The 56,661-nt window shown below is 69.6% G+C and carries 50 protein-coding genes and 6 pseudogenes (2 of these 56 running past the window's edge); 24 read left to right on the forward strand and 32 right to left on the reverse strand.

The features are described 5' to 3' along the window. The 4 genes from IO30_RS0106655 to IO30_RS0106670 all read left to right on the forward strand — a co-directional run. Positions 1 to 463 carry the 3' end of a S8 family serine peptidase gene (locus tag IO30_RS0106655; protein ID WP_031140253.1) on the forward strand. Its footprint begins 3,101 nt before the window's first position, so 463 of the gene's 3,564 nt are visible here — the last part of the coding sequence; its start codon lies off the left edge, out of view; it ends in the stop codon at positions 461 to 463. 136 nt (positions 464 to 599) lie between these two features. Further along, positions 600 to 1,412 (forward strand): hypothetical protein, encoded by an 813-nt coding sequence (locus IO30_RS0106660; RefSeq protein WP_031140254.1) that lies wholly within the window; start codon positions 600 to 602, stop codon positions 1,410 to 1,412. An 85-nt stretch (positions 1,413 to 1,497) separates the two neighbouring features. Next, positions 1,498 to 2,772: a cytochrome P450 gene (locus tag IO30_RS0106665; protein ID WP_031140255.1), complete on the forward strand. Its 1,275-nt coding sequence runs from the start codon at positions 1,498 to 1,500 to the stop codon at positions 2,770 to 2,772. Between the two features lie 78 nt (positions 2,773 to 2,850). After that, entirely contained in the window at positions 2,851 to 3,834 is a 984-nt protein-coding gene (locus tag IO30_RS0106670) for a hypothetical protein (protein WP_051859002.1), read from the forward strand. A gap of 33 nt (positions 3,835 to 3,867) precedes the next feature. Here IO30_RS0106670 and IO30_RS0106675 read toward each other — a convergent pair whose 3' ends face one another. Further along, complete coding sequence (locus IO30_RS0106675; RefSeq protein WP_031140258.1) at positions 3,868 to 5,265, reverse strand: GntT/GntP/DsdX family permease; 1,398 nt, start codon at positions 5,263 to 5,265, stop codon at positions 3,868 to 3,870. A 12-nt stretch (positions 5,266 to 5,277) separates the two neighbouring features. Next, positions 5,278 to 5,814: a gluconokinase gene (locus tag IO30_RS0106680; protein WP_031140260.1), complete on the reverse strand. Its 537-nt coding sequence runs from the start codon at positions 5,812 to 5,814 to the stop codon at positions 5,278 to 5,280. 138 nt (positions 5,815 to 5,952) lie between these two features. Here IO30_RS0106680 and IO30_RS0106685 point away from each other — a divergent pair, with 138 nt between their 5' ends. Beyond that, positions 5,953 to 6,663, forward strand: a complete 711-nt coding sequence (locus IO30_RS0106685; RefSeq protein ID WP_031140262.1) for a FadR/GntR family transcriptional regulator — start codon at positions 5,953 to 5,955, stop codon at positions 6,661 to 6,663. A 112-nt stretch (positions 6,664 to 6,775) separates the two neighbouring features. Next, positions 6,776 to 7,156, forward strand: a complete 381-nt coding sequence (locus IO30_RS0106690; RefSeq protein ID WP_037893354.1) for a CU044_2847 family protein — start codon at positions 6,776 to 6,778, stop codon at positions 7,154 to 7,156. Positions 7,157 to 7,183: 27 nt separating this feature from the next. On the opposite strand, the gene IO30_RS45275 is transcribed toward IO30_RS0106690, so the two are convergent. Then, positions 7,184 to 7,339, reverse strand: coding sequence for a hypothetical protein (locus IO30_RS45275; RefSeq protein WP_157853129.1), 156 nt, complete (start codon positions 7,337 to 7,339; stop codon positions 7,184 to 7,186). On the opposite strand from IO30_RS45275, the pseudogene IO30_RS0106700 reads away from it, so the two are divergent. Further along, positions 7,292 to 7,768, forward strand: a pseudogene (locus tag IO30_RS0106700) (transposase); the annotation flags it as partial. The gene IO30_RS45275 and the pseudogene IO30_RS0106700 overlap by 48 nt on opposite strands. A 210-nt stretch (positions 7,769 to 7,978) precedes the next feature. Here IO30_RS0106700 and IO30_RS46775 read toward each other — a convergent pair. From IO30_RS46775 to IO30_RS47835, 5 genes are all read right to left on the reverse strand, one after another. Continuing rightward, positions 7,979 to 8,161: a DUF5999 family protein gene (locus tag IO30_RS46775; protein ID WP_078903803.1), complete on the reverse strand. Its 183-nt coding sequence runs from the start codon at positions 8,159 to 8,161 to the stop codon at positions 7,979 to 7,981. Between the two features lie 226 nt (positions 8,162 to 8,387). Further along, positions 8,388 to 9,401 carry a TolB-like translocation protein gene (locus IO30_RS0106705; RefSeq protein ID WP_031140268.1) on the reverse strand — a complete coding sequence of 338 codons (1,014 nt, stop codon included), beginning with the start codon at positions 9,399 to 9,401 and terminating at the stop codon, positions 8,388 to 8,390. Then, a complete protein-coding gene (locus tag IO30_RS0106710) occupies positions 9,398 to 10,738 on the reverse strand; it encodes an MFS transporter (RefSeq protein ID WP_107066853.1) in 1,341 nt (446 codons plus the stop codon). Before IO30_RS0106710 ends, IO30_RS0106705 begins: the two co-directional genes overlap by 4 nt. 165 nt (positions 10,739 to 10,903) lie before the next feature. Then, entirely contained in the window at positions 10,904 to 12,259 is a 1,356-nt protein-coding gene (locus tag IO30_RS0106715; protein ID WP_237403358.1) for a CBM96 family carbohydrate-binding protein, read from the reverse strand. Positions 12,260 to 12,467: 208 nt separating this feature from the next. Further along, positions 12,468 to 12,659 carry a hypothetical protein gene (locus IO30_RS47835; protein WP_237403356.1) on the reverse strand — a complete coding sequence of 64 codons (192 nt, stop codon included), beginning with the start codon at positions 12,657 to 12,659 and terminating at the stop codon, positions 12,468 to 12,470. Positions 12,660 to 13,782: 1,123 nt separating this feature from the next. Here IO30_RS47835 and IO30_RS0106720 point away from each other — a divergent pair. Beyond that, on the forward strand, positions 13,783 to 15,261 hold the full coding sequence (locus IO30_RS0106720; protein WP_078903841.1) for a sensor histidine kinase: 1,479 nt from the start codon (positions 13,783 to 13,785) through the stop codon (positions 15,259 to 15,261). Then, positions 15,164 to 15,823, forward strand: a complete 660-nt coding sequence (locus IO30_RS0106725) for a response regulator transcription factor (RefSeq protein ID WP_031140276.1) — start codon at positions 15,164 to 15,166, stop codon at positions 15,821 to 15,823. Before IO30_RS0106720 ends, IO30_RS0106725 begins: the two co-directional genes overlap by 98 nt. Here the strand turns inward: IO30_RS0106725 and IO30_RS44395 are convergent. The 4 genes from IO30_RS44395 to IO30_RS43070 are packed head-to-tail and all read right to left on the reverse strand — an operon-like array spanning position 15,805 to position 17,130. Further along, positions 15,805 to 16,275 carry an IS3 family transposase gene (locus IO30_RS44395; RefSeq protein WP_107066854.1) on the reverse strand — a complete coding sequence of 157 codons (471 nt, stop codon included), beginning with the start codon at positions 16,273 to 16,275 and terminating at the stop codon, positions 15,805 to 15,807. The two genes, IO30_RS0106725 and IO30_RS44395, sit on opposite strands and share 19 nt — an antisense overlap. Next, positions 16,272 to 16,532: a DDE-type integrase/transposase/recombinase gene (locus IO30_RS44400; RefSeq protein WP_342449974.1), complete on the reverse strand. Its 261-nt coding sequence runs from the start codon at positions 16,530 to 16,532 to the stop codon at positions 16,272 to 16,274. Before IO30_RS44400 ends, IO30_RS44395 begins: the two co-directional genes overlap by 4 nt. After that, entirely contained in the window at positions 16,475 to 16,846 is a 372-nt protein-coding gene (locus tag IO30_RS48015) for an IS3 family transposase (RefSeq protein ID WP_107066855.1), read from the reverse strand. The genes IO30_RS44400 and IO30_RS48015 overlap by 58 nt, the downstream gene beginning before the upstream one ends. Beyond that, a complete protein-coding gene (locus IO30_RS43070; protein WP_078904580.1) occupies positions 16,735 to 17,130 on the reverse strand; it encodes a transposase in 396 nt (131 codons plus the stop codon). The genes IO30_RS48015 and IO30_RS43070 overlap by 112 nt, the downstream gene beginning before the upstream one ends. A 334-nt stretch (positions 17,131 to 17,464) precedes the next feature. Here IO30_RS43070 and IO30_RS47840 point away from each other — a divergent pair, with 334 nt between their 5' ends. The 5 genes from IO30_RS47840 to IO30_RS0106760 all read left to right on the forward strand — a co-directional run bounded on the left by IO30_RS47840 (position 17,465) and on the right by IO30_RS0106760 (position 23,022). Continuing rightward, the gene (locus tag IO30_RS47840) at positions 17,465 to 17,596 is read left to right on the forward strand and encodes a hypothetical protein (protein WP_342449973.1); all 132 of its coding nucleotides are present in this window, start codon (positions 17,465 to 17,467) and stop codon (positions 17,594 to 17,596) included. Between the two features lie 5 nt (positions 17,597 to 17,601). Next, positions 17,602 to 17,886 carry a carbonic anhydrase gene (locus IO30_RS40140; protein ID WP_051901971.1) on the forward strand — a complete coding sequence of 95 codons (285 nt, stop codon included), beginning with the start codon at positions 17,602 to 17,604 and terminating at the stop codon, positions 17,884 to 17,886. 55 nt (positions 17,887 to 17,941) lie between these two features. Continuing rightward, the gene (locus IO30_RS0106745; protein ID WP_167347243.1) at positions 17,942 to 19,894 is read left to right on the forward strand and encodes a SulP family inorganic anion transporter; all 1,953 of its coding nucleotides are present in this window, start codon (positions 17,942 to 17,944) and stop codon (positions 19,892 to 19,894) included. A gap of 662 nt (positions 19,895 to 20,556) precedes the next feature. Beyond that, a complete protein-coding gene (locus IO30_RS40145) occupies positions 20,557 to 20,955 on the forward strand; it encodes a Ku protein (RefSeq protein WP_308443107.1) in 399 nt (132 codons plus the stop codon). Positions 20,956 to 21,432: 477 nt separating this feature from the next. Further along, positions 21,433 to 23,022, forward strand: a complete 1,590-nt coding sequence (locus IO30_RS0106760) for a S8 family peptidase (RefSeq protein WP_031140286.1) — start codon at positions 21,433 to 21,435, stop codon at positions 23,020 to 23,022. On the opposite strand, the gene IO30_RS45865 is transcribed toward IO30_RS0106760, so the two are convergent. The 3 genes from IO30_RS45865 to IO30_RS0106785 form a co-directional block, all read right to left on the reverse strand. Beyond that, entirely contained in the window at positions 22,911 to 24,278 is a 1,368-nt protein-coding gene (locus tag IO30_RS45865; protein ID WP_167347244.1) for an RICIN domain-containing protein, read from the reverse strand. The two genes, IO30_RS0106760 and IO30_RS45865, sit on opposite strands and share 112 nt — an antisense overlap. A gap of 658 nt (positions 24,279 to 24,936) precedes the next feature. Next, the gene (locus IO30_RS45280; RefSeq protein ID WP_157853133.1) at positions 24,937 to 25,239 is read right to left on the reverse strand and encodes a hypothetical protein; all 303 of its coding nucleotides are present in this window, start codon (positions 25,237 to 25,239) and stop codon (positions 24,937 to 24,939) included. A 92-nt stretch (positions 25,240 to 25,331) separates the two neighbouring features. Beyond that, entirely contained in the window at positions 25,332 to 25,580 is a 249-nt protein-coding gene (locus tag IO30_RS0106785; RefSeq protein WP_031152880.1) for a hypothetical protein, read from the reverse strand. 162 nt (positions 25,581 to 25,742) lie between these two features. Here IO30_RS0106785 and IO30_RS45285 point away from each other — a divergent pair, with 162 nt between their 5' ends. Both IO30_RS45285 and IO30_RS48020 read left to right on the forward strand, forming a co-directional pair. After that, positions 25,743 to 25,883 carry a hypothetical protein gene (locus IO30_RS45285; RefSeq protein WP_157853135.1) on the forward strand — a complete coding sequence of 47 codons (141 nt, stop codon included), beginning with the start codon at positions 25,743 to 25,745 and terminating at the stop codon, positions 25,881 to 25,883. 368 nt (positions 25,884 to 26,251) lie between these two features. Next, the gene (locus IO30_RS48020) at positions 26,252 to 26,353 is read left to right on the forward strand and encodes a zinc finger domain-containing protein (protein WP_425338103.1); all 102 of its coding nucleotides are present in this window, start codon (positions 26,252 to 26,254) and stop codon (positions 26,351 to 26,353) included. A 173-nt stretch (positions 26,354 to 26,526) separates the two neighbouring features. Here IO30_RS48020 and IO30_RS40150 read toward each other — a convergent pair whose 3' ends face one another. The 3 genes from IO30_RS40150 to IO30_RS0106805 form a co-directional block, all read right to left on the reverse strand. Next, positions 26,527 to 28,197: a trypsin-like serine peptidase gene (locus tag IO30_RS40150; RefSeq protein ID WP_342449975.1), complete on the reverse strand. Its 1,671-nt coding sequence runs from the start codon at positions 28,195 to 28,197 to the stop codon at positions 26,527 to 26,529. A 1,151-nt stretch (positions 28,198 to 29,348) separates the two neighbouring features. After that, on the reverse strand, positions 29,349 to 29,696 hold the full coding sequence (locus IO30_RS47565; protein WP_078904581.1) for a carbonic anhydrase: 348 nt from the start codon (positions 29,694 to 29,696) through the stop codon (positions 29,349 to 29,351). 533 nt (positions 29,697 to 30,229) lie between these two features. Beyond that, positions 30,230 to 30,823 (reverse strand): restriction endonuclease subunit S domain-containing protein, encoded by a 594-nt coding sequence (locus tag IO30_RS0106805; protein WP_031140294.1) that lies wholly within the window; start codon positions 30,821 to 30,823, stop codon positions 30,230 to 30,232. Between the two features lie 1,527 nt (positions 30,824 to 32,350). Here IO30_RS0106805 and IO30_RS0106820 point away from each other — a divergent pair. Continuing rightward, on the forward strand, positions 32,351 to 32,914 hold the full coding sequence (locus IO30_RS0106820; RefSeq protein WP_031140297.1) for a papain-like cysteine protease family protein: 564 nt from the start codon (positions 32,351 to 32,353) through the stop codon (positions 32,912 to 32,914). A 10-nt stretch (positions 32,915 to 32,924) separates the two neighbouring features. After that, on the forward strand, positions 32,925 to 33,806 hold the full coding sequence (locus tag IO30_RS0106825; RefSeq protein WP_031140300.1) for a hypothetical protein: 882 nt from the start codon (positions 32,925 to 32,927) through the stop codon (positions 33,804 to 33,806). 147 nt (positions 33,807 to 33,953) lie between these two features. Here the strand turns inward: IO30_RS0106825 and IO30_RS41710 are convergent, their stop codons facing one another. The 6 genes and pseudogenes from IO30_RS41710 to IO30_RS48030 form a co-directional block, all read right to left on the reverse strand. Further along, positions 33,954 to 35,915, reverse strand: a complete 1,962-nt coding sequence (locus tag IO30_RS41710; protein WP_157853137.1) for a WD40 repeat domain-containing serine/threonine protein kinase — start codon at positions 35,913 to 35,915, stop codon at positions 33,954 to 33,956. Positions 35,916 to 36,109: 194 nt separating this feature from the next. Then, on the reverse strand, positions 36,110 to 36,769 hold the full coding sequence (locus tag IO30_RS0106835; RefSeq protein ID WP_031140304.1) for a hypothetical protein: 660 nt from the start codon (positions 36,767 to 36,769) through the stop codon (positions 36,110 to 36,112). Positions 36,770 to 37,168: 399 nt separating this feature from the next. Then, a pseudogene (locus IO30_RS43090) lies at positions 37,169 to 37,322 on the reverse strand (pirin); the annotation flags it as partial. 269 nt (positions 37,323 to 37,591) lie between these two features. Beyond that, positions 37,592 to 38,409 (reverse strand): IS5 family transposase gene (locus IO30_RS44410; protein ID WP_107066856.1). Its coding sequence is split into 2 segments (ribosomal slippage): positions 37,592 to 38,067 and positions 38,067 to 38,409, totalling 819 coding nucleotides; the frame shifts between segments, so codons are not numbered across the junction. Positions 38,410 to 38,527: 118 nt separating this feature from the next. Further along, a pseudogene (locus IO30_RS48025) lies at positions 38,528 to 38,932 on the reverse strand (FHA domain-containing protein); the annotation flags it as partial. A 641-nt stretch (positions 38,933 to 39,573) separates the two neighbouring features. Further along, positions 39,574 to 39,981, reverse strand: coding sequence for a peptidoglycan-binding domain-containing protein (locus IO30_RS48030; protein WP_425338106.1), 408 nt, complete (start codon positions 39,979 to 39,981; stop codon positions 39,574 to 39,576). On the opposite strand from IO30_RS48030, the gene IO30_RS45295 reads away from it, so the two are divergent. Next, positions 39,881 to 40,135, forward strand: a complete 255-nt coding sequence (locus tag IO30_RS45295) for a hypothetical protein (protein ID WP_031140311.1) — start codon at positions 39,881 to 39,883, stop codon at positions 40,133 to 40,135. The genes IO30_RS48030 and IO30_RS45295 overlap by 101 nt on opposite strands. 649 nt (positions 40,136 to 40,784) lie before the next feature. On the opposite strand, the gene IO30_RS41715 is transcribed toward IO30_RS45295, so the two are convergent. Together IO30_RS41715 and IO30_RS0106865 are read right to left on the reverse strand one after the other, a co-directional pair. Continuing rightward, on the reverse strand, positions 40,785 to 42,095 hold the full coding sequence (locus IO30_RS41715; RefSeq protein ID WP_167347246.1) for an RNA polymerase sigma factor: 1,311 nt from the start codon (positions 42,093 to 42,095) through the stop codon (positions 40,785 to 40,787). A 429-nt stretch (positions 42,096 to 42,524) separates the two neighbouring features. Then, positions 42,525 to 43,601 carry a polysaccharide lyase family 20 protein gene (locus IO30_RS0106865; RefSeq protein ID WP_157853141.1) on the reverse strand — a complete coding sequence of 359 codons (1,077 nt, stop codon included), beginning with the start codon at positions 43,599 to 43,601 and terminating at the stop codon, positions 42,525 to 42,527. A 1,427-nt stretch (positions 43,602 to 45,028) separates the two neighbouring features. Here IO30_RS0106865 and IO30_RS0106875 point away from each other — a divergent pair. The 4 genes and pseudogenes from IO30_RS0106875 to IO30_RS47570 form a co-directional block, all read left to right on the forward strand. Next, the gene (locus IO30_RS0106875; RefSeq protein WP_234321580.1) at positions 45,029 to 46,063 is read left to right on the forward strand and encodes a PucR family transcriptional regulator; all 1,035 of its coding nucleotides are present in this window, start codon (positions 45,029 to 45,031) and stop codon (positions 46,061 to 46,063) included. A gap of 295 nt (positions 46,064 to 46,358) precedes the next feature. Beyond that, positions 46,359 to 46,436: pseudogene (locus IO30_RS47845) on the forward strand (hypothetical protein); the annotation flags it as partial. Between the two features lie 9 nt (positions 46,437 to 46,445). Further along, positions 46,446 to 46,625 (forward strand): hypothetical protein, encoded by a 180-nt coding sequence (locus IO30_RS47850; RefSeq protein ID WP_031140318.1) that lies wholly within the window; start codon positions 46,446 to 46,448, stop codon positions 46,623 to 46,625. A 31-nt stretch (positions 46,626 to 46,656) separates the two neighbouring features. Further along, positions 46,657 to 46,779, forward strand: a pseudogene (locus IO30_RS47570) (hypothetical protein); the annotation flags it as partial. A gap of 312 nt (positions 46,780 to 47,091) precedes the next feature. Here IO30_RS47570 and IO30_RS47575 read toward each other — a convergent pair. The 6 genes and pseudogenes from IO30_RS47575 to IO30_RS0106915 all read right to left on the reverse strand — a co-directional run bounded on the left by IO30_RS47575 (position 47,092) and on the right by IO30_RS0106915 (position 55,585). Beyond that, the gene (locus tag IO30_RS47575) at positions 47,092 to 47,874 is read right to left on the reverse strand and encodes a calcium-binding protein (protein ID WP_202205065.1); all 783 of its coding nucleotides are present in this window, start codon (positions 47,872 to 47,874) and stop codon (positions 47,092 to 47,094) included. Between the two features lie 74 nt (positions 47,875 to 47,948). Beyond that, entirely contained in the window at positions 47,949 to 48,725 is a 777-nt protein-coding gene (locus tag IO30_RS41725) for a calcium-binding protein (RefSeq protein ID WP_051858998.1), read from the reverse strand. Between the two features lie 280 nt (positions 48,726 to 49,005). Further along, complete coding sequence (locus IO30_RS0106900) at positions 49,006 to 49,986, reverse strand: DUF916 domain-containing protein (RefSeq protein WP_051858997.1); 981 nt, start codon at positions 49,984 to 49,986, stop codon at positions 49,006 to 49,008. Between the two features lie 564 nt (positions 49,987 to 50,550). Next, positions 50,551 to 51,990, reverse strand: a pseudogene (locus tag IO30_RS0106905) (RICIN domain-containing protein); the annotation flags it as partial. Positions 51,991 to 52,289: 299 nt separating this feature from the next. Beyond that, positions 52,290 to 53,321 (reverse strand): metallophosphoesterase family protein, encoded by a 1,032-nt coding sequence (locus IO30_RS0106910; RefSeq protein WP_031140326.1) that lies wholly within the window; start codon positions 53,319 to 53,321, stop codon positions 52,290 to 52,292. Between the two features lie 170 nt (positions 53,322 to 53,491). Further along, positions 53,492 to 55,585, reverse strand: a complete 2,094-nt coding sequence (locus tag IO30_RS0106915; RefSeq protein WP_234321575.1) for a glycoside hydrolase — start codon at positions 55,583 to 55,585, stop codon at positions 53,492 to 53,494. A 342-nt stretch (positions 55,586 to 55,927) separates the two neighbouring features. Between IO30_RS0106915 and IO30_RS0106920 the strand changes: the two genes are divergently transcribed. Beyond that, positions 55,928 to 56,661 carry the 5' portion of a LacI family DNA-binding transcriptional regulator gene (locus IO30_RS0106920; RefSeq protein WP_031140329.1) on the forward strand. It continues 247 nt past the right edge of the window, so the window shows 734 of its 981 coding nt (coding positions 1–734); the start codon lies at positions 55,928 to 55,930; its stop codon lies beyond the right edge, outside the window.

Genomic DNA, 56,661 nt, shown 5'->3' on the forward strand with positions numbered 1-56,661 from the left:
GGGCTCCGACTACGCGGGCACGGACGCCGCGGGCGACAGCTGGTCCCCGGACCGCAAGTACACCCCGGGCTCCTACGGCTACCAGGGGAACGCCTCCGTACAGTCCACCGGCCGCACGATCGCCGGCACGGACGACCAGCGGCTGTTCCGCAACGCCCGTGAAGGCATGTACGAGTACCGCTTCGACAACGTCCCGAACGGTACTTACACGGTGGAGCTGGGCTTCGCGGAGCTCTCCTCGACCAAGCCGAACAAGCGCGTCTTCGACGTCCTCGCCGAGGGCACGCAGGTCCTGCCCTCCCTGGACATCTCCCTGGAGGCGGGCACGTACACGGCCCTGACCCGCACGTACACGGTCACGGTCACGGACGGGGTCCTCAACGTCCGCTTCGTCACCCACAGCGGATTCGGCAAGCCCCTGCTGAACACCTTGCGGGTCACCGACCGCCCCGACAAGGGCTGACCACCACCCGGGGGGCGGACACCACCGCCCCCCGGGTGCCCGGCCCCGTACGGGGACCGGCATACGGGTGGTGCGCGGCGGGCCGCGCGGGATACGGGGCGGGGGAGCCGGGGCCGGGTGGCTAGCGTGGGTGACCATGACCCTGCTGAGCGGCCAGGCCGAGGACATCCGGGCGCTCGTGGCCCGCGCCGACCCCGGGGCGGCCTGGGCCGTGGGCGGTCCCGAAGGCGCCCGTGCACGATCGGGCGTCCCGGACGCGGACGCCGATCTCGACGTCGGCGCCCTGGCAGCCGCCCTCGCGCTCTGGCCCGTGCTGGGCAGCCTCGTCGGGGAAGGCGCGCTGCACCTGCACACGCCGCTGACCGCCTACGGGCACGAGGCGCCCGCCGGGACCACCGCCCACCACCTGCTCACCCACACCGACGGGGCCGCCACCACGGCCCTCACCGGCCTCGCCGAGCACCTCGGCGGCGGCCCCCTCGCCGGCCTCGCCGCCGCCCGCGTCTGGCACCCCCTCGGGATGACCGGCACCCGCTTCGACGAGGTCACCCTGCGCGCACCCCTGGCCGACCTGGTCCGCTTCCTGTGCCACGTCGTCGCCGCGGAGGGCGCCGTGCGCGCCTGGACCGCCGAGTCCCTGCGCATCCGCACCGGGGAGCTCACCCCCGCCCGCGGCCTGCTCTGGCACCCCGCCCCCTACGGCGTCTGGGTCCACCCGGCGCCCGCCCCGTCCGGCCCGGCCCTGTGGGTCTGCCCGCGCCGCGGCCGCTGGGCCGTCCTGCTCCCCACCGCGGACCGGTCCGCAGACGACCGGTCCGCAGACGACCGGCCCGCGGACGACCGGCCCGCGCCCCTGCGTACCGCCTTCCGTGACGCGGTGTTCGCCCCGTCCGGCCCCGTACGGCCGGACGGCGGCGCGCAGCCGGCCGGGTCCGGCACCCACCCGTAGCACTCGGAGCGCGCGCCCCGCGGGAGCGACGTACGGTGATGCCGATGTCGCCGAGCGTTGTCGTTCCCGCTGCGGAGGTAGACGGATGCGTACGGTCCAAGGGGTCGCCCTCGAAGGGCTCCGAGCCCGGGTACGGGCCCTCGGAGCGGAACCCGGGCTGCGGACGTCCGTACGGGAATCCGTACCGCGCGCCGCCGCCCTCGTCCTCGGCCTCGTGCCCGCACGCACCAGGCCGCGCCCCGGCACCGCCCGCGCCTCCGCCGCCGTACTGGGTGCCCTGCGCGCCCGCCGCGGCGACGCGCCCGTGCTCGTCCGGGCCCGGTCCGGGCGGACCGTGCTCGTCCTGCTCGCCCCCGAGGACCTGGACCGCTTCTACGCCGAACCCCTGAGCGTCCTCGAAACCGGAGCACAGCCCCCCGGCCTCGGCTGCCCGCACGCCGGTGACGGCCGGGAGCAACGGCAGACCCATGCGGAGGTCCTCGCCGCCGGGATCGCCGTACACCCCGCCTGCGGCACCTTCCTGGCGGCCGTCGCCGAGGAGGCCCGCCACCTCACCGGATCCGGCAGCCTCGAACTCGCCCGCGCCCGTCACGCCATGGGCCGCGCCGCCCGCCGCATCGTCCTCGGAGACGCGGCCGCCGACGACGTGGAACTCTCGGACTGGCTCGCCCGCTCCCGGCCCAAGAACCGGGCGAGGGCCGCGCGGCGCATCCGGGAGTACGCCCGCCGGGCCGGGCCGAGCACCCTCCTCGGGCGGGCCGCCCAGCAGGCGGCCCCCGCCGCCGTCGGGGACCCCTTCGGCCAGGCCCGCCAGTGGCTGCTCGCCCTGGACTCCCTCCCGGCCACCCTGCTGCGCACCCTGCTCCTGCTCGGCGCGCACCCCGCAGAGCAGGACGCGGCCGCCGCCGAGGCGGCCGGGGCCGCGGCCCGCGGTGAACTGCCCCGGCTGCGGGCCTGCGTACGGGAGACCCTGCGGCTGTACCCGGTGGTGCCCGACCTGGTGCGGACCACCCGGGCCGAGACGGAGTGGCGGGGCGTGCGCTATCCGGCCGGCACCTCCGTCCTGCTGCCCGCCGCGTTCCACCAGCGCGACCCCGAACGGGTACCGGCCGCGCACGTGTTCGTACCGGGCCGGTGGAAGAGCCCCGACGCCGACCAGGACATCCGGATGGCGCCCTTCGGCCACGGCGGCGGCCGGTGCCCCGGCGACCAGCTCGGCCTGCTGGTCACGGCCGCGTTCTGCGCCGAGGTCCTGCGCGGCCACCGCGTCGGGGCGTCCCGGCCGGCCGTGGACCCCGTGGGCCCGCTGCCCACGACGCTCGACCCGCACGGCATCCGGCTCACCCTCATCCGCCGCTGACCACTGACCGCTGACCGCGGGCCCCGCCGGGGCCGCCGCACCGCTTCCCCCGACCCCTGCCGACCACGCGAGGACCCCATGCCCGACGCCGCCACCGCCGCGTCCACCCCCGCGTCCACCGACGCGGACACCGAGCTGCTCGCCGACCTGTGCCGTGAACTCGCCGAGGCCGCCGACGCGGTCGGCGAGGCCGCCCGCTACGCCTCCGGGCTGGCCTTCGGCCCCCGGCTGCCCGCGACCGCACTGGCCCGCGGCGGCCGCCGCCGACAGGGCTGGCACACCCTGCTGCGCACCCTCACCGACCCGGCGGGCCTCGGCTGGGCCCCGCGCGGCCGGGGCGCGGCCCGGGCCGGGAGGCTCGCCGGGATGCTGACGGGCCGTGAGAGCCTCGCGGTCACCGTGGCCGTCTGCGGGCTGCGCGCACGCCTGCGGGCGGTCAGCGCGGCCCGCCCCGACCTGCGGACGGATCCCGGTGCGGCGGCGGTCCTGGAAGCGGTGGAAGGGGGCCGCCAGGCGGAGGCCGCCCGGCTGTTCCGGAGCATCATGCGCGAGCGGGGCGCCGGGCCCGCCTTCTCCCTGCTCACCCCGGCCTTCGCCGACATCCTGGCCTGGCACGCCCTGACCGACGCGAACCCCTTCAACGACCACGCGGGCTGGCAGGTCGCCACCGGGCGGGCGGTGCCCCCGGAGCCGCTGCTCGGGCTGGGCGCGGCCTTCCGGGCCTTCTGCGACCGGGGCCCCGGACTGTCCGAGGGACAGTCACCCCCGCCCGCGTCCCGGCCGCCGCACCCCTGCCCGCATCCGTACCCGCGTCCGCAGGCCCACGCGGGACCGGTCCAGGGGCCGGTACCGGAACGTCCCGGCAGTCTGCGCGGCCACGCGGCGGCGCTGCGCTCCCACGCCCGGCGGCTGCGCGCTGCCGCGGACGCGCCCGCCTGGCGGGACCCGGGCGCCGGCGTACTGTGCGCAGAGGTCACGGTCCTGGCATGCCGGTGCGCCACCGCGGCGGACGGATTCGCCCTGGCGGCGGCGCAGCTCGGCGAGGCACCCCGCAAGCGCTGAACGCGGTTCCCGGGACCGGGCCGGAGCCTTGGGCTACAGGACCGCTGACAGCAGCAGGACGAAGCCCAGGGCGACCACCGAGATGATGGTCTCCATCACCGACCAGGTCTTGACGGTCTGTCCGACGGTCATCCCGAAGTACTCCTTGACGAGCCAGAACCCGGCGTCGTTGACGTGGCTGAAGAACAGCGAGCCCGCCCCGATGGCGAGGACCAGCAGCGCGGTCTCCGTCGTGGACATGCCCGCGGCGAGGGGAGCCACCAGACCGGCCGCCGAGATCGTGGCCACGGTCGCCGATCCCGTGGCCAGCCGGATGGCCACGGCGATCAGCCAGGCCAGCAGCAGCGTCGGTACCGCCCAGTGCTCCGACAGGTCCATGATCATCTGGCCGACTCCGGCGTCGATCAGGGTCTGCTTGAAGCCGCCGCCCGCGCCCACGATCAGCAGGATCCCGGCGATCGGGCCCAGGGACTTGTCCACCGTGGACGACAGCCGCTCCTTGGTGAAGCCGGCCGCCCGGCCGAGGGTGAACATGCCCACCAGCACCGCTGCGAGCAGGGCGATCAGGGGCGAGCCGATGACGTCGGTGACCCGCTGCACCGCATTGGCGGGGTCGTCGACGACTATGTCGACCAGGGCCTTGACCAGCATCAGGCCCACCGGCAGCAGCACGGTGAAGACGGTCGCCCCGAACCGCGGGCGCCGCTCCAGCTCAGCGGAAGGACGCTGGGCGATCATGGCCTCGGGGGCCGGGATGTCCACCCAGCGCGCCGCGTACCGGGAGAACAGCGGGCCGGCGATGACCACGGTCGGGACGGCCACGAGCACCCCGAGGGCGAGGGTGACGCCGAGGTTGGCGTGGAGCGCGTCGATGGCGACGAGTGGCCCGGGGTGCGGCGGGACCAGCCCGTGCATCACGGACAGTCCGGCCAGGGCGGGGATCCCGATCCGCATCAGGGAGTAGTTGCCCCGCTTGGCCACCAGCAGGACCACCGGGATCAGCAGCACGATGCCGACCTCGAAGAAGAGCGGCAGCCCGATCACCGAGGCGATCAGCACCATCGCCCAGGGCATGGCCCGCCCCTTGGCCCGGGCCAGGATCGTGTCGACGATCTCGTCCGCGCCGCCCGAGTCGGCCAGCAGTCTGCCGAGGATCGCGCCGAGCGCGATCAGCATGCCCACCCCGGCGACCGTCGCGCCGAGGCCGGCCGTGAAGCTGGCCATGGTCTTGGCGAGGGGAGCGCCCGCGAAGACGCCGAGGGCGAGCGAGCCGACCGTCAGCGCCAGGAAGGCGTGCATCCGCAGGCGGGTGATGAGCAGGACGATGACGGCGATTCCCGCGAGGACGGCGATGCCCAACTGGGTGTTCCCGGCCGTGGTGATCGGTCCGGTGCCGGCCGCTGCCAGGGTCTCGACGCTGAGACTGGTCACGCTGAAGATTCCTTAGTTCTCGGGGTGCTGGTTCTCGGGTGTGCGGAGCCCGCGCAGGGCGGCCAGCGCCCGTTCGGTGATCTCCTGCGGTGATCCGGACACGTCGACGACGACGCCGGGCTCGTCCTCCTGGAGCGGCTCCAGGGTGGCGAACTGCGAGTCCAGCAGGGTGGTGGGCATGAAGTGGCCCTTGCGGGCGGCCATCCGCTCCTCGATCAGCGGGCGCTCCCCGGTGAGGTGGACGAAGACCGTGCGGGGGGTCACGGCGCGCAGCCGGTCCCGGTAGGCGCGCTTGAGCGCCGACGCCGAGACCACCGCGCCGCGGCCCGTGCCCCGGTTGCGGATCCATGCGCCGATGGCGTCCAGCCACGGCCACCGGTCCGCGTCGTCCAGGGGAGTGCCGGCCGACATCTTGGCGACGTTGGCCGCGGGATGGAAGGCGTCGCCCTCGGCGTACGGGACGCCGAGCGCCTCCGCGAGCATCCGGCCCACGGTCGTCTTGCCCGTCCCGGCCACGCCCATCACCACAATGACGCGCTGGGTGCTCACGTCGTACCTCGCTGTCCTCGTCGACATCGGTCCGTGTTCGTGGGCACCACTGAAGCCTATTAAGTAGTACTTATTCAAGGTGGAGGCGGTAAAACATCGCACCTTTTGTTCGCCGGGGTGTCACCGTACGCTTACGCCATGACCACCGAAGGCAGTCCCGGACCGGGTCTGCACTCCCACGTGCTGGACACCCTCGGCCTCGCCATCACGGCGGGGGAGCACCCGCCGGGCAGCGTGCTGCGCACCGACGAGATCGCCGCGGGCTTCGATGCGTCGCGGACCGTGGTCCGGGAGGTCGTCCGGGTCCTGGAGTCCATGCACCTGGTCGAGTCGCGCCGCCGCGTCGGTGTCACCGTCCGCCCCGCCGACGAGTGGAACGTGTACGACCCGCGGGTCATCCGCTGGCGCCTGGCCGGCGCCGACCGGCCCCGCCAGCTGCGCTCCCTGACCGTGCTCCGCTCCGCGATCGAGCCGGTCGCGGCCGGACTGGCGGCGGCCCTGGCCACCCCCGACCAGTGCGCCGAGCTCACCGAGGCCGCCCTCGGCATGGTCCGCACCTCGCGCGGCCACCAGCTCGACGGGTACCTGAAGCACGACGTCGCCTTCCACCGCATCGTGCTGAACGCCTCCGGCAACGAGATGTTCGCCCGGCTCGGGGACGTGGTCGCGGAGGTCCTCACCGGCCGTACCGAGCATGCGGTGATGTTCCACGACCCCGACCCGGCGGCCGTCACCCTCCACGTCCAGGTGGCCGAAGCGGTCAGGGAGGGCGACGCGGCCCGCGCCGAGGCGCTGACCCGCAGGATCGCGGTGGGCGCCCTGGAGGAACTGGACGTCCTCGCCCCGTAGTCCCCGTCCGGAGATCACCCTGCACGAGCCGGGCACGGCGGGCACAATGGCCTTCGGCGAGGCCAACGGCGCCCGGATGCGGGGCGGTTGCCCGATGTCCCGGGGAGAGATGATGGAACGCCAGATCCAGCAGATCGAACTGCCCAACGGGGAGACCGTGCTCGCACGCGTCAGCGTGATGCGCCCCGAGGACGTTCCCCACGGGCAGGAGGAGCCCCTCTACGAGGACGTGGGCGCCCTCGACCACCTCACCGCCCGCGTGGACCAGCTGAACGAACTCGTCAGCGGCATCGGATCCGCCGTCCTCGACGCCGCCCGCGCCGCCCGCCCCGACGAGGTCAGCGCCACCTTCGGGATCGAACTGGCGGCGAGGCCGGGCAAGGCCGTCGCCCTCCTGGCGGACGGCGAGGCGAAGGCCGCGGTCTCGGTCACCCTCACCTGGCGCCGTCGTGAGGCACAGGACACGGTGGGCCCGCCCGACGCGAGCGGATGACCGCGGCCGAAGGCCCGCTCGCGATGATCAGCTGGACTGTTCCCCGTCCCGCGCCCCGGGCGAGGTGCGCGGGGCGGTCTGCTGGACCGCCCAGCCGTTGCCGTCCGGGTCCGAGAAGTAGACGAACGAGCCCCACCGCTGTTCGGTGTTTCGAAATCGGCGGCGGACCGCATCGTTGCCCATCTCGGCCCACTCCTCGCGATGCGGCCGCGCCAGAGGTTCCGGAAAAGGACCGTGCTCATCGTGGACGGCACCCTGGTGCCCACCCGCGACCACACCATCGCCGCACAGTCGAAGAACTACCGGTACTCCACCAACCACCAGGTCGTCACCGGCGCCGAAGCCGCCGTCGGCAAGACACTCACAATCGCCGGCGGCGGCTATCCAGGCACCAGACTCGTCATGCCCCACCGCCGCCGCAAGGGCAAAGACCTGCCCGACTGGAAGCAGGAGCACAACAAGTCCCACAAGCAGGTCCGAGCCCGAGTCGAGCACGTCTTCGCCCGTATGAAGAACTGGAAGATCCTCCGCGACTGCCGTCTCAAAGGCGACGGAGTCCACCACGCCATGCTCGGCATCGCCCGCATGCACAACCTCGCCCTCGCCGGATAGACGAGCGGACCGCACCGCAACCGACCCGCACCGACGAATCAAAGGTCACTTACGGGACAAACCTGAGGTCAGCGATCTCCGATCGCTTACGAGAACGACTTCCACCAGCAGCAAGATCCGGGGTCAAGGCCCATGCGCTGGCGTCAGCCATTTGTGAGCGGGGCAGCAGTCGGCTGCTGTGGAGGGGCCGTTCCCTGGTTCATACGGCGTTCAGCAAGCCCCTGGTGAAGGCTCGATGACTTCGCCGCCCGGCAGCAGTTCACCGCCGTCCTCGAAGGCCAGGACTCCGTTGCACAGGAGGCTCCACCCCTGTTCAGGGTGGAAGACGATGGTGCGGGCGGCATCATGGTCCGGCGCAGTGGCCGGCGGGCAGGGCGGCTGATGGTTGCACATGGTAGTCCTCATGCGTGGCGAATGGCTGGGCTGGCTGCCGTCGTGGTGGCTGTCCGAGGCAGGACGCGGTCGGGTCGTGCAGCTGCGGCCCCGTCGGAGAGTTGGTCAGGCGCTGATCAGCTTGGTCACGAACGGGGCGATCTGGTCGTGGTCGTGGCCGAAGGGTGGACGCGTGGCGGGGCAGCAGTCCGAAAGGGCCGCGGACTCCGTGCCCGCCCCACCCGCATCAGCGCGCCGCTTCCGTCGCGGCGGGCGAGTTGGCCCCGGAAACGAGGACATGGGGCTCGCCGCTGCCGTTCGCCGGTACTGTCCACACGTCGTTGGTACCGTCCCCGCGCTGGAGCCCGTACGCCAGGGTGAAGTTGTCGAGCCAGGCCGCCTGATCGTCCACCGTTCGCGTCTCCGCCGACTCGGTGCGCCCCAGGGTCGCGAGGTCGAGGACGGACAGGCGCCAGCCCTTGGCGGGGTCGGCACCGACGGCCTGCTTGAAGGCGACCCGGGTATTGTCCGGAGACAGCGACGGGCACTCCACGTTGTCCACCAGGATGCGCAGGGTCCTGGCCGCCAGGTCCCCCTCCACCAGGGAGCGGGTTCCCGCGCTGGAGAGCGTCGCGTAGAAGCGGTTGCTGTCGGCGGCGAAGGTGACGCCCCAGACGTTGATATCCGCCGCCCGGTAGGGGTGCCCCTGCCGGTAGACGGCGAATTCCTCCAAGGAGTGGGTGAGCCCGCCCGTGCGCGTGTCGAGGATCCCGGTACGGGTCGAGAAGCCGCCGCCGGCGTACGAGTCCCCGCCCACGAACAGCGTCCAGGCGACCATCCGGCCGTCTGGGGAGACCCGGGTCCGGTTCGGGAGACCGGTCAGGTTGACGGTACGTCGAACCTGCTGGTCCGCGTCGAGAACCAGGAGCCGGGGCTCGCTGAGTGCGCCGGTGGGAGTGAGGCAGGCGGTGGTGCCGCCCGCGGTGTAAGCGCGGTCGCAGCGCTGCGACGTGACGGTCCGCGGGCCCGCCGGGTCGGCGAGGGACACCGTGGACAGCAACCCGTTGCTCAGCACCTGGAGCCGACTGCCGTGTGAGTGCCGACCGTCCGGGGAGGCTGCGGCGACCGGACCGGGGCCGTCGCCGTGGGCGTCGGCCGCGTTGTGACGGGCGCGGACGACGGTGGTGGTTGCCAGGGTCGCCAGCAGGGCGGCGGCGAGCACGGTCACCATGATCCTGCCGCGCTGGGTGGGGGCGTTCATTCGCAAGTACCAGTCCTTTCATCCGGGTTTCGCTCCGGATCCGGTTCCCGAGTCGTGTGCACGGCGGGTCCTGCTGTCGGGGCCGCGGTTCGGGAGGCCCCAGGGGCCAGCAGGAACGCCGTCGCCACCGCGCCGACGACCACGCACAGCGCCGCCCCCCGGCTCGCCGCGGCCGCGCCCCACACCTGCCAGGCCAGCCCGAACAGCACGGACGAGCCGAGGTAGGCCAGCGCCTGGCCGCTTTGGATCACGGCGATGCCGGTCGTCCGCAGCCGTTCCGGCAGCACGGGTGCGGCGAGTGCCATCAGCACGCCCTCGGTGGCGGCGTAGAAGATCCCGTTCAGGCCGACGACCAGGACCAGGAGCATCGGGCCGTCGAGCGGGCCTTGCAGCAGCAGGTAGACCAGCGCCAGCATGCCGTAGCCGCCGAGCATCACCGGCAGCCTTCCGATACGGTCCGCGAGCGCACCCAGTGGGGCCGCAAGGAGCAGGTAGGAGAGGCTGGTTCCGACGGCCAGCAGCGGGAACCATCCGATGGACAGCGACTCGCGCCGCTGCAGCAGCAGGTACACGAATCCGTCGCCGATGGTGGCGAGTCCCAGCAAGCAGGCGGCCGCCACCAGGCGCCGGACCGGCCCGGTCCGCAGGAGCCGGCCGAGGGCGCGCGGTGAGACGGTGCCCTTCGTCGGCCCCGCCTCCCGATGGTCCCGTACGAAGAGGACGAGGACCAGCACGCCCAAGGCCGCGATGCAGAAGCTGGTGACGAAGACCGCGTCGAACGACTGGCCGGAGGCGGTCAGTACGGCCAACGCCACCAGGGGGCCTGCGAAGGCCCCGATGCTGTCCATGGCGCGGTGCACCCCGAAGGCGCGGCCGAGCGCGTCGCTTGGCGCGGACAGGGTGATGAGCGCGTCGCGCGGAGCGGTACGCAATCCCTTGCCCGCCCGGTCGGCGGTCAGCACCAGCCCGATCGACGACGCGGAGCTGCCCACGGCGACCAGGCCGAGCTTGGCCAGGGCCGAGAGGCCGTATCCGGCGCCGGCGACCGCCTTGCGCCGGCTTGTCCGGTCGGCCACGTACCCGCCGATGAGTCTGAGCAGGGCGGTGGCCCCGGTGTTGAGCCCGTCGAGGACTCCGTAAGCCGCCGGGCTGAGTTGCAGGCCGAGGACAAGGTAAAGGGGCAGGACGGCGCTGACCATTTCTGCGGAGACGTCGGTGATCAGGCTGACGGCGCCGAGCGTGAGGACGTTGCCCCCGACCATGGTCCACCGGCCGCGCCGGCCGGTGACGGCGGAGTCGGCTGGCAGCTCCTTCCTGCCGATCGTGGAGAGATACACGGGGTTGCGACCTCCGGACGGGGATGAGGGATGAGGGGGATGTGCAGGGGATCAGGGCGGGTGGGGCCCGGACACCGCCGCGCCCCCGAAGCGGTGGCGCGGGCGGCATCCGGCTTGGTCAGGCAGATGGCCGGACCGGCAGAGGGGAGAACGGTACGGGCGCTATCAGTGGCAGGTGCCGGTGCCGCTGTCCTTGTACGTCTTGCCCGCCACGGGGACGAACTGCCAGTCGTAGCTGCTGGCGTGCAGGGTCAGCTTGAGCACGCCGAAGGTGTCGTTGTTGCGGGCTTCACTGTTGGGCTTGATGGTGCCGAAGCCGTAGAGGCTCGCACCGCCCATGCCGGCGACGAACTGCCGCAGACCGCGCGCAGTGTCGAGCTGGCCGCTCGGGTTCTGCGGGGCGAACCGCTCGTACTGGTGGTTGTGGCCGGTCAGGATGACCTCGGCGTTGTTGTCGTACAGTGCCTGCACGAGCGGACCCGTCGCCGGGTCGGGGGCGTGGCCGGAGCTCGAGGTCCACCGAGGCTTGTGCCAGTAGGCCACCGTGCACGGCTTGGTGCTGGCCGCAAGGTCGGCGCGCAGCCACTGCTCCTGGGCCGAGCCCACCGTCATGCCGGTCTCGGAGTTCAGCGCCACGACGTGCCAGTTGCCGAGGTCGTACGAGTAGTAGCCTTTGCCGGCCGCACCCGCTTTGGTACCGAAGTAGTTGTAGTACGCGGAGGCGCCCGAGGTGTGGTAGTCGTGGTTGCCCGGCGCGGGGCGGGTGCGGGCCTTGTGGCGGCCCCAGGTCGGCTCGTAGTACGTGGAGAAGTCCGACGCAGTGCCGTTCGGGTAGGCGTTGTCCCCGACGGTGAACACCGTGCCGGAGATGTTGTCGAGCAGCTTCGCCGTCGCGGTGTCCCCGGAACCCGATGTGGCTATGTCACCCGCACCGACGAGCACCGGGTCGCCGGGCGGCGGGGTGGTGGAGCCCGACGGGGTCGGCGTTGTCGGCGTCGGACCGCCGCCAGTCTCGATTACCAACTGTGGTGCGGTGGCGCCGGTCTCGCGCGAGTCGTAGTCCGCCCCGTTGCTGCTCGACGAGGTCACGCCGATGCCGAAGGTGCCGTTGCCCTTCACGTACGAGGTCACGTCGACCTTGTACCAGGTGTTACGGGAGACCGAGCGGAGGGTGCCCAGTACGGTGCCGTCAATGGAGGGCCGGTTTCCGTACGTGACGGACGTCTCGGACCACGAGGTGTTGGACATCGCGCGGAACGTGCCGCCGCTGCTGCTCTCCGCTCCCGCGACGTCGTCGACGTGGATCCGGAGCGTCGCCCGGGTTATGGGCTTGGTGATGCCCGTGACGTCGAACTTCAGAAACATCCGCTTGACGGGGCTGTTGTCCGCGCCGAGCTGCTTCGATGTGCCGTAGTTCGTGCTGGCGTAGCGGTTGTTGACGTAGGTGTCGGCGGTCGGGGAGAATTTGATGTCCGTCGCCGACGCGCTGGGCGCGAGGCTTGTCAGGGTAGTGGCCGCCACAGCGGCTGAAGCGAGTACAGCGACGAGAGCCACCGTGGTGGTCTTCCGACTGGGCATGCGAAACCTTTCGCTTGCGGTACGTGGGCGCCACGGAACGTAGGGGCTTGACCCTCGATCGTGGACACCGGTTGGTGTGCGGCAGTGGTCAAGGCGGTCAGCGGCGGACCAAGGTCGCGCCGTCGGCCCTGCCACGTTCGCGGGGGTGCGGTCAGGAGCGGCGCCGGAGCGGGAATGCCCGCAGAGGACGATGTCCCGGACCATCAGAACTTGCACCCCGCATGCTCAATGGGGCGGCTTCTCCTGACCCATGACCCGGCTGGTACGGCGGAACGATGTGTCCCGCATTGCACAGCTCGAAGAGTCCGCCCGGCGCAGCAGCGGTGATGAGGGCGGGGACCACGCGCGAGTCCCAGCAGCTGACCCACAGCCTCGTGGGGCTCTACCCGAGGGCGAAGTTCCGGAAGACCGACGGGTCGGGGGCGATGCGATCTCGAAACGAGCGGGCTCGATCCAGCAGTTCGTGCATGCTTGCGTCTCCTGGCTCTGGACATCCCGGGTGGGTGTCAGGTGAAGAGCCTGAGGAAGCTGCGTGAGCTGATCGTGAGCCTACGGTGAGAGTGTCCTCATGCGACTGACCGGTCATTTGACGATAGGCCGAGCCGGTAGTCGGCGCCGCGGATGGTCGCCACGTTGGCCGGTCCCCACTCTGCGCCGAAGGTAGCGCCGAAGGCGTCGACGATGTTCGATCCCGGGTCGTGGTCGAAACTCAAAACTCAGCTGCGCAGTTGCTCCCGCCTCAGCACCTGGCCGGGATGGCACACCGCTCATCGGTGGAAGTACGGAGCATGTGGTCGAAACCTGGTGTATCGCCTTCGCTGAGGGGGTCGTGGTGGGCAGGCCCCGTGCATACGGGGTGGCACTCTCTTGCAGCTCGCAAGATCCGTCCGCACCCGGGGCCCGAGTGGACCGGCCGCGAGCGGACACTGTCGTCTAGTTGTCGCCGTGGTCCGGAATGGTTGGCGTATCCGCCGAGGCGGGAGATGAGAAATCTCTCCTCTTCATCCATACGTCCGATGGGGGCGGCAGGCTAGCCGGATGGTGCTTCGGAAGGTCGGCGTGGTACTCGCTGCTCTGTGCGCCCTTACGGCCGTAGGGGCAGTGGTCGGATATGGGTGGGCCAGTGACGGCGATCCGCCATCTCTGGGTCCTGAGATCGTGGTACCCGTATCGAAGAACAGTCTTGAGCCGTCGTCACCTCCGTCGCGGTCTGTCGCGCCTTCCTCCCCCCCACCGCCGTCAGCCGTGGCGTCGACTCCTTCGTCGACCGAACCCGGAGGCCGGCCAGTCCCGAGGCGGTCGCCGCCCCGCAGCGATGACGGTGCCAGCCCTTCTCCCAGTGCCAGTCCTTCTCCCAGTGCCAGCCGGCGAGCTACGACCGGGAGCGATGACGATGACGACGGCGGCAGCGACGGGTGAGACGGCGCCATCGGATGCCGAGCGCCCGGTCACGCATCGTGGGAATGATGCTGCTCCTGGTCGCCACGACGCTGGCCGTGCCGGCACTCGGCATCACGCTGATCTGGCAGGTCAGACTCGACGCCGAGATGGATGATCAACTGCGCCGTGAAGCGGACAAGTTGCGCCGGTTCGCACATACGGCGCGGGAGCCGGCCACCGGGGAGCCATTCGTCGACGGGGCGTCGCTGCTGACCGAGTTCATGACCGTCAACCTGCCGCGCCGGGAGGAGGCGTTCTTCAGCCTCGTCGACGGCCGAGCCGACCGGCTCAGCCCCAATGTCGTACCCACGCGACTGGACCAGGACGCAGCTGTGGTCGCGCAGCTGTCGGAGGGGAGCGGCACGCGGATCGGCTGGCTCGACTCGCCGGCCGGGCGAGTGCGCTACGGCGTCGTCCCGGTGCGGGTGGCGGGGGACCGGCACGACACGCGTCTGGTGATCGTGGAGTTCCGGGATCGCCAGATGCGGGAGGAACGGTGGCTCGCGAAGATGTTCCTGACCGCGGGGGGCGGAGGGCTGGTGCTCGCGGGCGCGGCGAGCTGGCTGGTGGCCGGCCGGGTGCTGGCGCCGATCCGCCTGGTGCGGCAGACCGCCGAGCGGATCGGAGAGACCGACCTGACGGAGCGGCTGGAGGTGGCGGGAACTGACGACGTGGCAGCGCTGGCACATACGTTCAATAGCATGCTGGACCGGCTGGAGAGCGCGTTCACCACCCAGCGCCGTTTTCTCGACGAAGTGGCGCACGAGCTGCGCACCCCGATCACAGTGATCCGGGGCACTCTGGAGCTGATGGAGGACGGGGCGGACGATCCGGCGGCGACCCGAGCTCTGGTTGTGGACGAGTTGGACCGGATGACCCGGATCGTGGAGGACCTGCTGCTGCTGGCCAAGGCGGAGCGCCCGGACTTCCTCGCGTTCGGCGAGACGAACCTGACGGACCTGGTGGTCGACGTGGTCGCCAAGGCCCGGGCGCTGGGCAACCGGCACTGGCGGGTGGCACAAGTGTCGGAGGCCACACTCTTCGTCGACGGCCAGCGGCTCACGCAGGCGCTGATGCAGCTCGCGGCGAATGCCGTGCGCCATACCCGCGCCGGGGACCTCATCGAGGTCGGCTCCCAGCTCCGCGAAAGCAGCCTGCTGCTGTGGGTGCGGGATGTGGGGCCGGGGGTCGGGCCGCAGGACCGGGAGCGCATCTTCGAACGCTTCGCGCAAGCCGGCCCAGTTGTCTCGGCCGACGCGTCGAGTCCGGGCATCGGGCTCGGCCTCGCCATCGTCCTGGAGATCGCTCAGGCGCACGGCGGCACGGCCTGGGTGGAGGACGCCGAGGGCGGCGGCGCCCGTTTCATGATTGCCCTGCCCGCCCACACTTCCCGGCAGAAAGGACACCATGAACCGGGTACTCATAGCGGAGGACGAGCCCAGGATCGCCGCCTTCGTGCAACGGGGCCTGCAAAGCGCTGGTTTCGTCACCACCGTGGTCGGTGACGGGCTATCCGCCTACGAGGAGGCCCGGGCGGGCGGCTGTGACCTGATGATCCTGGATCTGGGGCTGCCGGCCTGCGACGGGTTCACCGTGCTGCGCAGGCTCCGCGAGGACCGGGTGACCCTGCCGGTGATCATCCTGACAGCGCGGGACAGCGTGTCCGACACCGTGGCGGGTCTGGAGGGCGGCGCCGACGACTACCTTTCCAAGCCGTTCGCCTTCGAGGAGCTGCTGGCCCGGGTGCGGCTACGGCTACGCGCGGACGGCGCCCCGGAAGCCTCACTGCTGAGAGCCGGTGACCTCGTACTCGATCTGCGCACCCGGCGGGCACACGTGGACGGGAGGGTTGCGGAGCTGTCCGCGCGGGAGTTCGCACTGGCCGAGGTGTTCCTGCGCCACCCCGACCAAGTGCTGACGCGAGAACAATTGCTCAGTATGGTCTGGGGATTCGACTACGATCCCGGGTCCAACATCGTCGACGTCTACGTGCGCTACCTGCGACGCAAAGTGGGTGCCGACCGGGTGGAGACCATCCGCGGCGCCGGCTACCGGCTGCGCGTCTGACTGCCGCCTCTGTCCGCGCACAAAAGTTCATGGGCAAAGCCCGGGCGGCGGTGCCGCGGGCCGGGCGTCTTTCTGGTCCGGGGGCGTCCGGCAGCCCGCCACGCCTCCGGCCAGGACTGTTCAGGGTGGGCGAAGCCCATCCCGCAGCGACACGGCAGGCGCCCTCGACCGCTCGGCACGGCTGCTGCCTGGTTGGCGTAGTTCTTCTCCTCGTACTTGATGGGGCTGAGGTAGCCGAGCCGTTTCAGGATGCGACTGGGGTTGTAGAAGCCGTCGATGTACTCGAAGAGCGCGAGGTTCGCTTCGGCTCCGGTGGTGAAGATGCGGCCGCGGATGCACTCGGTCTTGATGACCATCCACAGGTTCTCCGCCAGGGCATTGTCATACGAGTCGCCGACCGAGCTCATGAACGCCTGGATCCCGGCGCTGACCAGGCGGGTTGTGAGCTTCACGGACGTGTATTGACAGCCGTGGTCCGCCTGGTGAATGAGCTCGCCGGCGTGACATCGCGGCTGGCCAGGGCGTATTCCAGCGAAGTGAGGACCAGGTCCGCCTCGGCGGGGGCGGAGGTTTCCCAGGCCACGACCCGGCGGGAGAACGCGTCGCGGATCGCGGACAGCCACAGCGGGCCCTCCAGCGTCGTGACCATGGTCAGGTCGGTGACCCACAGCCGGTTCGGCCCGTTCGCGGTGAAGTCGCCCCTGACCAGGTCAGGGCGCGGTCGGCGTCCGGGGCACGACGGGTGAAGCCTTCGTTCCGGCGGGGGCTGATCCCGGTCAGGCCGGCTTGGCGCATGAGCCGTTCGACGCGCTTGCGGCCGACGTGGACGCCCTCGCGCTTGAGGACGGCGTGCACGCGGGGTGAGCCGTAGATCCCGCCGGACTCGACGTGGACCTCACGGATCCGCCCGGTCAGCTCGGCGTCCTGGCGGCGCCGCTCGCACGGCTCGGTCTCGGCCTGGCGCCACCGGTAGTAGGTGGAGGAGGGGATGGAAAGTTTCCGGAGTACGGGCTCGACCCCCAGGTGCGGGTGCGCGTCGAGGAGCGCGGTGACCTGGGCCGGGTCGGGTCGAGCTGGGCCGCGAAAAAGGCCGAGGCTGTCCGCAGGACCTCGTTCGCCCGCTTGAGCTGGGCGTTCTCCTGCCGCAGGACGGCCAGCTCCTCACGCTCGGCGGTGGTGAGCATGTAGCCTCGCTCGCCGGCGTCGGTCTCGGCCTGTCGAATCCAACTGCGCAGGGCCTCTTGGTGCACGCCGAGCTCCTCGGCCATGCGGCGGATCACCGGATTCGGCTCGGCGGTCCGGCACACCCGGACCGCACGCTCACCAACTCCAGCGGGTACTTCCTCGGCGCAGGCATCGTCTGGGTTCCTCTCATGAAACCCATCTGACCCTCTGTCACCTCTTCCCGCATCTCGGGGGAACCTCAGTGGAAGCCTCGCGTGTAATCCGGCACGAGCACACCCATCTTCGTGCGTACGCCGCCATCCGGCTGGGTATGTGGGCGTCTCCCGGCCGACCCAAACCGTTGTGGCGTGTCCATGAGAAGACTCTCACAGGGAACCCACGATTAGCTCATGTATTCGCCACAAGCTCTCACCCACGACATCCACCCAGGATGTTTCAGAGCCAGGAGACGTGAGCATGGACGACCTACTGAAGCGGGCCCGTTCCTTTCGACACCGCATCGCTCGCGAGAAGGAAATCTTCCGGAGCTTCGCGCTCGGGCAGAGCCCGGCAACGCTGTTCATCACCTGCTGCACTGCGGCGCGGTAGGGGCCGTGGCCCGTGGTGAGGACCTGACCCATCTGCCCAGCGTGGCGGAGTGGGTGGACTTCGCCCGACCGGCACTGACCGGGCTGCTCGACATCCCGCCGAAGGACCCGGCGCTGCCGGACGCCGTACAGCGCCATGTCACCGCGCAACTGATGACGCTGCGTGGCTATCCGCAGATCGAGCGCGGCACGGCCGAGGGCCAACTGAGCCTGCACGGCTGGTTCTACCGGGTGGACACCGGAGATTTGTGGGAGCTCGACGAGACACGAGGTGTATTCGGCCAGTACTGAGACCACGCCCCCCTGCACGCGCACCGGGTGACCGGTGCGCGCGAAAGGAACACCCGTGCCCCCTGAACACACACGCTCCGTCGGCAGCGCACGCCACGCGCGCCGGGGACCCGGCCGGTCGGCCCACGGCGCCGCCGGCCCGTCAGCCCGCCCGGCCTCCGCCAGCACGGACATCCTCGCTTCCCTCGTCGTCTTTCTGGTGGCGCTGCCGCTGTGCATCGGGGTGGCGGCCGCCTCCGGCGTCCCCATCGCCCTCGGCATCATCTCCGGGATCATCGGCGGCCTGGTCGTCGGCTTCCTGCCCGGCAGCAGCCTGCAGGTATCAGGGCCGGCCGCCGGCCTCGCCGGGCTCTGCCTGGAATTCACCACCGAGCACGGTCTGGCCCTGCTCGGCCCCGTCATCCTGGCCTCCGGCCTGATCCAGATGGGGCTCGGAGCGCTCAAACTGGGAAGTCTGTTTCAGTCCATTTCCCTGGCCGTGGTGCAGGGCATGCTCGCCGGCATCGGGCTGCCGCTCATGCTGAGCCAGAGTTACGCCGTCATGGACGCCAAGCAGCTCGGCTCGGCCATCAAGAACATCGGGGGTCTGCCACACCTGGTCCAGTCCACCCTGGCCGATCCACACCGGCTGGCCGCCCTGTTCCTGGGTATCGGCTCCCTGGCGATCTGCTTCCTGTGGAAGAAAGTGCCCGCCCCCCTGTCCAAAGTGCCCGCTCCCCTGATCGCGGTCATGCTCGGCTCCGTCCTCGCCGCCCTGCCCGGCATCGAGGTCAAGCGGGTGGTCTTCGGCAGCCTGCTGGACGCGGTGAACTTCCCCGGACCGGACGATTTCGCCGGCCTTGCCGACCCCGCGGTGATCACTATGGTGATCACCTTCGCCATCATCGCCTCCGCCGAAAGCCTCTTCAGCGCCGCCGCCGTCGACCGGATGCACGACGGGCCACGCACCAAGTACAACGCGGAGCTGTTCTCCCAGGGCATCGGCAACGTTCTGTGCGGATTCCTCGGCTCACTGCCCATGACCGCAGTGATCGCCCGCAGCTCCGCCAACGTCCAGGCCGGCGCCAAGACCAAGATCTCCCGCGTGCTGCATGGCGGCTGGCTGCTCGGCTTCGGGCTGCTGCTGCCCGGCCTGCTCGGCCTCATTCCGGTGGCGGTACTTGCCGGCATCCTCCTCCACGCGGGCTGGAAGCTCTTCGACCCCACCGCCTTCCCGAAGATGTGGAAGACCGACCGCGGCGAGGGCATCGTGATGATCATCACGACCGTCGCCATCGTGGTCGCCAACCTCCTCGAAGGCGTGCTCGCAGGTCTGGCCGTCGCCATCGTCCTGGTCGCCCTGCGCATGTCCAGGATCGCCTTCCGCACCACCTCGGTCGACAACACCGCCTGCCTGACCATGAGCGGCAACGCGACATTCCTGCGCCTGCCCAAGCTGATCGAGGCCCTGGACTCTGTCGCGGGCAAGCCGCGCATCCATCTGGACCTCACCGCCGTGGTCCACCTCGACCTCGCATGCCGCAGCCAGGTGGAGGAATTCGCCGAACGGCAGCGCAAGGCAGGCGCCGAACACGTGGAACTCCTCCTGCCGGGAACCCCGCCAGAGAAGACGACGGCACCCGACCACAGCCCCCTCGAAGGGGACTTCCCGGCAGGACTGGAACACCCGCAGGAACAGACCGCGCGGTTCCCCGGCCAGATCCCCACACCGGCTGTCGGCCTGATCCCCGGTCAGCAGCACCCGGTCGCAGAGCCGTGGCCGCACGCCGACGCCGGGGGTTGGCAGCACGGCGTCCCGATCCAGACAGCCACGAACTACGCGGTGCTGGACCACGTGGTCTCCAACTACGGCGCCCCGCACGCGGCCTCGTACAACGCGGCCCACGGTGCCCCACACCCCGGCAGTTACGACTACGGGCACGCCTACGATCCGCCGGAGGCCAGCCACTGGACCCCCGAGGACGAGCGCGCCGCCGAACGTGCCTACTGGGAAGGAACCCAACAATGAAGCGCCCGGTGCGCCTGCACCCCAGGCACACGACGTGCGCGGGCTGCCGGGCCCCGTGGGACGAACCCGGCGCCCCGAACCACCGCTCGGCCCGTCCCCCCGCCCCCCGTCCGGAAGCCACGAGGGAGGCACGCGGACCCCGCACGATCCCTCGCCAGCAGAGCAACGTCGTCGAGAACAACGGTCTTTTCACGCTGCTGTGCGACCTCCATGCGTTGCTCACCGCACCCGCGCACACAGCAGGACCCGGGGCGAACACAACCGTCCAGCCGACGCACCATCCGGCCACCGGGGTACTGGCGAAGCCTGTCCCGTTACGTCATCCGTACTGAGTCTGCGTGGAGCAGAAACGTGAGACGGGTGGGGGCGCGAACGGCATCCGGCTCGCCGGGGCGATGCATCCCACTCGACTGGCTATTGCCGGCACACTCAGGATGCCGGCAACGCTGATGACACCTCTGCCACCGCCTGATCCTGTACGGCCCAGGCCAGGAGCAGTTCAGCGGCACCTCCACTTTCCAACCCGCCTGCACCTCATGCATAACGATAGGTCTTGCCCGGCCTGATGTCTCACGAGGGGCGCCGTACGGATCCCGTACGGCGCCCCTCGCACCAGGTGGGCGCCGTGTGAGGTCGACGGCTGGGAGCTGCGGTAGGACGAGATCGGCCGAAGCTACGAGACCGTGACGGGCACCTTCGTGGCGATCACCGATGCCGACCTGGACAACATGCCGCTGCCGACCGCGAAGGCAATCGAGATCGTTGCGTTCGTCCCGGCCGACAGCATCGACCCGATCCAGATCGGGGCCTCCTACTACCTTGCCGCCGACGGCGTCGGGGCCAAGCCGTACGAGCTCCAGGGCCAGGCACTGCAGCGCAGCAGCAAGGTCGCCGTCGCCAAGTTCGCGATGCGCGACCGCGATCGCCTGGGCCTTCTGCGCGTCATGGACAAGGTGATCGTCCCGCACGGGCTGCGCTGGTGTGAATGCGTGCGGTGGTGGCATCGGATGGGTGTCAGCTGCGACCGGACGGCTGCCCCTGCTCACGTTGCGCAGTGGTAGTGGTCATGGCTGGCTCGGAATGACGAAGCTGCTGCCGTGAGGTGCCCATCGCGAGGACGGCCAGCCGCCATGGGCGTGCCTGGTCACACGTGGTCAAAGGTGATGGGCCCCGCGGCCGGTCGCCGATGTGGCCGGTTGCGGATCGTGGAGGGAACCTTGATCCCGGTCCGCGACCGGCACGGTCGGCGCCTCCTCCCGCACCTGCGGGTTCTCGGCGCAGTCCGGCTGGACCGACACGGTCACTGGCGAGATCGACATGGCCACCCGCTGGTGCCAGCCCGGCATCGGCCATGGGGCGCCGGTGAGACGGATTTTACTCCCGAGAAATCATATGTTCGCGTAAACATGGGACGCTTGATGCGGCATCAGGTGCGTCGAATCGTGGCAATTGTCATAGACATGCTATCGGGCTGTGTGTGCCACCCCAGGACCGCCGGGCTACCCACGCTCCGCACCACCTAGGAGGAGGAACCTTCGATGTTTGTGATGCGTCATACCCGCCGGCACTTAGCCGGCATCGCCGGGACCGCGATCCTGGCCGCTGCGCTCGCCGCGGCCTCCGCCCTGCCCGCGTCGGCAGCCGGAAGCAGCGCTCAGGCGCAGGGTGTTGTCGAGAACGCGGGAGCGGCCGGGACCGTTCCCGGCAGTTACATCGTCATCCTGAAGGACTCTGCGGCCCGTTCCACGGATGCCGGGGGCAGGGCTGTGGTCAAGCGGTACGGCGCGAAGATCGACCGGACCTACTCCGCCGCCCTCAACGGCTACTCCGCCGAGCTCACGGCGGCGCAGGCCAGGAGGCTCGCGGCCGACCCGGCGGTGAAGTCCGTGGTGCAGAACAGTCTCGTCACGCTCGACGGTGCCGCCACCACCCAGCCCGACCCCCCGTCGTGGGGTCTGGACCGCATTGACCAGCGGGTACTGCCGCTCAACCAGGTCTACAGCCCCGTGGAACAGGCCGGTGAGGGCGTGACTGCCTACATCATCGACACCGGTGTGCGGATCACTCACAGCGACTTCGGGGGCCGCGGCTCCGACGGCTTCGACGCGGTCGACAACGACAACACCGCCCAGGACGGCAACGGTCACGGCACTCACGTCGCAGGCACCGTCGCGGGCTCCCTGTACGGTGTGGCCAAGAAGGCAAAGATCGTCGGCGTCCGCGTCCTCGACGACTCCGGATCCGGTACGGTCGCGCAGGTCGTCGCCGGCATCGAGTGGGTGACAGCCAACGCCGTCAAACCGGCCGTGGCCAACATGTCACTCGGCGGCCGTGCCAACTCCGCGCTCGACACCGCAGTGCGCAACTCCGTAGCCTCCGGCGTCACCTACGCCGTCGCGGCGGGCAACGAGTACACGGACGCGAGTACCCGGTCCCCGGCGCGCGTCGCCGAAGCCCTCACCGTGGGCGCCACCAACAGCAGCGACGCCAAGACCCCTTACTCCAACTACGGCAGCAGCCTGGATCTCTTCGCGCCGGGCGCCTCCATCGTCTCGGCGTGGAACTCCGATGACCACGCCGCCAAGACGATTTCCGGTACCTCGATGGCCGCCCCGCACGTCGCGGGTGCCGCCGCCCTCCACCTTTCGCAGCACCCGCGAAGCAGCCCCGCGGAAGTCGCCGAAGGCCTCGCCGCCGTTGCCACCCGGGACGTCGTGACCGACCCCGGATCCGGCTCCCCGAACCGGCTCCTGTACGTCGGCGACGGCGCCACGCCGCCACAGCCGGGCACCCGCTTCGAGAACTCGGACGACTACGTGATCGCCGACCACTCCACCGTCGAGTCGCCGATCACTGTCAGCGGGATCACCGGCAGCGCGCCGGCCGCCCTGCGCGTGCCGGTCGAGATCCGGCACACCTGGGTCGGAGACCTGCGGGTCGACCTCGTCGCCCCGGACGGCACCGTCTACAACCTGCGCAACCACACCGGCGGCAGCGATGACGACATCGTCCAGACCTACCTGGTGGACGCCTCCGCCGTGGTGGCCGACGGGGTGTGGAAGCTCCGGGTCGCGGACCTTGCGACGGGCGACACCGGGAAGATCGACTCCTGGGCCCTCCTCTTCTGAACGTGGGGGAGGGGCCGACGGCCCCCGCGGAACCGGATGAACAGGCAGGGACGGCCGGTAGACCAGCCGTCCCTGCCGCGCCGTGGTGACTGCCGGACATCCCGCACGCCGCCTGCCTGTGGCATTCGGCCGGACAGTGCCGTCCGGACGCCCCCGGCCCGCGGCGCGCTTCGGACGAGGCGTGGCCCCCTCCGGACGGCCCGCCCGATGCGCGTCCGGAGCGGGGGAGGGGGTAGCGGGCGGTGGGGGACGGTCAGTCGATCGTCCAGCGTTGCAGCGCGGAGCCGCTGTTCTTCTGCTGGGTCACCGTGGCGCCGTCGGAGGCCGCGGCGGCGTTGAGCAGGAGACCGCTGTTGGCGGAGGTGGTGGTGTGTTCTCCGTCGTCGAGCGGGATGACTTTCCAGCGTTGGTCGGCCTGGTTTGCCGCAAGTTCGTTGTACGACGAAAGCGCCGGGGCCACCGGTCACCTCTGCGCACTTCCCGGACGTCTTGTTGGTCATGGTGTAGGAGCCGTCGGACTGCCGGGTGAACGTCCAGGTCTGGTTGCCGCCGCGGTTCGGCGCCCACAGGACCAGTCCGGTGCCGTCGGACGTGGAGCCGCCCGGGTTGTCCAGTGCCTTGCCGCCGGTTTCGACGCTGTGCGCGCCCTCCACGGCCTTCACGGTGCCGGGCCAGGGGATGCCGGGCGCGGCGTGGTAGCCGATCCCTGCTGCGGACCAGCGCGGTCCGTGCTGGGCCAGGCGCTGGCGGAAGTCCTTCCAGTCACGGCCGGACTGGGGCGTCCATCCGACCTCGGCGAGAGCGGGGAGGCGGGGGTAGCTCATGGAGTCGGCGTACGCGTGGGGCTCGGGCCAGCGAGTGCTCGGGGTCGGCAGGGCGTTGCTTGCCTCGTAGGCGCGGTCGGCACACAGGGCGGCCTCGACGCCGGCGATCTGCTGGGCCGGGACGATGGAGCCGGTGCCGTCGAGCTTGGCGGTGCTCGTCGCGGGGTCCCACTCGTAGGACTTCTGCACCGGCGCGTATCCGGACCAGCTCGAACCGTAGGGGGTGGAGACGTCGTATTTCATGTCCAGGTAGGCATGGTCGGAGGGGGACATGACGAACTTGGCGCCCTGGGCGACGCCGTTGCGTACGAAGCGGATGCTCTCGGTCTCCTGCGGGGTGCCGATGCTCTCCCGGTCGTCGGCCTCGCCCCAGAACTGCATGATGCTGCCGGAGGGGACCGCGGCCTGGCCGAGCTGGTGCCAGCCCCTCACGGTCTTGCCCCGCCCGGTAGGCGCCGTACTGCTCCGGGGCGGCCTGGGGGGTCTCGTCGCCTCCGAGATGGATGTAGGGGCCGGGGGTGAGCCTGGCCACCGCCTTGATGACGGTCCGCAGGAACCTGCTCGTGCTGGCCGTGTGCTCCTTGTCCTCCAGACAGTAGAGGCTGATGTCGACGTCGAACCCGGAGTAGGGGGGCTTCGCCCTGTCGTCACAGTTCAGTTCGGGCACCACGGTCATGAAGCGGCTACGGAGCGGCTGTGTGGAGCCTTGGGGCGCCGACGGCTCTGGATTGCTCGTGGCGGCGTAGCTACTCGCCAGCTCCGCGTCGCGGTGTAGCGGGCCGAGTACGTGGTTCTGATCAGTCCTTCTGGGTGTAGGCGTCGCGGCGGTGTCTGATGGTCCGGAGGCGGATCGGGTCACCGAGTTCGTACAGCAAGCGCCAGGAACCGCAGCGGGAGCGGCGGCGGGCGAGGTGGACCAAGGCGGTGCTGTGGCGACCGGTGGGGTCAGCCTCGATATCGGCCAGGTGCTGGCGGATGCGGGCGTGCTGGCGAGCGTCGGTGCGCTACAGCCGGTGGAGCGTTCTGGCGGCGGCACGGCTGATGACCAGGGACATCAAGGGCTTCCTTCCTGGGGCGGGCTGGCTGCCGGTCAGGCATCCTCGGCGGGTTCATGTCCTGCGGGCCAGGGGATCGCCCAGCCGCAGGATTCTCTGAGCACGCACGTCGCACAGACGGAAGCTCTCCGAAGTACGTCCTTGGTGGGCCTGTTAGCCAGGGTCGGGCCGTTGGAGGCGGCGAACAGCTTCTGGTTGGCGGGCTCGGAGCAAGCTGCCACCCCGCGATCGGTGGTCGGCAGGCGACGTATGCGACCGGCGCTCGTGCGGTTGGCGACGGCCTCCGCCCTGGAGAACGACGTCGGATCGGCCGACTTCTGTCTCTCGGTCAGGCCCATGCTGGCTGTTCCTTTCAGGAAGTGGTGGGCTTGGCCAGGCGGCCGTGGCCGTCATCGGGGTGCGGTCCGATGGCGACCACGACGGCCTGGTATCAGCGCCACGTGGGGCTGGTGGTGCCCCGACGCTCGATCCGGTCCACTGCCGCGCCGCCGAAGCTGCCGGTCACGATCGTGGCCATGGCGCCGATGATGAACGCCCCCAGGAAGCGGTCGCAGGGGGTGCCGTCAGCGCCGATGCCGGGAAGGGCAGCCGGGTGTTGGTAGGCCCACCACGCCACCTCCGCTCCGGTGGCGAATGGGATCCCTGCTGCCGCGATCGAGGCGAGAAGCGCGGCGGTCATCGGCGCCAGGTGATCGGCGGCGTGGATTCGGACGGTTCATCGGTACGACGGGCTCAACGAGGGCTTGGCCTGCCGGCTGCAGGCTCTCGGTGTGCGATTCGTGTGGTCCTTGTTGCTCAGATATGCCGCGACATCGCCGCGGTGGAGGGGGCGGAGGAACCAATGCAGGAGCAGCAGTCGGACGCCGTCGTGGATGCGGGACGCCGGCTGGAGATCCAGGTGGAGGCACGGCGCAGGCTGTTCCCGCTCTGGAGGAAGCCGTCACCGCAGGGGACCTGGTGGCCATCGGCCGACTGGCGGTGATGGCCAACGGGACCGCGAACCATGACCGCACCGAGGCTGAATCAGCGATCGCGGAACGGGCCGACGCTGTGCTGGCCACAGACGTACGGGAGCGGCGGGAAAAAGTCCTGGCAGCTCAGCAGGAAGCAGAGCGGGCCCGGCGAGCAGCTGAGCGGGCCCGGGCGCTGCTGTCGTCTCTGCGGCGTCCTCCGACCGGGTGCCGGTCGCTGGGACGCGAGGTGATGCGCGATTCGTGGAAGACGCGCGCCGGCCTTACCGGATCTCGATCCACGGCCGGCAGCCCCGGAGACGCAGGGGAGGGGGCTGGATCTGGCCGCGATGCGACTCTCATGCCAGGGCAGCAGGCGGGGAAGAGTCAGGCTCGTGAGATGGCGTGTCCGGCCTGCGGCGCTGAGCCCGGAGTCCGGTGCGGGGTTCCCGGCGGCCACCACCCGTCCCGTGTAGCCAGGCTGAGGCGCTCGCTCCGCTGAAGACGGACGGAGTCGTCAAGCAGTGACACCTACCGGGCGACCTGACGACTGATCACTTCCGTGCAGGAGGGGATGCCCGCGTCCAGCATCAGCCGTGCCCGCGCAGGACCGCACCAGCCGGGCGCGCACCGCGGCGGGGCGGGTCTTGAGTGGATCGCCCGCCTCACCTGTTGTCATGCCGGAGGGACGAGCATCTGTTCGTTGCCGAGGCTGTTGGTACGGGTGCCGCGGTACATGGTGGTTTCGCCGTCGCTCCAGCGGATGACGAGGTCGTTGGTGAGGCTGTCGCCGGTGTAGTTGCCGGTGGTCATGACGGCGCTGTGGGCCCAGGTCTTGTTGGGGCCGTGGAACGGTTGCTCGGAGCCGAGGCCGGCGGTGGTGGTGGCTGCGTAGTTGTTGAGTGCGCCACTGGTCCAGCGGACCATGAGGTCCCATTTCTGGTTGCCGGAGTATTGTCCGGTGGTCAGGAGGGTGGCGTCCTTCCATGCGCTGTTGGGGTCCTTGAGTTTGTATTCCTGGCCGAGGTTGCCGGCGCCGACGTTGGTGTAGAGGCTGAGTTCGCCGTCGGACCAGCGCACCATGAGGTCGGTGACGAAGGTCGCGGCGTTGAAGCGGCCAGCGGCGATCTGGGTGGCGTGGCTCCAGACGGATCCGGAGGGGGCCATTTCGGTGATGCTGCCGAGTCTGTTGGATCCCACGTCGGCGTGGAGGGTCATGCGGCCGTCGTTCCAACGGACCATGAGGTCAAACTGGTTCGAGCCGGTGAAGTCGCCTGCCGTGAGGGTCGCGGCTTCCTTCCATGCTGCGTTGGGGGCCAGGAGCTGGCGTTCGGGGCGGAAGCCGCCGTTGCCGTCGCCGGGGTAGAGGGTGGCTTCACCGTCGGTCCAGATGACGAGCATGTCGCTGTGTCCGGTGTTGCTGAAGTCTCCGGAGGCGATCTGCTTGGCGTGCTTCCAGGTGTCTCCGCTGCCCGGGAGTGCTGGGCCGTCGTTCGGGGGCTGGTAGGGGTTGGGGCGCTTTACCTTGTCCGGGCCGATGCCGTTGGCGGCATCGTTGTAGAGGTCCTGGGCGTCCTTGCCGAAGAGGGGCGCGTACGAGACCCAGTCCACGTTGGCGTCGTTGCCTCCGCCGTTGTATCCGCCGAGGTTGCCGATGACCTGTCCGGTGCGGGTCTTGGCGTCGTAGCCCTTGATCCAGGGGCCGCCTGAGACGCCTCCGTAGTAGCCGCCGCACTCCATCTGCATCTGTCGGAACCGTTGGAGCCGTTTGGTGCGAACAGTGCAAGTGATGGCCCTGTGGGTCGGGTTGTCCTTGGCGCTGCTGGGGTAGCCGACCACGGTCACTGTGTGGTCGTATCCCGATGCCTGGGTGAAGGTCAGTCCGCCGGTGACGTTCTCCACGAGGCCCTTTACGCTCGGGCCGACTGTGGCTAAGGCGGTGTCGAGGTCGGAGGTGGGGCCCTTGGTGTTGTTCACGTACCGCGGGTCCAGGTAGACGTCGGTGATGGGGAAGACCCCCGAGGGCTGCGAGCTTGAGTCCAGGCCGTGGCGGTACTGCGGTACGAAAATGCGCTGCGTAGCGTTCTTGAGGCCGGTCCCGCAGTGGCCTGCGGTGAGCAGGAGGTTCTTTCCCTTGCTGCGTACGACGCTGCCGGTGCAGGAGGTGGCGTCGCCGTTGGGGGGGGGCTGCCTTTGTAGAAGAACGTCCCGACCATGGGGAGCCCTTCGAAGTGGTTGGCGGCGGGGGTGTCTGCCGGTGGTGCTGCAAGGCCTCGCGCTGTCTCGGAGGCTCTGCCGCGGTCGGCGTCGATCGGCTTTGCCTGGGCCATGCGCTCCGCGGTCCAGAACGCCAGCTCACCAGACAGGTCAGGACGGGAGGTCGTGGCCTGGCTGGTGGGGGAGCCGGGTGGGGGAGTGGCCGACGGTGATTCCCGGGGACGGGGAGGGGGAGGAGTTGGGGTGGGGACGAGTGTTGACCGTTCGGGTCGAACGTGCGTCTTGGAGGGCGTGGGTGGGGCGGTCCTCGACGGTAGGGACTCAGCCGGTGTGGGACTGGGTCCGGCTGCGGCGGCCGGAGTCACGAACAGGGCAGCTGCGAGGGTGAGCGTGGTCGCAGTGATCCATCGGTTTCTTGTTATCAAGGAAGGGCGCTTTCTGGGCGTGCTGATGACGCAACGTAGCGGGTTGTATTGGTGCGTCAGTTCGATGAGTAGGGGGGCTAGGCGCGGGCCTGCAAGATCGTTAACGGAGGATGAAAGGCACCAAATGGGGTTGAGTCGAGTTGGTCGCAGCGCTGCAGGGACGCTGGTCATTCTGTTGTCAGCAGGGACGGGCGTGGCGTCGGCTTCGTCGGCCACGGATGCGCCGAAGCCGCTGCCGAGCGGGGCGTCGATATCCGTCCAGCCCGGTGACCGGGTGGCCGTGTCCACGCCGGCCCGGGTATCCGCCGATGCCCGCAACGGCGTCAGGGTCACGTCCGGCGCGTTCGTCGATGACGGCGCGCTGAGGATCCAGAACACTGTCGTTACGGCCGTCGTGACCATCTCCTGTACAGCTGCTGCCGGTCCCCATGAGGTGCTCCTGAAGCCCCCGGCCGACGAGCAGGAGGAATCAGGTGGCAGCCGGCTGTGGGGAAGCGTGCAGGTGGCCGCGGCCGACGAGCAGGCGCGCGAGGAGTGTGCCCGCCGCACGGCGCAGGCCCCGGAGGAGTCGCGGGAGGAGGACTGGGGCCCTGACGCGCCGTGGCCGCAGACGCCCTGGCATGTTCGAACCGTGCAGGCCGGAGCCCGGATCGCCGCTCAGGACAACCCGCACACGGCGGATGACGGCCGGGTAAAGCTGACGTCGTCCGGCTTCACGGCCCCTGTGGTGATGCGTGGCGACAAGATGGCCACGGCCACAGCCACAATCCGGTGCGATGCACAGCCCGGCCTCTACACCGTGGAGTGGGCAAAGGCAGGTGAGCCGCAGAAAGTCTGGGCCCGCTACCGGGTCACTCAAGCCGCACCCGACTGCCGGAATGCGGAGGCGCAACCCCCGGCAGGCGGCCCGGCGTCGCGAGCCCCGTGGCTGGCCGGGGGCGTCGGCACTCTGCTGGCCCTCGCCCTCGGAACGTCCATGTGGCTACGCCGCCGACGGGCGAAGTCCACCCAGTCCGCCACGCTGGGCAGATGGGTCAGGTCCTCACCACGGGCCACGGCCCCTACCGCGCCGCAGTGCGAGTGCCCGCACACGATGATGTCGCGGACCTTCCGCGAGCGATGCGGTGTCGAAAGGAACGGGCCCGCTCCAGTAGGTCGTCCATGCTCACGTCTCCTGGCTCCGTATATCCGGGTGGATGTCATGGGTGAAGAGCCTGCGAGCTATACATGAGCTACACGTGGGTTACCGGTGAGAGTGTTCTCATGGACACACCGCAACTTTGTGATCGATGGCGAAGGAGTATGGGCCTGTCCCAGTCCTCGCTCTCACGGATCTGGCGAGTGTTCGGCCTGCAGCCACACCGCTCGGTGAACCGTTCCGTGTTCGATGGAGACTCGATTCCGTGAAAGGACCGAGTCGTGGCGCGTCCCTCCTTCTATCCCCTTGAGCTGCGTAAACGAGAGGTCCGTAAGGTCGCCGAGGCCCGCGGCGACCACCCGATCGCGGAGCACCTGGGGGTTCCGCTGACCTGCGCTACGCACGTATCTCGCCCTGTTCGCCGTGCACGGTGCGCGGTCACGGGGTGTCGGTGAGCGCGGATGGACTTCGTTTCCAAGTGCTCCACGGCTATCTGGTGCACCCTGCCATTCGCGCGGATAGCTGTGGCATCGAGCGTCAGCCGGCAGGCCTTGCCTACGGTCAAGTCTCAGGAGGTCAGCACCCCATTCGCGGGTTCTTATCGATGCGCGGCGGGCCGGCACACAGCCAAGGACGCGCGCAGGTCTGCCGCGACGGTTTCTATCAGGTCGCGTGCCAGAGCAATTCCAGGATCGTGGACGCCACGTACGGCTGTGGTGAATTCCGTGATGGAGCGGAACGTAAGGCCGTACGCGCGTTGCAGGTCGCCAGGCGGCAGTGAAATCCGTACCCGGCGCGGATCAACCCGGCTGCGGGCGCCGAGGGTGCTTGTCACGGAGGCCGCCTGCCAGCCGCCCTCGGGGCTGGACAAGAACCCGGCGAGATACCACGGGTCGACCAGATCGGGGTCGGTCACCCGCAGACGGTGAACACCGGAGCCCGCGTACGTCCCGACGTCCTCCCCGGTGGCGACCCGTGCCACGACCTCCCGCGCCAGCGTGGGGAGGAGGATATCGCCCGCCCGGATGAGCGGGTGCAGCAATGGCTCCGCCGGGGCCGGTCCGACGCCGGAGGCCGGGCGGCCCGAGGTGATGTCCCGGACGGGGAGGGGCTCGGTGACCTCGCTGGCATCGACCACCAGCAGGTGGTCGACCTGGCGCTTGCGCTCGGTCCCGAGGTGCAGGTGGGACACCTCACGACCGCTCTGACCAAGCCCTGGCCGGGAACCACCCCCGGCGCGGTCCCCGACCGTTGAAGGCCGTCGCGTCCGTGCACCGCTTTGCCCTTCGGAAGGGCTTCAAGCCCCACGATATGGTCGCGCAGACTTGGCGCGTGCCGCTCCGGACAGCTGAGGAGTGGTCACGCAAGGCGCGGCGCGCGGGCATCTTGGGCGAGCGCTCCGCCGGCTCGAAGCGTTCGACTCGCCGCAGTGGCCTGTCCTCCCTCGCAAGAGCACCCGTTGACCGTCACATGGCACAGGGTCTATGCCACCAAGCCGCTTCATCGATGGCGTTGGAGAAGAATGCTGCCTGATTCAGGGAGGAGACCCAGATCATTGGGCCGCTGCGGCCGTCCTTGAGTCAGGCGGCCGCGGTCTCGGAGCGTAGGTTCAAGAGGGCCCGAGCTCGAATAGCTCCTTGGAGTTGTCGACGCAGTGTCAGGCGGCGAAGCCGACGTCCAGGATCTTCGCGGCTTGGCCGATGGAGCCGGGCATGAGGTGGCGGTAGATCTTGAAGGCGATGTCGAGCTCTTGTGGCCCATCCACTCGGCGACGTCGGTGATGGGGATGCCGTTGGTGAGGCAGTTCGAGGCGAAGAAGTGGGTGAGGCTGTAGATCACCATGCCGTCCGGGACGTCGGCCTCGCCTGCGCGCTTCATGCGCTGCTAATGGTTCTGGAGGTAGTAGCCCAGGTACGGCTTGGTGGGGTCCGTGGGGTGGCGGAGGAGGTAGCCGTCGACGGTGCCGTGTTCGTCGGCGTACCACTCGATGGTTTCGCGGATGCGGGCAGGGGGGCGTCACGATCGGCACGGAAGCCGACAGCATCGGCACGGCGATCGACCTGCGGCTGCAGAGCTGGCCTTCACCACGGCTGCGCCCGTGGACCTGGCATGAGGCAACGAGCTCGCCGCGCACCTGGCCGAGACCGTGCACCAGTTGAAGCTCGATGTCGATGGACCGGGCCCACGACGGAGAGGAGGACCTGGGGTCGGACGCTGCCTGCCGCAGCCTGGTCCCAGGCGATGGCCCGCAACCCGTCCGGATTTACCTGCACCCAGTTGTACCTCGCCGCTCTCCAGGACCCTGACGGCTCACCCCAGACCGGCTCCTGTAGCTCCCGCACCAGGACACGGTCGACGACGTCGTCCACCGGCTCAACCTGACCACCCACCGGCCTCCTGGGGGCCGCCGACGCCGACCTCGTGGTCGACGGCCTGCTACTCGACTTCAAGAGCGCCAAACGCTCCTTCGCGTGGGGACTCCCCGAGCAGACCGCGTGGCAGCTGCTCGGCCACCTGCTCCGCGATACCGCCGGCCACTGCCGGATTGACTCTTCGGCGGCCGACTCTGGCACTGAATGAGTCGCTTGATTACCTGACAATTCATCATTAGGGGTTAATTTGCTGCAAGGCGCCTATGTGCCGCAGACATGGTGCGCTGTCATATTCCTGCCAGATCGCCCCGTTCATCTCGTTGTACCCATCAGGGGAAGGCAGGAAAATGGGCAGGTTCAGGTACGGAACCACGGCGTCGGCCATCGCGCTGGCCGCCTTGGGATCGCTCGTGGCCGCGGGAGGCACAGCTCACGCGGAAGCGGGTCAGGACACCATCAGCATGCTGAAGCAGGAGAAGACCCAGTGGTGCTGGGTCGCCTCCGGGCTGACCATCGCCAAATTCCAGGGCTTCGGCTCCACGCAGACGGATTTCTGCAACCGGGCTCAGCCCTACTACGGCTGCAACAACCAGCCCGCCACACTCGACGACATGGCCAGGGGCTGGAGCAGCCTCGGCATGGCCCACACCGGCTCGGGCCTGAGCAGCGCGGCCACGTTCAACCAGGTGTACACCGACGTCAAGGCGGCCCGGCCGATCGGTGCCCGCATCGGGTGGACGTCCGGTGGCGGCCACATGAACGTGGTCTACGGCTTCGATACGTCGAACACCACGATCGCTGTGGCCGACCCGTGGCCGGACACCACTACGTACACGTGGTGGAACTACCACGACTACGTGAGCAACAGCTCGTCGAAGTGGACCCACTCCCGCATCGGTATCTCCCGCTAAGGCAGGCGACATGCGCGACATCAGCGGCACCGAAATGTCTAGCAAGCGGACGGCCTCTCGTTTCGCCCGTCTGTCCCTCGTCATCGCAGTGAGCGCATCCGCGCTGCTGTCCGTCGTCAGTCCGACGCACGCCGTCCCGGCCAAGGACCCTCTCCCCGCCGACATCCCCGACTACCAGGCAGCCCTCGACGCGGTGAAGTCCACCGACGTCCGAAACGCCGTCTGCCGATTCCTGCGCACTCCGGTGCCCACCGGCGGCGCCGGCGAGCCGGTGCAGACGATCCCCGAAACGGCCGAGCCCTGCCAGGGCCTCCCGGTCTTCACGATCAAGGACCCGGTGGCACGCAACGAGATCACCCCCGGGTTCGTCGCAGGCACCGCCAAGCCACTGCCCACCGAGGCGATCAAGCTGACAGGGCTGGTCTCCTCGCTGAGCACCACCGTCAACGGCCGCGACGCCACCGTCATGCTCGCCCCCACCCAGGGCGGCGGCTGGCACCTGGCGGCCGTGCGCGACGGCGACAGCGACGCCGCATACGCAGGCAAGGCCACCCTGGGCACGCTGGTGTTCACCGAACCGCAGATCCGCGGCTGGTACCAGCTCAAGCTCACCACCGTCGAGCCCCTCAACGACCAGGCCCGGCAAGGACTGGGCGGCCAGGCGTCGGTGTCGCTCAACGATTACCAGAAGCTGGTCAAGGCCCGCTACGCCGACAAGCTGCCCGGCTCGGACTACGACACCAACGGCTACTCCAGCGGCTACAGCCTCCAGAGTGAGGCGGACGACGCCCCGTCCTCCACGTTGCTCATTGCCGGCGGTTCCGGTGCGGCATTCGCCCTGGCGGGCGGAGCCGCCGTGCTCCGCCGGCGCCGACGCGCAAGCACCCGCTGAGCCCAGCCTCGTACGCCCCTCGCTCCGTCCCGGCAGCCAGCCGGGGCGGAGCGTATCCCAGAACGTGCCGAAGAAGAAGCCGCGGCATTTCGGCCTTGTAGGGCGAATTTCGACAGGACGCTGACCGCAGCCCGGGGGATGGTCGTCCTAGCAACTCCACAGATGCACGGTGTCGGAATGCCCCCCGCCCGCCGCTAGAGTACGGCCGTCAGGGGAGAAGGCCACTGATCTGACCCACCCTGCGCGAAACCCGATGGGGCGGTGGCCCCATGCCGGCGGAGCGTCGTGGTCAAGAACAGTAAGGCACCGACCCGAGGCCACCTCCCACACCCGCACCTTGCCGTCCCTGCACCCCGTGGCGAGTACCTGCCCGTCCGGACTGAACGCGAGGGAATACGCTTCGGCGTAGCCGTCGAATCCCACCGTCACCTTCCCCGTCCTGATGTCACGCAGCCATCCGTCCTCCCAGCAGCCCGTCGCGAGTAGATCACTGGCCGGGTTGAAAGCCAACGGGCCCACATTGGATCGAAGTTCCCATGCTCCCAGGGCGCGTCCGGACCTGTCCCACAGGCACACGCTCTTTCCGGCGCTGGTGGCGAAGCTTTTCCCGTCCGGAGCAAAGGCCGCGGCATTCACATGGTCAGTGTGGCCGCCCAGCGTGGCGACGATCCTGCCAGAGGCCGTATCCCAGATGCGGGCCTTCTTGTCATTGCTGCCCGTCACTAGTAGTGCGCTATCCGGGCTGAAAGCCAGAGACATCACCTGGTAGGGGTGAGCCAGTGCAGCCGGACCGTTGCGCGCTGCCCACAAGCGAGCGAGCCCTCGGCGTTCAGCCGGCTCTGCGGGCCGGCCCGAGGCTGTGTTCCACAATCGCACGGAGAAGTCATGTCCGCCGCTGGCGATCATGGAACCGTCGGGGCTGAACGCTACCGAAGTGATCAAATCCTTGTGTCCGCGCGGCGCGTCAAGCGCCTTACCGGAAGCGGCTTCCCACAGTTGAAGCTGGTTTCCACCGTTCGCGGCGATGGTTCCACCGTCCGGACTGAAGGCAACGGCATAAACGGGCCCGCCGGACGTGAGCTTCAGGTGAAGGCGGAACGAGTCGTAGGATGTGGCGGATCCGGACGCCGATGCACTACCGGACCGAACCTCAGGCCGCGTGCCGGCCGGCCTCGTCTCGCGGACGGTCAGCGGGTGTGTATCCAGGACGGGCGGCGGCTCCAGCAGAGGAGCTGCTGACGGAGCCGGTACGGCCGCAGGGCGCGGGGCGGAAGCCGTCGCAGCGGCATGGGTCTGCTGGAGGATGCACAGGCTCTCGACAGCCAGGGTTACCGTGGCCCGTCGTGCCGGAGACTTCTCCAGCAGGGAGACGAGGACAGATACGAGTAAGTCGGCCGACCGATGAGGACGCGGAGGCTGAGTCAGGATGGCCACGTATAGCGCTGTCAAGGTAGCGGCGGAAAACGGCGGTTGACCCTCGGCTGCGTGCCAGAGCGTGGCGCCAAGAGACCAGAGGTCGGTGGCTGCGGTTGCCTCGTGTCCCTCTAGCTGCTCGGGAGCCATGTAGGCGGGGGTGCCGATGAGAACGCCGGTCGCCGTCAACGCGGTTGACGCGTCGGCGAACCGCGCGATGCCGAAGTCCGTGAGGACGGCTCCCCTTTCGGTCAGCAGAACATTGTCCGGCTTGACGTCCCGGTGCACCACGCCCTTGGCGTGTGCTTCCGCCAGCGCGTCGAGGAGGGCCAGCCCGACAGCGATGACACGGTCCGGCGCGAGGGCTCCGAGTGAGCGAATTTCCGCACCGAGTGATCGGCCGTCCAGATGCTCCATGACGATCACGGGCACCCCCTGGTGCTGCACTACGTCGAACACAGAGACGATTCCCGGATGTCGCAACCGAGCCGCTGCCTGGGCCTCGCGTATCACGCGCCGCACCAATGACGTGCGTTCGGCGTCCGGGAGGCCTGGGGGGAGCAGCAGCTCCTTCACTGCCACGCCGCGGTTGAGGAGCTCGTCGTGTGCCCGCCAAACGCGCCCCATACCGCCCTGGCCGATCGGCTTCACAAGGCGGTACCGGCCGCCGACCAAGGGATCGGAGGTCTCCATCATGACGGTCACTTTACTGGTCGAATCCGGAAATTCTTCGGGGTTTCATCAGGCCAGCCAGCGCGACAACTAGCCAGCCTGGGCTTCGCCTTGAACCCCGTGGTGCTCTGATGACCGCTACCTGGAGGATGCGAGGGCCCTCACGGCGAGATGCTGGAGGTGATCGTTGACCGTCATGGTCGGCGGGGTCCTGTCGGTCAGAGTGATGAGTCCCACTGGTCGCAGTACTCGATGTGGATCTCGCGCGCGTCGCCGAGAATGCCATCGTTGGAGTGGAGCTCGGTGCAGAAGTGCGGGTAGCTCGGATGGACGGGGACGTATCCGGGGCCGTTTCGGGCGACGTCGAAGAAGTGCCGGGCGGTGTCCCTGAACACCTTCGCGCTGCCGGTCATGAACAGAGTCTCGGCGTGGAGGTGCTGGTGGAAAAGATCCCGGTTCTCTTGGTAGTGCCGTGCCTCGTGATCGATCACGGCTTCGTCGGCGTGTCCTGGGCCGGGCAGCGTCACGGTCTGCGGCCGCCCTGGGCCGAGCCGTCCTCGTATTGCCTTCCAGCGTGAGGGTGCGAACTGGAGAGAGTGGTGCAGCAGCACGAGATCAAGCTGTCGTGTGCCGTCTCCTGGCAGCTCGCGGGAGGGGCCACGGTTCCCCCGCATCGGCAGGTGGACCAGCGAGCGCGGTGAAGAGGCGGCGAGCTTCCATAGCCCGCCGATTCGCTGCGCGGCGTCCTGATCGAGGTAGGTGTCCAGGTGCCGATCGTGGTCGATGAGCACTGCGTGGGCCAGGGGCCGGGCGGGTCGGATGACCTTGAACTCCGTGGATCCGAGCCGTGCTTGGTGGATGGTGACGGGCAGTTTCATCGGTTCTCCGGGACACGGCTGCTGACATCGGCGGCTTAAGAGGCCCAGTCGCCGGCTGATGCTTTCTGCCAAGGGAAGACCCCGGCGGCGAGTGGGCATGTCCGGGCGGTGTGGATGGACCGGACTCGAGTAGGTTAGTAGTAAGCGAATTATCCGCACGGCTCCTTCACGACCCCCGGAAACGATGAAGCGAGCTGACGAACTGTCGTTAAAGTCAGCATTGGGTCAGCATTGGTCCTGGCAAAGCTGACTCCAGCTGGTCATACCTGGGAAACGACGAGGGCTCGGAGAGAGCCTCCCAGAGCCCCCGTCGCCCACCCCACCGGAACGATCTCCGCGCGGGATACGGCCTCGCCTCGGCTGATATCGGCTGGTCGACCTACTGCAGAAAAGCGCAGGTCAGCGAACTCGTCCGCGTGCTTTCAGGGGCACCGGCGGGAGTTCGGGGGCCGGGATCGGGGGGCCGTCGTAGCCCTTCACTTCGCCGTACCTCGTGCTCCATCCAGTCCTTGCGGGCCTGTACGATCTCCTCGTTGCTCCGCCCGATCCAGCTCTTCGCCGCGATGGCGGAGGTCGACGAACCCTCATTCGCGATCGAGCCTGCGTGGTCGGCTGGTCCGGCGCTGTTCGGGAATCTGGTCCGTGCCTGCTCCGGAAGAAGTGTCCGATCAGGAGCATCGGCTACGCAGTGTAATGGATGCGCGTGGATCGGCTACTGATCGGAACGAGCCTCCTGGAGGGCAATGAGCGCTCCAGGAGATCGAGTTCATGCTTTGAAAGAATCCAAGCTTCTTGGGGGAGTAGCTGCAATAAGACCGTGTCCTATGTGGTGCGGCGGACGAGTCGCTTGTGGCAGCAGATGGCAGCGGCGAGGCCGAGAAATGCCAGGTAGTTGCGGGGATGGCGTTCGTAGCGGTGGTTGAGTAGGCGGTAGCCGGTCAGCCAGGACATGGTTTGCTCCGTCACCCACCGGCGCCGGCCGAGTCGTTCCGATGACTCGATGCCCTTGCGGGCGATGCGGACGCCGATACGTTTACCGCGGAGCCATCGACGCAGATCAGGGATGTCGTAGGCCTTGTCGGCACGGAGCCGCTGGGGTTTGAAGTGGCGGCCGCGGTGGGGGTCGTGTCTCGTGTGGTGACCGAGCACCATGGGCTTCAACGCGAGGCTGTCGTGGGTGTTGGCTGCGGTGAGGCCGACGAGGAGGGGCAGCCCTGCCGCGTCCGACAGGACGTGCCTCTTGGAGCCCGGTTTGCCCCGGTCCACGAGGCTCGGACCTGTGAGTTCGCCCCCTTTTTCGCCCGAATGCGGGCGGAGTCGAGGACGGCTCGGGAGAGGTCGAGCAGGCCGGCATCGTCGAGCCTGTGCAGGATCTCCTCGTGGAGCCGGCCCCACACGCCGGCTCTCGACCAGATCAGGAATCTGCGGTGGGCTGCCGACTTCGATATCCCGAAGCACGGTGGCAGCGACCGCCAGGCACAGCCGCTGACCAGCACGTAGATGATCGCGGCGAACAGCGTCTCATCAGGCGTGTCCTGCGTCCCGCCGCCCTGCGGCCGCACCCTCGACGGCGGGATCAACGGCTCCGCGATCTCCCACAACCCGTCCGGAACAATCCAACTCCACGTACCCCGCCCCATGACGGACTCAGCGACCGCCTCACCACATAGGACACGATCTAAGCCGCGCAGGACGCAGGGGAGGTTGCGGGGGGCTTCGGCGAGGAGGTGATGGTGCTTGAACGCGCCACGCCCCTCTCTAACTGTGGCGGACGGTGATGGTGGTCCAGGCGCCGACGTGGACCCGATCGCCGTCGCCAAGGGGGATCGGAACGTACGGCTGGATCGGTTCCTCGCCGCCGTTGATGGTGGTGCCGTTGGTGGAGTTCTGGTCCATCACAGACCAGCTTCCGTCGGGGCGTTGGACAAGCATCGCGTGCTGGTGGGAGACGCCGGGGTCTTCGGGAGACACCGAGAGGTCGATGTCCGGTGGATCGCCCCGAGAGGCGCGTCGGCGACCGATGGTGACCTGTCCGCCGGAGAGCGCGAGGTGCCGCTCGGGGAAACCGGCGGGCAGATTCAACCCGGACGCCTCCGGGCCGCTTCGCTGCATCATCGACATGTAGTACGAGCTGTCGGGGCCGACCGTCGCGCTCCAGAAGCCGCCCACGTGGGATGGGACCTGGCATAGGGCCGCATACTCCTGTTGCTGCCGATGCCGTGAGGACTGCTGGTACTCCTGCTGGAGGTGCTGCTGGGCGTACGACTGCTGTTCGGGCCCGGGCTGTAGGAGCAGTTGGCTGTCCTGGTGGCCGAGCGGATCGACCGACCGTTCCATCCAGGACTCCTGTGAGCCGTGGTATTCGAAGGGGGCCTGCGAGAAGGCCGACAGGCACTGTGACGGTGGGATGTTCACGTTGGGGTTGCCCGCCATCACGCCCGGCTGCGATGCGTCCGCGGTGTGCGGAACCGGCGACCGCGTCTGAAAGGTGCACCAGCACACTACGCAGAACGGAGCCACGCCCTCGCGCGGAGTCCCGCACTGCAGGCACGTTCCTGCAGGCGCGGTCGGCTCACCGGCCATGGGCTGGCCGTCGCCGAAGGCCGGCGAGGCGGGGGCGCTCGGGGCGGGCGCCGGAGGATGGCAGCTGGCCTCGCACCAGTGCTCGTAGCCGGACTGGTGCCCGTTCGGACAGGTTGGCATGGCGCCACTTCTCCCTTCTCCTTGGGTCATCCGACCAGGTCTTGATTTCAGGACTGCTTGACTTGGACCGTCTGTGCCGAACGGCCTCCGGAATCGTGGTCCTATTCCTCCAGCGCTCGACGGGTCGCCGGCCCGTAGGTACCCCATTCGTCGTTCTCAATCCGTAGGGCCAGCTGAAACTTCGACAGAGCTTGTCTGACTCCCCGGTCGAATCGGCCGTGGATTTTGCCTTTGTAGAGGCCTTTCCTGACAAGTAGTCGCTGAAGACTCTCCACCTCGGGGCCCGAGTCGCCGAACCTGAGGATCGGCGTCGGCGAGGGCGGCGGCTCGTGGCTGGGGAGACGATCCACGCTCGGGGACACGCTCGGCGAAGTAGACGGTGATGCCTGAAGGGATGAGGCGGGCGAGGTGGACGGGGAAGCACGGGAAGCACTCGGTGTCGAAGAGCGCGAAGCCGAAGCGGACGGCGAATGGCCGGACCCTTTGGCGGAAAGCGTCGGGGAGGGCACGGGAGCGATCGTGCTCGCCACAGAAGCCGACGGTCGCATTTCCGAAAGCATGACGTCATTGCCGGAGGAATCCGGCGTCAACAACGCCATGGCCATCCCGCCGACCGCGATCACCGCGGCCGCAGCAAGCAGGGGCGCCGCCGGCCGCTTGTGAGTCCGACCTGCAATCTCCTTGCGGGCGCGGCCCGCCCCCGCCGGGCGCTCCGCCAGCCCGCCCGCTCGCGGGGCAGGGAGCCCGGGAACCGACTGGCGACGAATCGTATCGGCGGTGTGCGGGACGGGCTCCTGGGCTTCCGGCCAAAGTTGGTGCTCCATTGGTGCGGGCACCCGGTACCGCTGGGTGTCGTCCCGGGGTGGTGTCACCGCCCCCAGAACCCCCAGAACCGGTGGGACGGACGCCGTGGCATCCGTCCCGCCGGGGTCGGTCAACGTCACGTACGGCCGGATGCGCATGGGGTCGAAACTCCCGCCATGCGCACACCCGCAGCCCGCGCCCGCAGCACCACAGCCCGGACAACGCCCATCAATCACTGCATTCCCTCCCTGAGCCATTGCCGGCCACGACGTAGGCGGCTGACCCGGCCTGCTCCCTCAATTCGTCAACGGGAGCCCCGGGCGCCCCCTGCCCCGTTTGCTCCCGTACGCCCCCGGCGAGCGACCCGGGACGACGCGCTGGCACTCGCCCGGCGACCCGTTCTCGTCGATGCCGAGCAAGTCGAATCCGTCTTCGTGTACCGGCCCCGTGCTGTACTCGCTCGCAGGGCGCACTGCTCTCCGCGCGGTGGTTCCACCGCCCCCACCGTTCACCACACGCCCGCCCCCAGTCCGGTGCCCCCGGATTCCGTCTCGGGAGGCGGGACCGTGCTGCCGGAATCGGAACCCCGGTCTCTGCCGTCGCGAGCCGGTGCGGTCGGGGTCGACGCCGAGGTCGGGGTCGGGGTCGGGGTCGGCGCCTTGGTGGTCGGCGAATCGGTGGTCGGTGCGGAATTGGAAGGGCGCGGGGCTGTGGTGGGTGATGCCGGGACGGTGCCTGGTGATGGTGAGCCGATGACCACGGCCGGCGTCGCCGTCACGATCGGATTGCTCGGGGTAGTACTGGGGGCCGAATGCGTCCTGGCGGGTGTGGCCGGTCGGTCGGATCTGTTGTTTTCGGACTCGGCGGGCAGCAGGGCAACCACGGCGGTAACCGCTGCTCCTGCCACGGCGACCGCGACGCCGCATTTCACGGCTCCGGCGAGCTGGGCCCCGTTCAGCGTTCCCGCGGCGAGATGGGCGCCATTCTCACCCAGGGTCGCCAGGAAGGAGGCGGGCTTCCATAGCAGGATTCCGCCCAGTAGCAGTGCCCCCAGACGGCCGTTGACGTCGCGCAGGTCGCGCTCGGCCCGGGCGCAGTTGTGGCATGCGCGGAGGTGTCGGTCCAGGTCCCGGGTGCGGCGCTTGCCCGGCCGCCGGAGCGTGGCGGCGATCTGCACGCCGTAGTGCCTGCACTCGTCGCTCGCGCTCTGGTCCAGGTGGGCGCGCAGGTAGGCCTCGCGCAGGCCTTCTCGCGCACGCGCCACCAGGGAGCCGACGCCTCCCGCCGATATGCCTAGGCGGCCCGCGGTCTCGGCAGCCGGCTCGTTCTCTACGACGGCGTGCCACAGCACGGCCTGCCAGCGCTCAGGCAGCGACTTGTAGGCCCGCAGGACCAGCGACCCCTCTTCCGTCGAGAAGACGGCCTCCTCCACGTCCTGGTCGTCCGTGATATGCGCGGCCCATTCCACGAAGTCGTCGGACATCCGCATACGGGCACCCTCCAGCGTCCATGCGGCCGCAAGGTGGCGAACACAGGTCAGCAGGTACGGTCGCCAGGCGTACTCGGGCCCGGCGCCCCATGCGACGGCCCGGTAGGTCCGGGCGAAGGCCTCGGCGGCGAGGTCCTGGGCGGTGGACAGGTCCCGACAGCATGTACGGGCGTAGGCGAGCACCGAGGAGTGGTGACGGGCGAACACCTCGGCCATCACGTCGTCGACGGCGGCGTCGGATTCCGAGGTGTGCCCGCGCAGCAGGGCGCACAACTCCCCGTCACTCAGGCTTCGAAGGTCCTGCTGACGGGCAGTACCCAATGTGTTCAACGCGTGCTCCAGTGTTGCTTGCTGATACCCCGCAAGGCAGCTCACGAGGGAAGGAGACCCTCGTCGCGGTAAGCGGTCACTCCATGGGATGTTGGTGGTGCGGGGTAGCGCGACGGCGCTATCGAGGGGCTGGGCCAGAGTTCGTCCTTGCGGACAGTGGCGCGCAAGGACGTGTCCGAGCACCAGGGACATGGCTGGGAGGTGCCGGTCCGACCGTCGGTCGCCGGCCCCGCTGCCACGGGGCTCGCGTCCTCGATGCCCCTTCGCGACCGTCATGGCCTACCGCCGGACTCGGATCCGTCCGCGAGCGGTATGGATCCCTCTGCGAGGAGGTTCGGACAACGCTGGGACACCCGAGGCTCCCGCTCGGTCGGGCGGCGGAAGCCGTGCGCTCACGATCGGACCGGCCCGCCCGCACCCGCGCTTCGCTTACCTCCTCCGGTCGCCGGCGAGGAGCCGTGCCACCCTGGCGCGGCCGCGGAGGACGAGGAGAAGGCCGGCGGCGAGCAGTGCGCTGCCGACGGCAAGGATGATCGGGGTTCGGCTGGAGGCACCGGTTTCGGCCAGGGGTTTGGCGTCATTGTCGGTGTCCTTGTCCGTGCCGGTGTCCAGGGGGATGCCGTCCGCGACGTCAGGTGTCGAGCCGGACGTGCCCGACGCCGTTCCCGGAGCCGACGTGGATGCCTGCGCCGAGGGGGATGCCGACGAGCCGGGCCGGTCAGGTGCGGGGGCCGAGGCGTTCGCGGAGGGTGTGGCCGGCGGTGGTACGGCGGCTCCCGGGGTGATGGCGGTGATGGTGACGTCGTCGTAGTAATTCACTACGGCCGCTGTGCCGCCCGCCTTGTGCCCTTTCGAGGCCTGCCAGTTGGGCCGGTACAGACCGATCTTGTGGTAGGGGGCGGTGTCCTGGTGATAGCTGTTGGGGCCCCGGTGTGATCCCACCTCCGCCCCATTGAGCCGGGCGGTGATGGAGCCTGTGGTGGTGGCGGTGGACCAGGTGATGTCGAAGGACCACTGGTTCCAGTGTCCGAAGCGGACTGGGCCGAGGTCGTACTTGACCTCGTGCGCCGGCTTCTTGCTCTCATCCGCCTTCTCCGAACCGGTCTTCCAGTGGACGATCATCATCCAGCGGTCACCCTTGACGGCAAGAACGACCGCGGGGTAGGTGCCCGACCCGCCGTGCCACTGGGACACGATGGTCTGTGCGTCGAATCGCAGCCAGTCACTGGGCAGGTAGTTGGCGAAGGTATACCGGTAACTGCCGTAGGGGACACGCGCTGTGGCTATCTCGGTGCGGTAGGACTTCCCGTCATCGGGCATCGCGAACCGGACGGCCTTGCCGCCACGCCCACCGGGCGCAGCCTTGACATCCACGATGCCCGTGCCGTCGATGCCCTTGCGCGGGAACGCGGCGGTGTCTCCGGACTCGAACCCGTCCTCGAAGGGGACGGGAGTCAGGGCACGGTCGGCGATGGCCTCGGTCGCCCCGAACCCCACCACCAACACGGCCGCAAAGGCTGCCCCGACCCGACGTCTGTGGCTGAAACGCTGGAACATGAACCGTCCTTGAGATGAGGGGTGAATTGCGGCGTTACAACCCGTGGTCGCAGGTACGAAGGGGCACGGCCGGCCGCCCGGGCACGGCCGGCCGCCCGGGCACGGCCGGCCGCCCGGGCACGGCCACGGACGACGGATTGCAATCGATCAGGAACCGACACCATCGCACACGTAAGAACATGACAGCTTCAACAGGCGGGGGAGTCAAGTGCATGTGGAAGCGCGTGATCCGCTTGCAATGTTTCTGTGCACCCGCCTACGAGGAGGCGCGTACTGGTACGTCCTGTCGAGCGCGTCGTATCCGTCACGGAATCACCACGCCGCACCACCGGAATTTGCGCAAGTGTGCACTCTCTCAGCACTGCGGGCAACACGTACTCATGGGCGTGACAAGTCGGCGGCCATCGGCCGAAGCGGCGGCCACGGGAGGGGACCGGACGGACGCATTCGGGCCAAACCAGCGACAGTATCTGCCATTACGCGACTAAAACCTTACGCTGGAGGGCTGTTGCATTTGTGTCCCTGTACCGCGAGCGGGATGAGAACGACGCCGATCACGCCGCCGATGCCTCGGGGGCAGCGGCAACGCCCCCGAGGGGCGGTCCCGTTTCGGAGATTTCTCCGCCTCAAGGCTCCGGGTCGATCAGGATGATCACACGAACCGGAATGCCCGACTTGCTGGGCGCAACAGTCACGCACCCTTCGCTGAAGCACGCCGCTCACCAGCACCGCACGTCGGGGTTCCGATCCTGATAGTTGCTGCGCTTCCTGGCAGCAAGCTCTCCGGAAGGGCGCCGTTCACCGGTCGCAGGAGAGGGGACGCGGCATACCGGACGTCTCACGCACCCAAGCGGCTTGGGCGCGGCGTGGGGAGGGAGCAGGGAGCTTGCGCTGAGATCTCGTGCCGCGCAAGGGCGGTGTCCCCGAGCTCAGGACCGTGGCCCCACCGGAGACGGCCCGACGCCCATCTGCTCGACCAGTCTTCGCACCGCAGCCTCCCCCGCCCCAGCGCCCCCGCGGGAGCCGGTCCCGACACCGGGAGCGGCGGAGGTCCCGGCGTCGGCGCAGCCGTGCACATGGCCCGGCCGGCCCAGGCCTCTCCCAATGTTGTACGCCTCACCCCCGGGAGGAAAGCCCCTCCCGATGTCGTCGAGGTCACCCCTGGTCCGCGCCGCACTCCCTGAAGGTAAAGATCAGGCAATGTGGCGGGTTCCTGGGTACTTGGCGCTCTCTTGGAAGTACGAGGCGCTCGACTCCCCATGTCGGGACAGGGGCCGCACCATGGAGGCGAGGTAACTATGTCCACACTTCTGAACCGCAGGTGGGCCCACCCACGCGGCGAGTGGGCCCAGTCCCTGCGAAAGGAACTACCCGCGTTGGCCGCGGGGATCGTGGAGGAACTGCGCAACGGCATCCCTGGTTTCCCCACTCACCTCGAGGACATCGACGACATCGTCAGACAGCACGTGGAGTCGGCCCTTCTCACCACCCTCGGTTGCCACGAACCCTCGGTGACGCGCGAGGGCGAGGGGAACCCGCGACAACGAAACGCGCTCGACAGCGGCCCGTTGCCTCCCCTCCGGGCGGTGACCTTCCAGGGACGTGAAACAGGGTCCGACCGCGCTCGCCAAGAGCTCCTCGCCGCTCTCACATCTGACACGCCCATGTGCGAGAAGGCCTTGAACGAATTGGCCGAGGCGGCCCACTGGCCCCTGCCCGTCTACATCCGGGCCATCGTCCTTACCTCGCCCGGTGAGACCCAGCAACTGGCGGCCGTCCTGGGTGACGCCCTACTCGGCACGGTGTGCGGGCAGCCTTGCCTGCTGGTTCCCACACCCGACCCGGAGGCCCGCACCACACTGGAAAGCGCGCTGCACGGTTGGGACGCCGTCGTCGGGCACCCGGTCCCACCCCGCGACACGGCCTCCTCCAAGCGCTGGGCCGTGCGCTTGCTCTCCCTCATCCCCATCTCGTCCGACCCGGGCGCGGGCACCGTGTTTGTCGACGACCACCTTTCGACCATGATGCTGCTCCAGGACGAACACCTTGCCCACGAGTTCGCCGCACACCGGCTGCGGCCACTGGCGGAGCTCACACCTGGTCGGAGAATGCGACTCGAAGAAACTCTGCTGGCCTGGTTGGAGGGCGGTGGCGCACCCGAGGCCGCGAAGGCCCTGAGCGTGCATCCGCAGACCGTCCGATACCGCATGCGGCAACTGACCAAGCTTTTCGGCCCCGATCTCCGCACCCCTCGAACCCGCTTCGAGTTGGAGATGGCCCTGCGCAGTAGGCGCCTCATGGCCGAGGTCGAGCGCCCGCGCTCCCAGTTGCCCCACGGGGGTCGTGCGGTGACGGCAAGGCCCCACCCGCAGGAGGACGTGGCACGGATGGCCCGGGTCAACGGGCTGTAGACCCCGGTTGACAATGCCCCGTTACCTTTCGCGTGGCCCCGAAACGGGGCGCCTGGCCCGCTGGCCCGGTACGGCTGTCTGCCCCTGTCGAAGGGACGACAATGCCGTTGCTTTGGGGCGGGCTGGGCGTTGGGCCGTTCGTGTTGGTATCGCCTCTGGAGCGGGCTGGGGCTTGGGATCTTGACCCGGTCGTGTCCGCCTGAGCTGGTGGACCGGGTCGTCCGGCGCCGACCTGAGTGCGTACAACAGCACGGAGAACGCGGCCGACTTCGCCGATCTGCGCGAGGCGCTGGACATCCCCCAGTGGAGCGTCTTCGGGTACTCCTACGGCAGCAACCTGGCCCTGGCGTACCCGCGCCTGCACCCCGAGGGAATCCGTGCGGTGGCGATCGACTCGATCGCGCCCTCCCAGTACGTGACCCTGCCTGGGACGTGGGGGAGCACCGCCGAGGGGATCCACAACATCTTCGAGGCGTGCGCGGCGCAGCCCACCTGCAAGGACCGGTACCCGGACCTCCCCGGCATGCTGACGGAGCAGGTGCGCAAGCTCGAGGCCCCCTGACGCTGAACGTCACGCCGAAGGACGGAGGGGCATGCGGGAACGCAAGTTCTTCGATGGTGAAGGCGGTGACGGACTGCCGGGTCCGCCTGGTGGCCGGGTCGGCGAACACAACGAGCAGCTCTACGAACGGGAATTCTCCCTCTGCGAGCACTGAGGCCGGCCAGGGCGCAGGGCTTCGGCCGGCCCGGTCGACGCCGGGCTACGAGTGCCTTCCCCTGTGCCTGGCCGCCTTCGTGCGATCCCGGCGGGCGGTGATCAGTCCGGCTGCGCGGAGTGCGCCGCTGAAGGCGAGGAGGAGCGGTACGGCACCTGAGGTGCCGGCCCGTGCCAGCGTGCCGCCGGTCGCGCCGGCCGCGGCATCACCTGGGCCGCAGCGCCGGGCGATATGAGGCTGTGATGTCGGTCGGCGCCGCGGGCGGAACCCGGGAAGGGGGTGTGCCCGCGGCGCCGTTCACACAGTCCTCAGTCAGGGGCAGTTGACCACCGTGTCGCCGGTGTCGCGGGTGCAGGAGTCGACTGCGGGACCGCCGTCGAGGCTGTCGTTGCCGTGGACGCCGTCGGTGGCGTCGAGGGTGTCGGTGCCCTCGTCGCCGTTCAGGGTGTCGTTCCCGCCCTCTCCAGTCAGGGTGTCGTTCCCGGCGTTCCCGTTGAGGGTGTCATTGCCCTCGTTCCCGTTCAGGGTGTCGTTCCCCGGCCCGCCGCTGATGGTGTCGTTGCCCCCCAGTCCGGAAATGGTGTCGTTGCCCGGGCCCCCGTTGATGGTGTCGTTGCCCGGAGTCGCCGCCGCGGAGCCGGGGATCCCGGCCGGTTCGTCGCCGACCAGCCGATCGGCGTGCGGGCCGCCGTTGAGCTGGTCCTTGCCGCTGCCCCCGTAGAGGATGGCGGGAGCGTCGAGGTTCGGGGAGACCGTGATGGCGTCGTCGCCGTCCTGGCCGTGGGCCAGTACCGCCGTGGGAACGGGGCACGCCGCGCCGCCTTGCGAGTGGGGTGCGCAGGGTGCCACGACGCGCAGCCCGGCGGCTGCGTCCGACACGAGGACCACGCTGCCCTGGCGGCGGACGGTGATGTCGTTGTCCACGCCCTGCCCGGCGGTGACGAGCAGTGTTCCGCCGGACATCTCGACCACCGTGGCGTTCGCGAGGTGGCGGGGCCCGGCCGTGGGCGAGGCCGCGGAGGCGGAGGTGCCGCTCAGCGCGGCGCAGACCAGGGTCAATGTCGTGAGGAGCGCGTGGATGTGTCGTGTCGTCATGCCGGAGGTCCCCTTCGTCGTGGACACGTGCGCGGAGGGCAGGTGCGGGTGCGGGTGCGGCTCGCGCCTGCCGGTCACGGGCAGTCGGTGACGCTGTCGCCCAGGTCGGCCCGGCAGGTGTCGGCCTGGGCGCCGCCCAGGACGTGGTCGTTGCCGCTGATCTCGTCGACGGCGTCGAGGGTGTCCCGGCCCGCGCCGCCCTCCACGTAGTCGTTGCCGGTGCCGGCGATCACGTGGTCGCTGCCGTTGCCGCCGCTCACCACGTCGTTCCCCGCGCCGCCGTTGATGATGTCCGAGCCGCCCCGGCCCTCGATCGAGTCGTTGCCCGGGCCGCCGAAGAGCCTGTCCTGGCCGCTGGCGCCGGTGAGGGTGTCGTTGCCGGCTCCGCCCGAGAGGAAGTCGGAGCCTTCGTCGCCTTCCAGGGTGTCGTTGGCGCCCCCGCCGTAGAGGCTGTCGTCCCCGGCGCCGCCGACGAGGGTCACTCCCGGGCCCGCAAGGGAGGACGTGACGCTGTCGGCCTGATCACCTGCATGGACGACGAGCTCGGTGAGTTGGCCCGCTCCTGGGCAGACGGCCTCGTAGGCGCTGACCGGGGTGCACCCGCCGAACGCGGTGACGGTGTCGCCGGTGTCCCTGACCCGGATCGTGTCTCCGGCCTGCCACACGGAGATGGTGTTGCTCAGGCCCACGGCGGCGGTGACGGTGACCGACGTGCCGGTCTTGCTCACCAGCGTGCCCGCAGCCGTCCTTTCGGGGGGCCGGGCGCTCGCGCCCGCCGGGCCGGTGAGGCCCAGCGTGAGGCTGAGCACCGTTGTCGCGAGGGCGATGGTGCGGGGTAAGGCCTTGTCCATGATCTGCCTCCTGGGAAGCGTTCGGGGACCTGGGGGGATCAGCCGCGCGGGAAGGTGCGAGGATCTACCGGGAAGCGATCAGAATCCAACGCATCTCCACAAGACCAATCATCGCTGGCAGGTTGGTCGTTGCCGGGCCCCGGTGTCAAGAGGCTCCCGTACCGCGTGCGCGGCCGGTGCGCAGGCCCTGAACTGCGCCGACTCCGTCCTCGACCGAGGGCGTACGCCACCGCCTTCGGCCACATATCGGCTCGATCGCACCGGCCCGTGGACCCCCCGGTCACTCGTGATCGGCGGACCGCGCTGCCCCTGCTGCCGCTGCTGGGCGGGCGGTCCGGCCCGCCTTGCGCCGACGCCGGAGGATCAGCAGCCCGGCGGCCGTCAGGAGGGCCAGGCAGCCCCCGAGCAGCCACGGCACTTCCAGGAAGCCGTCGGATCCGGAGCCGCGGGAGCTGTCCGCGGTCGCCGTGACGGTGACGTCGCCCCAGCCCGCGAGGGGCGCGCCCGGCCAGGACGCGGAGAGCCGCACCTTCTGGCCCGGGAGCAGCTCGGCCGGTACGTCCGTCAGCCGGCGTTCGGCGGGCCCTCCCAGGTACACCCCGCCGACGTGAACGGAAACCCGGGGTTCGAGGCTGACGTTGCCCGTGTTGTGCAGGGTGTAGGAGACGGTCGAACTGCTGCTGCCGGTCCACGGAACGAGGGAGTTGTGCGCTGCGAACCGTACGTCCTCGACGCTGACCCCGGGTCGTTGCGGTCCGTCGACGCGCAGGTAGATCCTGGCTCCGACGCCGCGCTGGACGCCGAGGTGGGAGCCGGCCCCGGGCCGCACGCGGTCGTCGACGGCCACCAGGGCGCCGACGTGGTCTCCGGGGGCGGCGTCGTGGGGAATGCGGAGGGTGATGCCGACGGTCACCGCGGAACGGGCGGGGACCGTGACGGTGTCCCGCTCCGGCCTGCCCCAGGCGCCTACGTCCTGCTGGGTCTCCTCGATGCCGCGCACGGCCAGTCCACCGTCGCGTTCGGTGTTGTGTGCATCGGCGACGTAGAGGCGGAACGTCAGCTCCTTGTCGGTGGCGTTGGTGACGACCGCGCGGTCCGAGAGCGTCGTGCCCGGGCGTGCCGGGAGCTGGAACGCTGCCCGCGGCGTGATCGCGGAATCCGCGGGCCTGACGGACCATTCGCCGTTGTCCGCCGCCCCGGCCGGTGCGGGGGAGAGGGCCGTCAGGGCAAGAAGGAGCAGGGCGACGGAGGCTGTGCGCATGGCTCTTCAGCTTTCTGGGCGTCGCGTGCCGGACGCGCGGCGTCCGGCACGCGGGCGCGGTCAGAGGAGGGTGAGGGTGAGCGTTCCGGCGTAGTCGCCGACGGGCGTGTACTTCGGGACGTCCAAGGACACGGCGGCGTCGGCGGTGAACTCGCCGCCGGTCAGGTCACCGTCGGGGGCGGACGCCAGGGTCGCGCCGGCCTTTCCGATGGTGCCCGGACTTCCCGCCGTGCAGGTGCTGGGGCTGTCGGTCTTGGTGGTGCATGTGGGTGTCCAGGTCAGCCGGCCCGCGTCGATCTTTCCGCGCGGCCCGGTGAAGTCGGTGACCTTGCCGGTGAGTGACCAGCCGGACCTGCCGCCGCGGAAGTCCTTGACGGCTACGGTGTTGAGGTGTCCGGAGGAGGAGCCTCCGGTACCGAAGTCGACCGGGGGCAGGCGGACGGGGTCCGCCGTGGCGGCCATGGTGAGCACGCCGGGGTTGACGGAGGTGGTGAGCTGCTGATCGGCCGTTCCGGGGGCGGTCGGGTCGGTGGGGTCGGTGGGCTGGGTCGGATCCGTGGCGGCGGTGACCTTCCAGGCCTGACCGGACGATCCGTTGCACTCCGACTGGACGATCCTGGCTCCGGCCGTGGTGGATCCGCCCTGGAGGTCGAGGCACTTGCTGCTGTGCTGGGCGACGATGCGGACGTGGCCGTCGGGGAGGGTCTCGAAGCGCCAGCGCTGGTTGTCGCCCCAGCCGCAGTCGTACTGCTTGACCTCGGCCCCGTCGGCGGTCGAGCGGTCCGCGACGTCGAGGCACTTGCCGCTGTGCTGCGCGAGGACGCGGACGTAGCCGTTCTTGCTGTCCGTGAACCGCCACTGGGTGTTCAGGCCGCCGTCACACTTCTCCTGGGTCACCGGCACCTGATTGTCCGAGAGGCTGCCCGCCACGGTCACGCAGGCGCCGCTCTGCTTGCCGGTGATCGTGTGCAGGGGGTCGCCGCCGGAGCCGGAGAGCCGGCCCGTCTCGGCGTCGAGCGCGACCTGGGGGTACCAGGGAAGGACCATGGTCGTCGCGGTGGGAAACTCCAGCGGGAGCCACACGTACTTCGAGTCGTTGACGCGCTTGGGGTCGGACCACACGCCCGCCCACCGGTCTCCCATGTAGAGGAAGGAGGTGGTTTCGCTGCCCTCCACCGGCAGGACGAACGCCGTCTGCGAGTGGTGGCCGTCGTGGCTCCCGACGTCCTTCATGGACGACCACGGTCCGGCGAGGCTGGTGGCGGTGGCGTACTTCTGCTGGTTCGGATTCCAGTAGCTGGTACCGGAGGTGAGCATGAAATACACGTCCCCGCGCTTGAACAGGGCGGGCGACTCCCGGTGCTGGCCGGGCCAGGGGTTCGCCACCAACTCCTTCACCTGCGTGTAGTCGTCGGTGAGTTCGTAGATGTGCAGATCGGCGTTGTGGTTGGCGGCGGAGATCATGTAGGCCTTGCCGGCCGCCTTGTCCTCGTACACCGTGATGTCACGGGACATGTGCTCGGCGCCGGAGGCGTCCTTCGGGCGGAAGGACCCCCTCCATTCGTACGGGCCGTCCACCGTGGAGGAGACCGCGACCGCGGCCCGTGCCTCGGCGTAGGAGTCGTCCGCCTCCTTGTGCATCCACATCACGAACTGCTTGGTCTTCTCGTTGTAGAGGACCTTCGGCCGTTCGATCACCGCGGAGCGGACCTCGGGGTCGGCCTCCTGGGTCAGGACGTGTCCGCGGGGCTCCCAGTTCTTCAGGTCCTTGGAACGGTAGGCCGAGACGTAGCGGAACTTGTTGTCCTCACCCCGGTCCTCGCCGAACCAGTAGTAGTAGTCGCCGACCTTGAGCACTCCGCCGCCGTGCGCCTGCACCCCTGCCCCCGTGGTGTCGGGGAACTGGGTGCCGGTTTCGGTGGTGACGGGTGCGGCCAGCGCCGCGGGCGCCCCTCCCACGAGGAGCAGGCTCAGGCCCACGAGGACGGATCTCACTCTTCGCATGCAGATCCTTGATGTCGCCGCGCATCCACGGATCCTGTGGGGGTGAAGGGTCCCGCCCTTCACACCCACAGGAAGCAACATGTTTGCGCGTGAACCAACAAATGTGCCCAGAGATTGACCTGTTCGTTGCCCAGATGTCAACAGCTTGTGAAGATTTATGACGGTTCGTGGAAGGGGGGGTGCGGAGAGTCACCTGCCCCGGGCATTCCGGAGCGCACGCGCACCCGACGGGCCGCGGCGTCCGGTGGAAGAGATGCGCATACGCCCCCGTAGGTTGCCCCGACCCCGTGTACGGCCCGTCAGATCCGGGTGGCCAAGGGGACGGACACCTGCTTCAGCCAGCGACCCGTCGCGAAGTCGCGGGCCTTGACGACGACGCGGTCGCGGTGCACCTCGACCTGGAGCCCCTGGTTGAAGACGCCGGGAACCGTGCTCTCGCCGCCCTGTCCGTTGTCGGTGAAACCGGTCTGCACCGCACCGGTATTGATCACCGAGAACCCGTCCAGGTTCGCGGTGCCCGGCACCACCCGCCGTACGTACCAGTCGGACAGGGCCAGGTTCCAGTGGGTGTGCCCGCTGAAGAGGAACACGTCGCGGTGGCGGCCCAGCAGGCCGAGCAGTGCGTCGGCCTGGAGGTAGTCGCTCATGTAGAGCTTGTTGCGCGTGCCCGAGACGGTGTCCGGCAAGGGGTGGTGGGCGATCACCATGACCGGCTTGCGGCGTCCGGACCAGTACCGCAGGCGCTCTTCCAGCCACCGCAACTGCGCCTCGCTCAGCCACACTTCGTCCCAGAGCTTGGGGTCGTGGTAGTGCATGTACCGCTCGGTTCCGATGGTGAGGACGGGTATGCCGCCGAACGTCGTCTCGGCGTACACCGCGCTGCGCCCCGCGAACCGGTAGAAGCTGCGGAACAAGGAGTCCTCGGTGGTGCCGTTGGGCCAGGTCGACAGGGCGAGCGTCTGCGGATCGGCGTACTTGGGGACGTAGAACTCGTGGTTGCCGATGGCCCAGGCGGCCTTGCGCGGGCTCGGACCGCGTTGCAGCACCTGCTGCACGGCCGCGTACTCGAAGTCGTACCCGCGCGGGGTGATGTCGCCGGCGACGGCGAGTCCCGCGCTGTGCGGGGCGGTGGCCGCGATGTCCTTCAGGGCGACGGTCAAGTCGCCCAGGTCCCCCTGGATGTCACTGATGACGTTGAACGTGGTCAGGGGCGCGGCGGCTGGGTCGGGTGCCTGTGCCTGTGCCTGTGCCTGCGCCTGTGCGGCCGTCGGCGTCGCCGCGCCGAGGGCGACGGCGCCGGCCGTCGCGGTCAGCAGAGACCTGCGCTTCATGGGTGGGGCCCTTCCGTCCGTGCGGGAAGCGGGCTCGGATGAGACCCGCGGGTGGGTCCGGACCCGTTATGTTTACGCAACCAACGCGACCGTCCGATGAATGCCGGACGACGCTTCGGCTGACCACGTGCCGGGGACGGGACGCCGGCCCGCCCCCGGCACGGCGTGCGTCACGCCGGCGGCACGTGCGGACGTGTCCCCCGGTGCCCGGCGGTGAAGGTCCAGGACTGGTTGCTGCCGGTGGTGGGCCGGAAGACACCGACCGGGGCGCCGTCACCCGTGGAGGCGCCGATGACGTCGAGGAGGGCGCCGGTCGCGCTGTTGATCAAGGTGAAGTGCCCGTCGCCGGTGGTGGACAGCACCCAGCGCTGCTGCGGGGACGGTCCCGGTGGGGCCAGGGCGAGCACGTTGCCCGCGACGCCCAGCGCTTGGCCGTTGCCGAGGTTCGTGAGGCGATAGGTGGCCGTGCTGCTCCAGTCGTCGGGCACCGACCTGGTGAACACCCATTGCTGCGCGGTGTTGGTGTCGGTGGGGCGGGGCGCCTGCTGGACGAGCGCGCTCCCCCCTCCGTCCTGGACGGCGGTGAGCGCCAGGCCGCTGTGGTCGTTGACGAGGAGCCGGGGAGCCGCGGAGGGAACGCCCGTCGCCCCAGGGTCCACGCCGGACGCGTCCGGTATGACGAGGGTGGTGACCGAGCCGGGAGCGAGGGTCACGGTGAGCCGCTTGCCCGTGATCGTGAGGTCGGCTCCTCGTTGCACGTTCCTGGTCGCGTCCGTGGTGTAGCGCTCGACCGGCGCGGGGGAGACGCTGCGGAAGGCGCTGAGGTCGACGGCCACCGTCCGGGCCGCACTCGTCGGGTTGGTGTGCACCACGACCGCGCCCCGTCCGCCGGGCCGCACCGCGGCCAGGGTGTCCGCGTCGTCCGTGGTGATGACGCGGGCTCCCGGCCGGATGAACCTGCTGTACTGCGCCATCGCCCAGTACTTCTTGTTCTTGCGCAGCGGTTCCCTCGCGGCGTCGGCCGGGGTGAAGTCTGCTTGGATGAGGCCCCAGTTGGAGTTCTCGTGGTCCGGGGTCATGTTTTCGTGGTCCTCCACCGCCTGCCACAGCAGCCAGGCCCGCGCTTCGAGCCCCGTGAGGTCGTCGGCGATGCGGCCAGCCAGGTCGAGGGCCGGGCTCATGTCCGTGAAGCTCTGCGGGACGGAACCGCCGAGGTCCACTTCCGACATCCACAGCGCCGTGTGCGCACCCTTGGCGATGTCGCGCGGTCCGCTGCGGCCGTCGGTCCCGTACGTGTGGGTGTTGAGCCTGCCGAGGGCGGAGCGCGCCGGGTTTTCGTAAGCCTCCCAGTTGGCGCGGAACCTGTCCGGGTCCGTTTCGTCCATCGCCGCGACCGGCGTCCGTAACCCCTGGGCGTCCAGCTCGGCGCGGAGCGTCGTGATCATGCGGGCCTGAGAGCCGGGTGCCCAGTGGGAGCCCTCCTGCCGGCCCCCGGCGCGCCAGTAGTCGGTGCTCGGTTCGTTGACCGGGGACACGGAGTCGAATTCGACGCCCGTGGAGTCCTGTACGCGGCGCAGGGCTCCGGTGAGGTAGGCGGCGAAGCGCTCGTACTGATCGGAGCGGAGGTTGTCCTGCGTGGGGTCCACCGCCCCGCTCACGCGTCCGCTGTGGGTCATGAAGTACGGCGGGGAGTTCGAGAAGGCCTCGAAGGTGTCCGCGCCCCGGGCCTTGGCCGCCCTGAGCCACCAGCGCTGGTTGCCGTCGGCGTACGGTTCCCAGTGCTCGGGGTTCTCCGGGTCCCACCAGTCGGGCGTCGCGGCGCCCGGCCGCTTCCAGTGGCCGGGCACGGCCGCCCCGGCGCGCATGTACGGCTCGGTCTCGGGGCTGTCCCCGCCGCCGATGTTGTACCGGGCGATGGTGAAGCCCAGCCCGTCGGCCCCGTAGAGGGCGTCGGCCAGCCGGTTGCGCTGGGCATCGGGCCAACCGCCGGTCACATGGGCGAACCAGGCGAGCGAGGTGCCCCAGCCCTCGAACGGCTGGTGCTGGTAGCCGGGATCCAGCCGGATGGTCGATCCTGCCGGAGGGGTCGCGTCGGCCTTGGCGGGAGGCGCCAACGCCCCGCTGCCGAGCAGTGCGGCGACCGCGGCGGCCACCGCGACGAGAGCGCTGCGACTTCGCCTGCTCACGGGCCGCCGACGCCGTGCGCCGGTGGTTCTTCTCGGGATGCCGCTGTCGGTGCCGTTGCTGATGCGGATGCCACTCACGGGTGTTCCTCCAGACCTGGACACGGCTGAGGAGGGCCTCGGGGGACGTATCCCGAGCCCATGTTTACGCAAACATCTTGGTCGGAGAGAGTGTCGAAGCGCTGGGGGGCAGTGTCAAGACATCCGACGGGGTCCGTGAACCGCTACTGGTCCGTACCTTCCTCCGTCCCGGTCGCCCCGTTCGTCGCCTTTCTCCTGTTCGCTCGAGGACGTGCAGCGCTAACATCCACGAGGAGTGCAGAGAGTCCCGCTTGGGAAGCCCGGTTCGGAGGTCCGGTTCACATGCCGCGCGAAGTCGGAACAAGATCACCCAGGTCACGCCCGCTGCGGCAGTCGCCTTCCATGGCCGATGTCGCCGCCATGGCGGGGGTCTCGTCGCAGACCGTCTCCCGCGTGGCCAACAACCGCGACAACGTGGACGCCTCCACCCGCGAGCGGGTGCAGGCCGCGATGAAGATGCTCGGCTACCGGCCCAACTCGGCCGCGCGGGCGCTGGTCACCGGACGGTTCGGCACGTTGGGCGTCATCAGCTTCGACATCAGCGCGTACGGCAACGCCCGGACCTTCGCCGCCATCTCCGACGCCGCGCGTGAAGCCGACCTGTTCGTGAACTTCATGGGAGCCCGCGCCCAGACCGGAGCCGCCGTGCGCCAGGCGTTCCAGCAGCTGATGGTCCAGTCGGTGGACGGCATCATCCTCATCGAGTCGCAGATCCTCGACACCCCCGAACTGCGGCTCCCGTCCGGGGTGCCCGTGGTCTTCGCCGACGGCGACACCGGCCACCGCTACGCCAACGTCGACATCGACCAGGCCGAGGGGACCCGCAGCGCCGTCTCCCACCTTCTGGGGCTCGGTCACCGTACGGTCTGGCACGTGGCCGGGCCCCGCGACTCCTACGCGGCGCGGCGCCGGGCCGAGGCCTGGCACCACACGCTCAAGGACGCCGGCGCGGTCGTCCCGACCCTCCTGTACGGGGACTGGTCCGCGGCCTCGGGGTACGAGGCCGGCCGGGCGCTGGCCGCCCGCCCCGAGGTGACGGCGGTCTTCGCCGCCAATGACCAGATGGCCCTCGGTGT

Source organism: Streptomyces xanthophaeus (assembly GCF_000725805.1).
In the GTDB taxonomy this organism is placed as follows: domain Bacteria; phylum Actinomycetota; class Actinomycetes; order Streptomycetales; family Streptomycetaceae; genus Streptomyces; species Streptomyces xanthophaeus.

Excerpts from the sequence above, each read along its gene's own strand:
- IO30_RS0106660 (WP_031140254.1), top strand. The coding sequence starts at position 600 with ATGACCCTGCTGAGCGGCCAGGCCGAGGACATCCGGGCGCTCGTGGCC.
- IO30_RS0106665 (WP_031140255.1), top strand. The coding sequence starts at position 1,498 with ATGCGTACGGTCCAAGGGGTCGCCCTCGAAGGGCTCCGAGCCCGGGTA.
- IO30_RS0106670 (WP_051859002.1), top strand. The coding sequence starts at position 2,851 with ATGCCCGACGCCGCCACCGCCGCGTCCACCCCCGCGTCCACCGACGCG.
- IO30_RS0106685 (WP_031140262.1), top strand. The coding sequence starts at position 5,953 with ATGACCACCGAAGGCAGTCCCGGACCGGGTCTGCACTCCCACGTGCTG.
- IO30_RS0106690 (WP_037893354.1), top strand. The coding sequence starts at position 6,776 with ATGGAACGCCAGATCCAGCAGATCGAACTGCCCAACGGGGAGACCGTG.
- IO30_RS45275 (WP_157853129.1), bottom strand. The coding sequence starts at position 7,339 with ATGGGCAACGATGCGGTCCGCCGCCGATTTCGAAACACCGAACAGCGG.
- IO30_RS46775 (WP_078903803.1), bottom strand. The coding sequence starts at position 8,161 with ATGTGCAACCATCAGCCGCCCTGCCCGCCGGCCACTGCGCCGGACCAT.
- IO30_RS0106705 (WP_031140268.1), bottom strand. The coding sequence starts at position 9,401 with ATGAACGCCCCCACCCAGCGCGGCAGGATCATGGTGACCGTGCTCGCC.
- IO30_RS0106720 (WP_078903841.1), top strand. The coding sequence starts at position 13,783 with ATGCTGCTCCTGGTCGCCACGACGCTGGCCGTGCCGGCACTCGGCATC.
- IO30_RS0106725 (WP_031140276.1), top strand. The coding sequence starts at position 15,164 with ATGAACCGGGTACTCATAGCGGAGGACGAGCCCAGGATCGCCGCCTTC.
- IO30_RS47840 (WP_342449973.1), top strand. The coding sequence starts at position 17,465 with ATGGACGACCTACTGAAGCGGGCCCGTTCCTTTCGACACCGCATCGCT.
- IO30_RS0106760 (WP_031140286.1), top strand. The coding sequence starts at position 21,433 with ATGTTTGTGATGCGTCATACCCGCCGGCACTTAGCCGGCATCGCCGGG.
- IO30_RS45280 (WP_157853133.1), bottom strand. The coding sequence starts at position 25,239 with ATGGGCCTGACCGAGAGACAGAAGTCGGCCGATCCGACGTCGTTCTCC.
- IO30_RS0106785 (WP_031152880.1), bottom strand. The coding sequence starts at position 25,580 with ATGACCGCCGCGCTTCTCGCCTCGATCGCGGCAGCAGGGATCCCATTC.
- IO30_RS45285 (WP_157853135.1), top strand. The coding sequence starts at position 25,743 with ATGCAGGAGCAGCAGTCGGACGCCGTCGTGGATGCGGGACGCCGGCTG.
- IO30_RS48020 (WP_425338103.1), top strand. The coding sequence starts at position 26,252 with ATGGCGTGTCCGGCCTGCGGCGCTGAGCCCGGAGTCCGGTGCGGGGTT.
- IO30_RS47565 (WP_078904581.1), bottom strand. The coding sequence starts at position 29,696 with ATGACATCCACCCGGATATACGGAGCCAGGAGACGTGAGCATGGACGA.
- IO30_RS0106820 (WP_031140297.1), top strand. The coding sequence starts at position 32,351 with ATGGGCAGGTTCAGGTACGGAACCACGGCGTCGGCCATCGCGCTGGCC.
- IO30_RS0106825 (WP_031140300.1), top strand. The coding sequence starts at position 32,925 with ATGCGCGACATCAGCGGCACCGAAATGTCTAGCAAGCGGACGGCCTCT.
- IO30_RS41710 (WP_157853137.1), bottom strand. The coding sequence starts at position 35,915 with ATGATGGAGACCTCCGATCCCTTGGTCGGCGGCCGGTACCGCCTTGTG.
- IO30_RS0106835 (WP_031140304.1), bottom strand. The coding sequence starts at position 36,769 with ATGAAACTGCCCGTCACCATCCACCAAGCACGGCTCGGATCCACGGAG.
- IO30_RS47575 (WP_202205065.1), bottom strand. The coding sequence starts at position 47,874 with ATGACGACACGACACATCCACGCGCTCCTCACGACATTGACCCTGGTC.
- IO30_RS41725 (WP_051858998.1), bottom strand. The coding sequence starts at position 48,725 with ATGGACAAGGCCTTACCCCGCACCATCGCCCTCGCGACAACGGTGCTC.
- IO30_RS0106900 (WP_051858997.1), bottom strand. The coding sequence starts at position 49,986 with ATGCGCACAGCCTCCGTCGCCCTGCTCCTTCTTGCCCTGACGGCCCTC.
- IO30_RS0106910 (WP_031140326.1), bottom strand. The coding sequence starts at position 53,321 with ATGAAGCGCAGGTCTCTGCTGACCGCGACGGCCGGCGCCGTCGCCCTC.